Annotated in this window: 69 protein-coding genes, 2 rRNA genes and 1 other annotated feature (1 of these 72 cut by a window edge); of the genes, 70 read left to right on the forward strand and 1 reads right to left on the reverse strand. The window is 51.2% G+C overall.

Going from position 1 to position 56419, the window contains the following annotated elements:
- The 9 genes from BN3277_RS00005 to pssA form a co-directional block, all read left to right on the forward strand.
- Positions 1-464: ribosomal RNA gene (locus BN3277_RS00005) — 23S ribosomal RNA — on the forward strand; the annotation flags it as partial.
- Positions 465-578: 114 nt separating this feature from the next.
- A 5S ribosomal RNA gene (rrf, locus tag BN3277_RS00010) occupies positions 579-695 on the forward strand.
- A 730-nt stretch (positions 696-1425) separates the two neighbouring features.
- Complete coding sequence (locus BN3277_RS00015; protein WP_059040294.1) at positions 1426-1884, forward strand: CtsR family transcriptional regulator; 459 nt, start codon at positions 1426-1428, stop codon at positions 1882-1884.
- 67 nt (positions 1885-1951) lie between these two features.
- Positions 1952-2476 carry a protein-arginine kinase activator protein McsA gene (locus BN3277_RS00020; protein ID WP_059040295.1) on the forward strand — a complete coding sequence of 175 codons (525 nt, stop codon included), beginning with the start codon at positions 1952-1954 and terminating at the stop codon, positions 2474-2476.
- Between the two features lie 12 nt (positions 2477-2488).
- Entirely contained in the window at positions 2489-3547 is a 1059-nt protein-coding gene (locus BN3277_RS00025; protein WP_059040296.1) for a protein-arginine kinase McsB, read from the forward strand.
- Positions 3548-3578: 31 nt separating this feature from the next.
- The gene (gene clpC / locus BN3277_RS00030) at positions 3579-6023 is read left to right on the forward strand and encodes an ATP-dependent protease ATP-binding subunit ClpC (RefSeq protein WP_059040297.1); all 2445 of its coding nucleotides are present in this window, start codon (positions 3579-3581) and stop codon (positions 6021-6023) included.
- A 236-nt stretch (positions 6024-6259) separates the two neighbouring features.
- Complete coding sequence (gene radA / locus BN3277_RS00035) at positions 6260-7627, forward strand: DNA repair protein RadA (protein WP_059040298.1); 1368 nt, start codon at positions 6260-6262, stop codon at positions 7625-7627.
- Positions 7628-7640: 13 nt separating this feature from the next.
- Positions 7641-8717 carry a DNA integrity scanning diadenylate cyclase DisA gene (gene disA, locus BN3277_RS00040; RefSeq protein WP_059040350.1) on the forward strand — a complete coding sequence of 359 codons (1077 nt, stop codon included), beginning with the start codon at positions 7641-7643 and terminating at the stop codon, positions 8715-8717.
- 48 nt (positions 8718-8765) lie between these two features.
- Complete coding sequence (gene pssA, locus BN3277_RS00045) at positions 8766-9494, forward strand: CDP-diacylglycerol--serine O-phosphatidyltransferase (RefSeq protein WP_059040299.1); 729 nt, start codon at positions 8766-8768, stop codon at positions 9492-9494.
- A 117-nt stretch (positions 9495-9611) separates the two neighbouring features.
- Here the strand turns inward: pssA and BN3277_RS00050 are convergent, their stop codons facing one another.
- On the reverse strand, positions 9612-10007 hold the full coding sequence (locus tag BN3277_RS00050) for a nucleoside triphosphate pyrophosphohydrolase family protein (protein ID WP_059040300.1): 396 nt from the start codon (positions 10005-10007) through the stop codon (positions 9612-9614).
- Between the two features lie 204 nt (positions 10008-10211).
- On the opposite strand from BN3277_RS00050, the gene BN3277_RS00055 reads away from it, so the two are divergent.
- The 61 genes from BN3277_RS00055 to BN3277_RS00345 form a co-directional block, all read left to right on the forward strand.
- Positions 10212-11300, forward strand: a complete 1089-nt coding sequence (locus BN3277_RS00055) for a PIN/TRAM domain-containing protein (RefSeq protein ID WP_059040301.1) — start codon at positions 10212-10214, stop codon at positions 11298-11300.
- A 77-nt stretch (positions 11301-11377) separates the two neighbouring features.
- Positions 11378-12079: a 2-C-methyl-D-erythritol 4-phosphate cytidylyltransferase gene (gene ispD, locus BN3277_RS00060; RefSeq protein ID WP_059040351.1), complete on the forward strand. Its 702-nt coding sequence runs from the start codon at positions 11378-11380 to the stop codon at positions 12077-12079.
- A gap of 155 nt (positions 12080-12234) precedes the next feature.
- Positions 12235-12723: a 2-C-methyl-D-erythritol 2,4-cyclodiphosphate synthase gene (gene ispF / locus BN3277_RS00065; RefSeq protein WP_059040302.1), complete on the forward strand. Its 489-nt coding sequence runs from the start codon at positions 12235-12237 to the stop codon at positions 12721-12723.
- Positions 12724-12791: 68 nt separating this feature from the next.
- Entirely contained in the window at positions 12792-14252 is a 1461-nt protein-coding gene (gene gltX, locus BN3277_RS00070; protein WP_059040303.1) for a glutamate--tRNA ligase, read from the forward strand.
- Between the two features lie 880 nt (positions 14253-15132).
- Complete coding sequence (gene cysE, locus BN3277_RS00075) at positions 15133-15792, forward strand: serine O-acetyltransferase (protein ID WP_059040304.1); 660 nt, start codon at positions 15133-15135, stop codon at positions 15790-15792.
- A 563-nt stretch (positions 15793-16355) separates the two neighbouring features.
- Complete coding sequence (cysS, locus tag BN3277_RS00080) at positions 16356-17762, forward strand: cysteine--tRNA ligase (RefSeq protein WP_059040305.1); 1407 nt, start codon at positions 16356-16358, stop codon at positions 17760-17762.
- Positions 17759-18178, forward strand: coding sequence for a Mini-ribonuclease 3 (locus BN3277_RS00085; RefSeq protein WP_082691244.1), 420 nt, complete (start codon positions 17759-17761; stop codon positions 18176-18178). Before cysS ends, BN3277_RS00085 begins: the two co-directional genes overlap by 4 nt.
- A 31-nt stretch (positions 18179-18209) precedes the next feature.
- Positions 18210-18962: a 23S rRNA (guanosine(2251)-2'-O)-methyltransferase RlmB gene (gene rlmB / locus BN3277_RS00090; protein ID WP_059040307.1), complete on the forward strand. Its 753-nt coding sequence runs from the start codon at positions 18210-18212 to the stop codon at positions 18960-18962.
- 5 nt (positions 18963-18967) lie between these two features.
- On the forward strand, positions 18968-19489 hold the full coding sequence (locus BN3277_RS00095; protein ID WP_059040308.1) for an NYN domain-containing protein: 522 nt from the start codon (positions 18968-18970) through the stop codon (positions 19487-19489).
- A 159-nt stretch (positions 19490-19648) separates the two neighbouring features.
- On the forward strand, positions 19649-20302 hold the full coding sequence (gene sigH, locus BN3277_RS00100; protein WP_392396605.1) for an RNA polymerase sporulation sigma factor SigH: 654 nt from the start codon (positions 19649-19651) through the stop codon (positions 20300-20302).
- A gap of 398 nt (positions 20303-20700) precedes the next feature.
- Positions 20701-20850: a 50S ribosomal protein L33 gene (gene rpmG, locus BN3277_RS24755; protein WP_009226622.1), complete on the forward strand. Its 150-nt coding sequence runs from the start codon at positions 20701-20703 to the stop codon at positions 20848-20850.
- 21 nt (positions 20851-20871) lie between these two features.
- Positions 20872-21063, forward strand: a complete 192-nt coding sequence (gene secE, locus BN3277_RS00105; RefSeq protein ID WP_009226623.1) for a preprotein translocase subunit SecE — start codon at positions 20872-20874, stop codon at positions 21061-21063.
- A gap of 23 nt (positions 21064-21086) precedes the next feature.
- Positions 21087-21620 (forward strand): transcription termination/antitermination protein NusG, encoded by a 534-nt coding sequence (gene nusG, locus BN3277_RS00110; protein WP_059040310.1) that lies wholly within the window; start codon positions 21087-21089, stop codon positions 21618-21620.
- 87 nt (positions 21621-21707) lie between these two features.
- Complete coding sequence (gene rplK / locus BN3277_RS00115; RefSeq protein ID WP_016310704.1) at positions 21708-22133, forward strand: 50S ribosomal protein L11; 426 nt, start codon at positions 21708-21710, stop codon at positions 22131-22133.
- A gap of 79 nt (positions 22134-22212) precedes the next feature.
- Positions 22213-22905, forward strand: coding sequence for a 50S ribosomal protein L1 (gene rplA / locus BN3277_RS00120; RefSeq protein WP_059040311.1), 693 nt, complete (start codon positions 22213-22215; stop codon positions 22903-22905).
- A gap of 82 nt (positions 22906-22987) precedes the next feature.
- Positions 22988-23140, forward strand: a sequence feature (ribosomal protein L10 leader region).
- Positions 23141-23184: 44 nt separating this feature from the next.
- On the forward strand, positions 23185-23688 hold the full coding sequence (gene rplJ, locus BN3277_RS00125) for a 50S ribosomal protein L10 (RefSeq protein WP_059040312.1): 504 nt from the start codon (positions 23185-23187) through the stop codon (positions 23686-23688).
- A gap of 68 nt (positions 23689-23756) precedes the next feature.
- Positions 23757-24122 (forward strand): 50S ribosomal protein L7/L12, encoded by a 366-nt coding sequence (gene rplL, locus BN3277_RS00130; protein ID WP_059040313.1) that lies wholly within the window; start codon positions 23757-23759, stop codon positions 24120-24122.
- 145 nt (positions 24123-24267) lie between these two features.
- A complete protein-coding gene (locus BN3277_RS00135; protein ID WP_059040314.1) occupies positions 24268-24867 on the forward strand; it encodes a class I SAM-dependent methyltransferase in 600 nt (199 codons plus the stop codon).
- 373 nt (positions 24868-25240) lie between these two features.
- Positions 25241-28786: a DNA-directed RNA polymerase subunit beta gene (gene rpoB / locus BN3277_RS00140; protein WP_059040315.1), complete on the forward strand. Its 3546-nt coding sequence runs from the start codon at positions 25241-25243 to the stop codon at positions 28784-28786.
- Between the two features lie 45 nt (positions 28787-28831).
- Entirely contained in the window at positions 28832-32446 is a 3615-nt protein-coding gene (rpoC, locus tag BN3277_RS00145; RefSeq protein ID WP_059040316.1) for a DNA-directed RNA polymerase subunit beta', read from the forward strand.
- Positions 32447-32620: 174 nt separating this feature from the next.
- Positions 32621-32872: a ribosomal L7Ae/L30e/S12e/Gadd45 family protein gene (locus BN3277_RS00150; protein ID WP_059040317.1), complete on the forward strand. Its 252-nt coding sequence runs from the start codon at positions 32621-32623 to the stop codon at positions 32870-32872.
- A 141-nt stretch (positions 32873-33013) separates the two neighbouring features.
- Positions 33014-33436: a 30S ribosomal protein S12 gene (gene rpsL, locus BN3277_RS00155; RefSeq protein ID WP_018753998.1), complete on the forward strand. Its 423-nt coding sequence runs from the start codon at positions 33014-33016 to the stop codon at positions 33434-33436.
- A 234-nt stretch (positions 33437-33670) separates the two neighbouring features.
- Entirely contained in the window at positions 33671-34141 is a 471-nt protein-coding gene (gene rpsG, locus BN3277_RS00160) for a 30S ribosomal protein S7 (RefSeq protein WP_046680956.1), read from the forward strand.
- 47 nt (positions 34142-34188) lie between these two features.
- Positions 34189-36267, forward strand: a complete 2079-nt coding sequence (gene fusA / locus BN3277_RS00165) for an elongation factor G (protein ID WP_059040318.1) — start codon at positions 34189-34191, stop codon at positions 36265-36267.
- Positions 36268-36350: 83 nt separating this feature from the next.
- Positions 36351-37541, forward strand: coding sequence for an elongation factor Tu (gene tuf, locus BN3277_RS00170; protein ID WP_059040319.1), 1191 nt, complete (start codon positions 36351-36353; stop codon positions 37539-37541).
- A 260-nt stretch (positions 37542-37801) separates the two neighbouring features.
- The gene (gene rpsJ / locus BN3277_RS00175; protein WP_009226637.1) at positions 37802-38110 is read left to right on the forward strand and encodes a 30S ribosomal protein S10; all 309 of its coding nucleotides are present in this window, start codon (positions 37802-37804) and stop codon (positions 38108-38110) included.
- Between the two features lie 45 nt (positions 38111-38155).
- Positions 38156-38779: a 50S ribosomal protein L3 gene (gene rplC, locus BN3277_RS00180; RefSeq protein ID WP_059040320.1), complete on the forward strand. Its 624-nt coding sequence runs from the start codon at positions 38156-38158 to the stop codon at positions 38777-38779.
- A gap of 28 nt (positions 38780-38807) precedes the next feature.
- Positions 38808-39431, forward strand: a complete 624-nt coding sequence (gene rplD / locus BN3277_RS00185) for a 50S ribosomal protein L4 (RefSeq protein ID WP_059040321.1) — start codon at positions 38808-38810, stop codon at positions 39429-39431.
- Positions 39431-39721, forward strand: coding sequence for a 50S ribosomal protein L23 (rplW, locus tag BN3277_RS00190; protein WP_059040322.1), 291 nt, complete (start codon positions 39431-39433; stop codon positions 39719-39721). Before rplD ends, rplW begins: the two co-directional genes overlap by 1 nt.
- Positions 39722-39749: 28 nt before the next feature.
- Positions 39750-40580 carry a 50S ribosomal protein L2 gene (gene rplB, locus BN3277_RS00195; RefSeq protein ID WP_059040323.1) on the forward strand — a complete coding sequence of 277 codons (831 nt, stop codon included), beginning with the start codon at positions 39750-39752 and terminating at the stop codon, positions 40578-40580.
- 73 nt (positions 40581-40653) lie between these two features.
- Positions 40654-40932: a 30S ribosomal protein S19 gene (gene rpsS, locus BN3277_RS00200; RefSeq protein WP_059040324.1), complete on the forward strand. Its 279-nt coding sequence runs from the start codon at positions 40654-40656 to the stop codon at positions 40930-40932.
- A 38-nt stretch (positions 40933-40970) separates the two neighbouring features.
- A complete protein-coding gene (gene rplV / locus BN3277_RS00205) occupies positions 40971-41303 on the forward strand; it encodes a 50S ribosomal protein L22 (RefSeq protein WP_059040325.1) in 333 nt (110 codons plus the stop codon).
- A gap of 13 nt (positions 41304-41316) precedes the next feature.
- A complete protein-coding gene (gene rpsC, locus BN3277_RS00210; RefSeq protein ID WP_009226644.1) occupies positions 41317-41985 on the forward strand; it encodes a 30S ribosomal protein S3 in 669 nt (222 codons plus the stop codon).
- 2 nt (positions 41986-41987) lie between these two features.
- Positions 41988-42422: a 50S ribosomal protein L16 gene (gene rplP / locus BN3277_RS00215; RefSeq protein ID WP_059040326.1), complete on the forward strand. Its 435-nt coding sequence runs from the start codon at positions 41988-41990 to the stop codon at positions 42420-42422.
- Entirely contained in the window at positions 42412-42612 is a 201-nt protein-coding gene (gene rpmC / locus BN3277_RS00220) for a 50S ribosomal protein L29 (RefSeq protein ID WP_018753986.1), read from the forward strand. Before rplP ends, rpmC begins: the two co-directional genes overlap by 11 nt.
- Positions 42613-42664: 52 nt before the next feature.
- Positions 42665-42928 (forward strand): 30S ribosomal protein S17, encoded by a 264-nt coding sequence (gene rpsQ, locus BN3277_RS00225; protein ID WP_036619522.1) that lies wholly within the window; start codon positions 42665-42667, stop codon positions 42926-42928.
- Positions 42929-42964: 36 nt separating this feature from the next.
- Positions 42965-43333 (forward strand): 50S ribosomal protein L14, encoded by a 369-nt coding sequence (rplN, locus tag BN3277_RS00230; protein ID WP_009226648.1) that lies wholly within the window; start codon positions 42965-42967, stop codon positions 43331-43333.
- A gap of 52 nt (positions 43334-43385) precedes the next feature.
- Positions 43386-43739, forward strand: coding sequence for a 50S ribosomal protein L24 (gene rplX, locus BN3277_RS00235; protein ID WP_009226649.1), 354 nt, complete (start codon positions 43386-43388; stop codon positions 43737-43739).
- A 33-nt stretch (positions 43740-43772) separates the two neighbouring features.
- Positions 43773-44315 (forward strand): 50S ribosomal protein L5, encoded by a 543-nt coding sequence (rplE, locus tag BN3277_RS00240; RefSeq protein WP_059040327.1) that lies wholly within the window; start codon positions 43773-43775, stop codon positions 44313-44315.
- A gap of 42 nt (positions 44316-44357) precedes the next feature.
- Positions 44358-44543, forward strand: a complete 186-nt coding sequence (locus BN3277_RS24760; protein WP_009226651.1) for a type Z 30S ribosomal protein S14 — start codon at positions 44358-44360, stop codon at positions 44541-44543.
- A 31-nt stretch (positions 44544-44574) separates the two neighbouring features.
- Complete coding sequence (gene rpsH, locus BN3277_RS00245; protein WP_036619532.1) at positions 44575-44973, forward strand: 30S ribosomal protein S8; 399 nt, start codon at positions 44575-44577, stop codon at positions 44971-44973.
- A gap of 30 nt (positions 44974-45003) precedes the next feature.
- Entirely contained in the window at positions 45004-45546 is a 543-nt protein-coding gene (gene rplF, locus BN3277_RS00250; RefSeq protein ID WP_059040328.1) for a 50S ribosomal protein L6, read from the forward strand.
- An 83-nt stretch (positions 45547-45629) separates the two neighbouring features.
- The gene (gene rplR / locus BN3277_RS00255; RefSeq protein ID WP_082691245.1) at positions 45630-45998 is read left to right on the forward strand and encodes a 50S ribosomal protein L18; all 369 of its coding nucleotides are present in this window, start codon (positions 45630-45632) and stop codon (positions 45996-45998) included.
- Positions 45999-46025: 27 nt separating this feature from the next.
- A complete protein-coding gene (gene rpsE, locus BN3277_RS00260) occupies positions 46026-46523 on the forward strand; it encodes a 30S ribosomal protein S5 (protein WP_059040330.1) in 498 nt (165 codons plus the stop codon).
- A 12-nt stretch (positions 46524-46535) separates the two neighbouring features.
- Positions 46536-46721 carry a 50S ribosomal protein L30 gene (gene rpmD, locus BN3277_RS00265; RefSeq protein ID WP_009226656.1) on the forward strand — a complete coding sequence of 62 codons (186 nt, stop codon included), beginning with the start codon at positions 46536-46538 and terminating at the stop codon, positions 46719-46721.
- Between the two features lie 52 nt (positions 46722-46773).
- Complete coding sequence (rplO, locus tag BN3277_RS00270; protein WP_059040331.1) at positions 46774-47214, forward strand: 50S ribosomal protein L15; 441 nt, start codon at positions 46774-46776, stop codon at positions 47212-47214.
- On the forward strand, positions 47214-48512 hold the full coding sequence (gene secY / locus BN3277_RS00275) for a preprotein translocase subunit SecY (protein WP_059040332.1): 1299 nt from the start codon (positions 47214-47216) through the stop codon (positions 48510-48512). Before rplO ends, secY begins: the two co-directional genes overlap by 1 nt.
- Positions 48513-48609: 97 nt before the next feature.
- Positions 48610-49254, forward strand: a complete 645-nt coding sequence (locus tag BN3277_RS00280; RefSeq protein ID WP_059040333.1) for an adenylate kinase — start codon at positions 48610-48612, stop codon at positions 49252-49254.
- 5 nt (positions 49255-49259) lie between these two features.
- Positions 49260-50012 carry a type I methionyl aminopeptidase gene (map, locus tag BN3277_RS00285; protein ID WP_059040334.1) on the forward strand — a complete coding sequence of 251 codons (753 nt, stop codon included), beginning with the start codon at positions 49260-49262 and terminating at the stop codon, positions 50010-50012.
- Positions 50013-50015: 3 nt separating this feature from the next.
- Positions 50016-50330, forward strand: coding sequence for a KOW domain-containing RNA-binding protein (locus BN3277_RS00290; protein ID WP_059040335.1), 315 nt, complete (start codon positions 50016-50018; stop codon positions 50328-50330).
- Between the two features lie 2 nt (positions 50331-50332).
- On the forward strand, positions 50333-50548 hold the full coding sequence (gene infA, locus BN3277_RS00295) for a translation initiation factor IF-1 (protein ID WP_059040336.1): 216 nt from the start codon (positions 50333-50335) through the stop codon (positions 50546-50548).
- Between the two features lie 162 nt (positions 50549-50710).
- Positions 50711-50824 carry a 50S ribosomal protein L36 gene (rpmJ, locus tag BN3277_RS00300; protein ID WP_003333770.1) on the forward strand — a complete coding sequence of 38 codons (114 nt, stop codon included), beginning with the start codon at positions 50711-50713 and terminating at the stop codon, positions 50822-50824.
- A 21-nt stretch (positions 50825-50845) separates the two neighbouring features.
- Positions 50846-51214 (forward strand): 30S ribosomal protein S13, encoded by a 369-nt coding sequence (gene rpsM, locus BN3277_RS00305; RefSeq protein ID WP_036712625.1) that lies wholly within the window; start codon positions 50846-50848, stop codon positions 51212-51214.
- A gap of 19 nt (positions 51215-51233) precedes the next feature.
- Positions 51234-51629 carry a 30S ribosomal protein S11 gene (gene rpsK / locus BN3277_RS00310; protein ID WP_018753969.1) on the forward strand — a complete coding sequence of 132 codons (396 nt, stop codon included), beginning with the start codon at positions 51234-51236 and terminating at the stop codon, positions 51627-51629.
- Positions 51630-51761: 132 nt separating this feature from the next.
- Positions 51762-52706, forward strand: coding sequence for a DNA-directed RNA polymerase subunit alpha (locus BN3277_RS00315; protein ID WP_059040337.1), 945 nt, complete (start codon positions 51762-51764; stop codon positions 52704-52706).
- 37 nt (positions 52707-52743) lie between these two features.
- Positions 52744-53109: a 50S ribosomal protein L17 gene (rplQ, locus tag BN3277_RS00320; RefSeq protein WP_059040338.1), complete on the forward strand. Its 366-nt coding sequence runs from the start codon at positions 52744-52746 to the stop codon at positions 53107-53109.
- A gap of 108 nt (positions 53110-53217) precedes the next feature.
- Positions 53218-54012, forward strand: coding sequence for a tRNA pseudouridine(38-40) synthase TruA (gene truA / locus BN3277_RS00325; RefSeq protein WP_059040339.1), 795 nt, complete (start codon positions 53218-53220; stop codon positions 54010-54012).
- 75 nt (positions 54013-54087) lie between these two features.
- Positions 54088-54435 carry a TFIIB-type zinc ribbon-containing protein gene (locus BN3277_RS00330; RefSeq protein ID WP_059040340.1) on the forward strand — a complete coding sequence of 116 codons (348 nt, stop codon included), beginning with the start codon at positions 54088-54090 and terminating at the stop codon, positions 54433-54435.
- 261 nt (positions 54436-54696) lie between these two features.
- Complete coding sequence (gene rplM / locus BN3277_RS00335; protein ID WP_059040352.1) at positions 54697-55134, forward strand: 50S ribosomal protein L13; 438 nt, start codon at positions 54697-54699, stop codon at positions 55132-55134.
- A gap of 20 nt (positions 55135-55154) precedes the next feature.
- The gene (rpsI, locus tag BN3277_RS00340) at positions 55155-55547 is read left to right on the forward strand and encodes a 30S ribosomal protein S9 (protein ID WP_059040341.1); all 393 of its coding nucleotides are present in this window, start codon (positions 55155-55157) and stop codon (positions 55545-55547) included.
- 257 nt (positions 55548-55804) lie between these two features.
- A protein-coding gene (locus tag BN3277_RS00345) for a phosphoadenylyl-sulfate reductase (RefSeq protein WP_059040342.1) crosses the window boundary here: on the forward strand, positions 55805-56419 show its 5' portion. It continues 78 nt past the right edge of the window; only the first 615 of its 693 coding nucleotides appear in the window; the start codon lies at positions 55805-55807; its stop codon lies beyond the right edge, outside the window.

Below are 56419 nucleotides of genomic sequence, written 5' to 3' on the forward strand. Positions count from 1 at the left end.
GGATAAAAGCTACCCTGGGGATAACAGGCTTATCTCCCCCAAGAGTCCACATCGACGGGGAGGTTTGGCACCTCGATGTCGGCTCATCGCATCCTGGGGCTGAAGTAGGTCCCAAGGGTTGGGCTGTTCGCCCATTAAAGCGGTACGCGAGCTGGGTTCAGAACGTCGTGAGACAGTTCGGTCCCTATCTGTCGTGGGCGTAGGAAATTTGAGAGGAGCTGTCCTTAGTACGAGAGGACCGGGATGGACGCACCGCTGGTGCACCAGTTGTTCCGCCAGGAGCACAGCTGGGTAGCTAAGTGCGGACGGGATAAGCGCTGAAAGCATCTAAGCGTGAAGCCCCCCTCAAGATGAGATTTCCCAACTAGTAAGACCCCTTGAAGACGACGAGGTTGATAGGCCTGAGGTGGAAGTGCAGCAATGTATGGAGCTGACAGGTACTAATCGGTCGAGGGCTTATCCAAAAACAACTCCAAAAAGTGGCGTCAGGCTGAACAAGCCGATTCGAGCACTTGAGGAGACTAACACGCAAATCAAGTTTCGTATCCAGTTTTTAAGCGATTAAGACGCTTGAACCGTTTGGTGGCGATGGCGGAGGGGTTCCACACGTTCCCATCCCGAACACGACCGTTAAGCCCTCCAGCGCCGATGGTACTTGGACCGAAGGGTCCTGGGAGAGTAGGACGCCGCCAAGCAAAAGAGAAAGAGCACTGCCGTTGATTCGGTGGTGCTCTTTTTGTGTTTCCGTGTAAAGCCTGCAAAAGTGCAGGAAATTTTCTCGATGGGGTGTAATATGAGTTGCTGGATAAACGAAAAACTGCACTTTTGCAGGTATTTCAATCAATCTGTGGCTCGATGCTCGAAAAACTACATTTTTACAGGAATATTACTTTGACCAATGCGACCGTTACTATAATAAGTGCGATTCTGCACTTATTTCAGGCGCAATCCGCCGATTTCCGGGAAATAGATGCTACAGTGCACTTATTTTCGGTGATTCCAGCGAAATCCGGCCTAATGCGCTAAATTAGATGCATTATTGCATCTATTGAGCCCAATCAACCGGAAATGCGCAAAAATAGATGCACTAGTGCAGCTAATCAAAATCCTAATTGGCCAACCCGTTCAGCATCGAGGACTCACTCGAGCATCCCCCTATTTCTTCTCCAACAAGCACCAACCGTGCAGATTACTCATACGCTTAACCACGAATATTTTCCGCGCTACACGCCCACACTGATTCTGAAACCGTGCCACTTGGCAAATCATCAAATTATGGTATAATGTTTATAAAGTCAAAGAAAGTCAAAGTCAACAGGCCGAATTATGAAGCTCGACTTGAGCTGATATATCTGTCCGTCCTGTCCCTTTCCTTGACACCAACCGCAACAAGAGATTCACGTGTGGAATAATGGAGGATGAGTGATGCGTAATATCTCCGATATCATCGAAAAATATCTCAAGAGTATTTTGCATGAAAGTCCTGAGGGGATTATAGAGATTCAACGTAACGAACTTGCCGACCAATTTTCCTGCGTGCCGTCGCAAATTAATTATGTCATCAGCACCCGTTTTACTCTGGAGAAAGGGTACCTGGTCGAAAGCAAGCGCGGCGGTGGCGGTTATGTTCGGATTCGGCGCATTGCGTTGCCGGGACCAACGTCGCTGCATACGCATTTGCATGAGACGATCGGCGATGAGATCGGGCAATCCGCGGCGGAAGGGTTGATTTACCGCCTGGAGGAAGCCCGCTTTTTGACCCCTCGGGAAGCCGCGTTGATGCGCTCGGCGATATCCCGCGAAGTGCTGGCGATCAAGCTGCCCTATCGCGACCAGATCCGGGCCAGAATGATGAGAGCGATGTTAATCTCATTGTTGAGTTAGCAACAGAACGCAATACACAGGTTTAAGGATTTGCTGTCTTAGTCTATCCCGTAAGGAGGGACGTGCGATGCAATGCCAAGAGTGCGGCAAGCGCCCGGCAACTTTGCATTTTACGAAGATCGTCAATGGCGAGAAGACGGAGTTTCACTTCTGTGAGACCTGCGCCAGGGAAAAAGGGGAGCTGATTCCCGGCACTTCGGGCGGCTTTTCGATTCACAACCTGCTGTCGGGCTTTCTCGATTTGAGTCCGTCGAACAAAGGGCAAGTTTCCGGGCACAGTACCCCTGAACATCTGCGCTGCGAAGAATGCGGTATGACGTATTCCCAGTTCAGCAAAATCGGACGTTTTGGGTGCAGCTCTTGCTACAAATATTTTAACGATCGCCTGGATCCACTGTTCAAAAAAGTGCATGGCAATACCGTTCACGTCGGGAAAGTCCCGAAACGGACCGGGGGTCATATCCAGGTGAAACGTAAGCTAGAAGATCTCCGCCGCGAACTGCAGTACCGAATCCTCCAGGAGGAATTTGAGGAGGCGGCAGCACTGCGGGATCAAATTCGCGAGCTTGAGAAGAACATATCCGCAGAGTAGGAGGGATGCAGGGTGACCAATCTCCGTTTCACCGAACAGCCGCTTAGCGAATGGATGAGCCAACAAGGCAAGGAGTCCGATATCGTCATGAGCAGCCGGGTAAGGATCGCCCGCAACGTGCTGCATCAACCCTTTCCGATGCTGGCCACCAACACGCAATCGGAGGAGGTGCTGAAGCAGCTGCAGGAGGTTCTGAGCGACAACGAGCTTCAGTCTCATGGGAAACTGTACCCGATCCTCCTAGCGGACTTGGATGAACTGGATAAGCGGGTACTGGTCGAGAAGCATTTGATCAGTCCGAACCTAGCCAACGATTCCAGAAATGGGGCCGTCTTCATCAGCGAAGATGAGAGCCTGAGCATCATGATCAATGAAGAGGACCATTTACGCATCCAATGCCTGTATCCGGGGCTGCAAGTCCAAGAGGCATGGGAAAAAGCGACGGCGATCGACGACATTTTCGAATCGCATGTGGATTATGCTTTTGACGATCGCCGCGGGTATTTGACCAGCTGCCCAACAAACGTGGGGACCGGCCTACGGGCTTCCGTGATGATGCATTTGCCGGCGCTGGTGCTCACGCAGCAGATCGGCCGCATCTTATCCGCCGTTTCGCAGGTAGGTTTGACCGTCCGCGGGATCTACGGGGAAGGCAGCGAAGCGATGGGCAACTTGTTTCAAATCTCAAATCAGATTACACTAGGACAAAGCGAAGCTGAGATCATCGAAAATTTATATGGCGTGGTTTTGCAGATCATTCAGCATGAGAAAACGGCGAGAGAAAAGCTGATCAGCGAATCGCGGCTGCGGATGATGGACCGGGTGATGCGCTCTTATGGGATATTATCCGAGGCGTACATCATCGACTCGAAGGAAGCCGCTCAGCGGCTGTCCGATGTCCGGCTTGGCGTAGATTTGGGCCTGATCGAAGGCGTGTCGGCACAGGCGTTAAATGAATTAAACGTGCTGACGCAGCCCGGCTTTTTGCAGAAGAAATTCAGCAGCAGCATGTCCCCGGGGGAACGGGATATGTACCGCGCCAAGCTCATTCGAGAGCGAATGGGGAAATAACGAGAGGATTACTATGGAGGTGTAGGAGAAGATGATGTTTGGAAGATTTACGGAACGCGCCCAAAAAGTACTGGCATTGGCTCAGGAAGAAGCCGTAAGGCTGGGACATAACAATATCGGGACGGAACATGTGCTGCTCGGGCTGATCCGTGAAGGCGAAGGTATTGCCGCCAAAGCGCTGATCGGATTGGGTCTGGGACTCGAGAAAATACAAGATGAAGTGGAGACGCTGATCGGCCGCGGCCAGGAACAGCCAACCAATATCGCTTATACGCCGCGCGCCAAGAAAGTCATCGAGCTGTCCATGGATGAAGCGCGCAAGCTCGGCCATACTTATGTCGGCACGGAGCATATTTTGCTCGGCCTGATTCGCGAAGGAGAAGGCGTTGCAGCTCGCGTACTGAACAACCTCGGCATCAGCCTGAACAAGGCGCGGCAGCAAGTGCTGCAGCTGCTGGGCAGCAGTGAGGCGGTATCCAGTCATCACGGCACGCCAACCAACGTCAATACGCCAACGCTGGACAGCTTGGCCCGCGACTTGACGGCTTCGGCCAAAGAAGGCAATCTGGATCCGGTGATCGGCCGCAGCAAGGAGATCGAACGGGTGATCCAGGTGCTGAGCCGCCGGACGAAGAATAACCCGGTGTTAATCGGGGAACCAGGCGTCGGGAAAACGGCAATCGCCGAAGGGCTCGCACAAAAAATCATCAACAATGAAATTCCGGAGACGCTGCGAGATAAACGCGTCATGACGCTGGATATGGGTTCGGTCGTTGCTGGTACGAAGTACCGCGGCGAATTTGAGGACCGCTTGAAGAAGATCATGGACGAAATTCGTCAAGCCGGCAACATCATCCTCTTTATCGACGAGCTTCATACGTTGATCGGAGCCGGCGGTGCGGAAGGGGCCATCGACGCTTCGAACATCTTAAAACCAGCGTTGGCTCGCGGCGAACTGCAATGCATCGGCGCAACTACGCTGGATGAATATCGGAAATATATCGAAAAAGACGCCGCATTGGAACGTCGTTTCCAACCGATCACGGTGGATCAACCGTCGGTGGACGAAGCGATTCAAATCCTGCACGGGCTGCGCGACCGCTACGAGGCGCATCATCGGGTAAAAATTACCGATGAAGCGATCGAGCAGGCGGTCAAATTGTCCGACCGCTATATCCAAGACCGCTTCCTGCCGGATAAAGCGATTGACCTGATCGACGAGGCGGGGTCTAAGGTAAGGCTTAACTCGTATACGGTACCGCCGAATCTGAAACAATTGGAAAGCCGCCTCGAGGATATCCGCAAGGAAAAAGACGCTGCGGTCCAAAGCCAAGAATTCGAGAAAGCGGCGGCGCTTCGCGACACGGAACAGAAGATCCGCGAAGAGCTGGACGTTACGAAAAACCAATGGAAAGAAAAACAAGGGCGTACCGATTCCGAAGTGACGCCGGAGGATATCGCGCAGGTGGTTGCCAGCTGGACAGGAATTCCGGTCAACAAGCTGAAGGAAGAAGAAACCGAACGCCTGCTGAATATGGAGCAAATCCTGCATGAGCGCGTAATCGGGCAAGAGGAAGCCGTTAAGGCTGTTAGTAAGGCGATCCGCCGGGCGCGTGCAGGCCTCAAGGATCCGAAGCGCCCCATGGGCTCCTTCATCTTCCTCGGCCCAACCGGGGTAGGGAAAACCGAGCTGGCTCGTGCACTCGCCGAAGCGATGTTTGGCGACGAGAACGCCGTTATCCGCATCGACATGTCGGAGTACATGGAGAAACACTCCACGGCTCGTCTCGTCGGCGCGCCTCCAGGATATGTCGGGTATGAAGAAGGCGGCCAATTGACCGAGAAGGTGCGCCGCAAGCCGTATTCCGTCGTCCTGCTGGACGAAATCGAAAAAGCGCATCCGGAAGTGTTTAACATCCTTCTGCAAGTGCTGGAGGACGGCCGATTGACCGATTCCAAAGGCCGGGTCGTTGATTTCCGCAACACGTTGATTATTCTGACCTCGAACGTCGGCGCCGAAGCGATTAAGCGCAATACGCGCCTGGGCTTCACCGCGGTTCAGGATGCCGGGGCCGATTATGACAATATGAAGGGCAAAGTGATGGAAGAGCTGAAGAAGAGCTTCCGTCCGGAGTTCCTCAACCGGATCGATGAAATTATCGTCTTCCATTCGCTCGAAGAGGCGCATATCGGTCAAATCGTCACGCTGATGTCCGAAGAATTGCGTAAACGCCTGCGCGAATATGATGTGGACTTTACGCTGACGGATAAAGCGAAAGCGTTCCTGGCGAAAGAAGGCTACGATCCCGCTTACGGTGCGCGTCCGCTGCGTCGGGCGATCCAGAAGCATATCGAAGACCGCCTGTCCGAGGAGCTGTTGACCGGCAACGTGAAGAAAGGCGACTCGTTGACCATCGACGAAGAGAACGGCGCATTAAAGGTCGAGCGTACCGGAACCTTCATCAAAAACGCGTAACGTGTAAAAAAATGTTGGTAAATCCTACAAATCTGTAACGATTAAGCCGATGAAATAAGATAAAGGCAGCTTCCAAAGCGATGCTTTGGGGCTGCTTTTTTTTAACCCACCTCTCCTGGCGACAGCGCTCGGATAACTTTCGATAAACCCGAAAGGATGGTAAAATTTTAGGTACCATGACGAATACGGTGTCGGCTAGGTCTGTCAAATATTGCAGAGGCGAGAAGGAGAGATAAATGGTTAAAGTAAAAACAAAGTTTTTTTGCTCCGAATGTGGTTATGAATCGCCCAAATGGTATGGAAAATGCCCGGGATGCGGCGCCTGGAACTCCATGGTGGAAGAAGTGGAGAAAACCGTCAAGACGCAAGGCATGACTTCCGGGATATTTCATGCGAAAGAAAAGCCGCAATCGATCATAAATATAGAGAGCGGCAAAGAACCGCGGATTCAAACGGGAATCGGGGAACTGAACCGGGTGCTCGGAGGCGGCGTTGTGCCAGGCTCTCTGGTGCTGGTCGGAGGGGATCCCGGAATCGGGAAATCGACCCTGTTGCTGCAAACCTCTCATGAAATGGCCCGCAGCGGTCTGAGGGTATTGTATATCTCGGGGGAGGAATCCGTCCGTCAGACGAAGCTTCGGGCGGAACGGCTGGGGACATTGTCCCCGGAGCTCTTCGTTTTGTGCGAGAGCAGCATGGACGGAATCGAAGAAGCGATCGAGAGTGTGAAACCCGATTTTCTGGTGATCGATTCGATCCAGACGGTTTATTTGCCGGAAGTGACCAGTGCCCCCGGCAGTGTATCGCAGGTGCGGGAATGTACGGCGCGGTTTATGCGGATTGCCAAAGGGCAAGGCATCGCCACGGTTCTGGTAGGTCACGTCACCAAGGAAGGGGCCATTGCCGGACCGCGGATGCTGGAGCATATGGTCGACTGCGTATTGTATTTCGAAGGCGAGCGGCATCACACGTATCGGCTGCTAAGAGCGGTAAAGAACCGCTTTGGTTCGACCAACGAAATCGGAATATTTGAGATGAACGAATCCGGCCTGGCGGAAGTAGCGAATCCGTCGGAGCTGTTTCTATCCGAACGGCCGCTTGGCGTGGCGGGCTCCACCGTCGTTGCCAGCATGGAAGGGACTCGCCCGATGCTGGTCGAGCTGCAGGCCTTGATCGCAGCCACCCATTTCCCTTCGCCAAGGCGGATGGCCACCGGCGTGGACTATCAGCGAATGAACCTGATTCTCGCGGTGCTCGAGAAGCGTATGGGTATGTTCCTGCAAAATCAGGACGCTTACGTCAATTTGGCCGGCGGCGTCAAGCTGGACGAACCGGCGGTGGATCTGGCGATTGCCGTCAGCGTGGCTTCCAGCTTTCGCGATCTACCGACGAAGCCGTACGACGTGTTTTTCGGGGAAGTTGGCTTGACCGGCGAAGTGCGCGCCGTCTCCCGAGCGGAGCAGCGCGTGAAGGAAGCGGCCAAGCTTGGCTTTAAACGGGTCATTTTGCCGGAGAAGAGCATGAAAGGGTGGAAGGGGCCGCAAGGGATTCAACTGATAGGCGTAAATACCGTTGCAGATGCGCTAGCTGTTGCGTTAGATTAGGGGGCATTGAATGATGAAGGAAACTACCCAAGCAGAGAAAATGAACGATTTGTTGAGACTTGTCGCGCCGGGAACGGCTTTTCGCGACGGCCTCGAAAACGTGCTGCGGGCCAAGACCGGGGGCTTAATCGTCGTCGGTTACAGCCCGGAGGTGATGGAGGTCGTCGAGGGGGGCTTCTCCATCAACTGTGACTTCTCACCGAACTATCTTTATGAGCTGGCCAAAATGGACGGGGCGATTATCCTCAGCGAGGATTTGAAACGGATTCTGTACGCCAATACCCAGCTGATTCCGGATTCTTCCATCGCCTCCTCGGAGACGGGCATCCGGCACCGTACCGCAGAGCGGGTGGCCAAACAGACCGGCAAGCTGGTCGTCTCCATCTCCCAGCGCCGGAATATCATCACTCTTTACCAAGGCGGCTTACGGTATGCACTGAAGGAAATTGGCGTCATCCTGACGAAGGCCAATCAAGCTATTCAGACGCTGGAGAAATACCGCTCCGTCCTGAATCAAGCCTTAACGAACCTCACGGCTTCCGAATTCGAGGAGTTGGTCTCCTTGCCTGAGGTGATTAACGTCATCCAACGCGTGGAAATGGTTATCCGGATCAAGATGGAGATCAAACGGTTCATCAACGAGTTGGGGACGGAAGGGCGGCTGATCAGCATGCAGATGGAGGAGCTGGTCAGCAATATGGAAGAAGAGGCATGGCTTTTATACAAAGACTATGCCAAAGAAGACCAAGACGAAGCAATCCGTGAAATTATACTCGGGCTCAAACGATCCACCGACGACGAGCTGCTGGACGACAACCACATAACGAAGCTGTTGGGTTATCCATCCTCCGCCGCTACTTCGGAGGAATTGATCTCTCCGCGAGGTTATCGCGTGTTGAACAAAATCCCTCGCCTGCCTAATGTCATTATCCACAATTTGGTGGAACGGTTCGGTTGCTTACCCAACGTGATGATGGCCAGTATCGAGGAGCTGGATGAAGTTGACGGGATCGGTGAGGTGCGGGCACGCTCCATCAAAGAAGGGCTGAAACGCCTCCAAGAGCAAGTATTCATTGACAGACAAATTTAAATCACCTATCATCAATGGATGTTCAGAATATCTACTCGAGGTGATGAGATGATTACGAAATCAATTCCGAACCTGTTTACGTTAGGAAACATGGTGCTCGGAATGCTGGCCATCCTGCTGGCAATGGAAGGTCGCTTCAGTTTGGCCGCCATCATGGTAATTGTCGCTATGCTGCTCGATGGTTTGGACGGGCGGGTTGCCCGTGCGCTGAACGCTCAAAGCGAGTTTGGGAAAGAGCTTGATTCTTTATCGGATCTCATTTCGTTTGGTATGGCTCCGGCACTGATTATGTACTTTATTTCATTCCACAGCATTCCTACCGGCGTCGCTTGGGCCGTCACCATCATCTTCCCGATGTGCGGAGCGCTGCGACTGGCCCGGTTTAATGTCCAAAAGGGAGCCCCGGGATATTTCATCGGCTTGCCGATTCCAGCTGCAGGCGGGGTGCTGGCCACGCTCTCGCTGTTTTACAGGGAGATTTCGGCGCCTTACTTCGTGGTATCTATGATGCTGTTATCGTATTTGATGATCAGCACGGTCAGATACCCGAATTTCAAGAAGGTGGGCCTACCGAAGAAAGCGATCGCTTATACGCCGCTTGTCGTCATCTTCGCGGTGGTCATCGCCGTCGTATTTCCGGATCAGATCGCCAAGCTCATTTTCATCCCATTGGTCATCTATGCGGCTTACGGGCTCCGGCAGAACATCCATCGGCTGCTTCGCCGCAAACACCGGGACGATGAGGATGCTGAAGAAGCGTATCGTCCAAAACGTTAAATACGAACTGTCGTACACATATGAAAAAGGCATGGATCTCCCGCGGGCGGAAAGGATCGATGCCTTTTTGATTTCCTTCGATATTCATGTATTCCTCATTCCTAAGTACAAGTACGCTTACGATAAGTTGAATAACCCCAGCGTGGCGCATTTTTGCGACTCGCGCTCCACAATTTCCTCCATATTGATCCCCAGCAGATTGCAAAGGGCGGACATATAGAAAAGGTTACGTCCAAGCTCATTCGTAATCGCATCCCGGCAATTTTCGCATAGCTCGCCTTGAACATGCTTGGCGATTGTTTCCTTGGCTTGTTGCAAATCCATGCCCGCCTCGAAGTCTTGTTTGGTGGCGTGCAGCTCGATGCAACCGCATTCGGTTACCGACTTGGTCACGGAACGGATAGCAGCAGCGTTGGTTTGTCCCATCTTCGACATGACGTCCAGCAAGCTGCGGTGACGGAGCAACAATTCAGAAACTTGTTCTTGAAAAGACTGAAGGCTTGGTGCGCTCATTTTCCATCCACCTCAATATTATGAATTGAATTCATTATATTCCACCTTTTCCTCCGAGATCAACCTGAAATCCCATAGCCAAGGGGCGCGTTCGGATTAGAAATGGTTATTTTTTGGCAAAAAAGTTGTCGTCCCAGGATTATGCATCCGGAAATTGGTTCATACTGGCTAAAGAAGATACTTATCTAGGAGGTGAAGAGAGACGTGCTGAAAAAATACTTTATGATTCTGGCTGGTTTATGCGGGGCATGGTTCGGTTATACGACCGGCGGCGTGTCCGGGGTGTTACCGGGGGCCGCTAGCGACTGGTTTCGCGACATGAACCCGATCGCAGCGAATTTGATTTGGGCTGCAGCCGGCGCACTGCTGTTCTTGTTCCTGTTCTCCTTGGCTGCAGACGTCGTTTCTTCGAGAGTGAAATCATGGATCGCCGCTTTAACGCGGATTCCGATGAATGAAATGGCTGCTGGTGCGGCCGGTTTGACTGCGGGACTTCTTCTTTCTTTAACGGTCTATCCCCTGCTGTCTTGGCTCGGCACGCTGGAGAGTATGGCGCAATTTACGGTATCGGCGTTGTTCGGCTACATTGGGCTTTACGTTGGGCTAGCCAAAAAGGAAGAGCTGTCCTCACTTTGGAAATCCGGGAAATGGGGGGCTTCCGTTCCGGAAGAGGAGCGTTGGGCGGAGGAACACAAAATTTTGGATACCAGCGTCATTATTGACGGGCGAATCGCCGACATTTGCAAAACCGGCTTTATTGAGGGAACGATCGTCATTCCGGAATTCGTGTTGGAAGAGCTTCAGCATATCGCCGATTCCTCGGATTTGCTTAAGCGGAACCGCGGCCGGCGGGGGCTGGATATTTTGAACAAAATCCAGAAAGAGCTGGACGTGAAAGTAATGATCTATGAAGGGGATTTCGAGGAAATCTCCGAAGTGGACAGCAAGCTGGTGAAGTTGGCAAAAGTCCTGCAGGGTAAAGTGGTGACCAACGACTTCAACTTGAACAAGGTATGCGAGCTGCAAGGCGTGTCCGTGTTGAACATCAACGATTTGGCCAATGCGGTCAAGCCGGTGGTGTTGCCTGGCGAGGAAATTATGGTTCAGGTGATCAAGGACGGCAAGGAGCATGGGCAAGGCGTTGCTTACTTGGATGATGGAACCATGATCGTTGTCGAAGGCGGACGAGACTATATCGGCACCATTACAGAGGTGCTGGTAACGAGCGTGCTGCAGACTTCGGCGGGACGGATGATTTTTGCCAAACCAAAACTGTTGGAAAAAGCCCAGTAATTCGGTATGATGGGATTAACTGCGCTGCGCGGATTGCAGTGCGGACGAATTCCGGGCAAAGGTGAGGCAAGAACATGATGGGTTTACAAGCAAGCGGCGATACGGGAGTCATCGTGGTGGCGGCAGGCCGCGGCACGCGCATGGGGACGGTGGAAAGCAAGCAGTATCTTATGCTGGACGGCAAACCGATCTTCATCCATACGTTGGAGGTGTTTTACCGTCATCCGTCGATTACGCAAATCGTGCTTGTCACCGGGGAACAGGATGTGAACCGGTGCCGATCATGGATGGCCGAATACGGCATGGCCGAACAAATACAAGTTATTCCGGGCGGGGCTGAGCGTCAGCACTCGGTACGCCAAGGATTGCTGCATCTCAGCACACCTTGGGTACTGGTGCATGACGGCGTCCGCCCTTTTGTCACGAGAGAGCAGATTACAACTTGCTGCGAAGCTGCCAAGACGCACGGGGCCGCCGTGCTCGCCGTACCCGTGAAAGATACGATCAAGCAGGCGGACGAGCAGGGCTGGGTCGCAGCAACCTTGGACCGGCGCAGCTTGTGGGCGATTCAGACGCCGCAGGCTTTTCGGCGTACCGAACTGCTGTCAGCCCATGAGCGGGCTGCAGAGGAAGGGTTCGTCGGCACCGACGACGCGATGCTGGCCGAACGGATGGGCATCCCCGTCAAGCTGGTAGAAGGGGCCTATGATAATATCAAAATCACGACACCCGAGGATCTGGATTATGCGGAGTTTATTCGGGGGAAGCGGCAGGGGTAGCGGAATCGTAGAGTAGAGCAACTTGCGTGAGCATCGGAGAGCGTAGGGAGACCTACGTGAGCAACGGAGCGACGGACTGAATTCAAGATTCGATGTCGATTTCACTTCCTCGTGCTGCTTCGTGATTAAAAGATGACCGGGAGAGGATGGATAGGATGTTTAGAGTGGGACAGGGCTTCGACGTGCATCAGCTCGTGGAGGGCAGGCCATGCATTATCGGCGGAGTGCATATTCCATACGAGAAAGGTTTGCTGGGGCACTCGGACGCCGATGTGTTGCTGCATACGATCAGCGACGCGATCTTAGGAGCGCTGGGGCTGGGGGACATCGGGCGTCATTTTCCCGATACCGATCCGGCGTTTAAAGATGCGGACAGCGTCGTGCTGCTGCAACGGGTCTGGGACATGGCGATCGACAAAGGCTACCGCTTGGGTAACCTGGACGCAACGATTATCGCGCAAAAACCAAAGATGGCGCCGTACATCCCGCAAATGGTAGAGGTGATCGCCCGTACCCTTGGGGCAGAGCCGGAACTCGTGAATGTGAAAGCCACAACCACGGAGCAGCTCGGATTTACCGGACGCGGTGAAGGCATTGCGGCACAATGCGTTGTCTGTCTGGTCCAGAATGTGCTATCATCATAAGCTTGTAAAGGTAGTTAGAACGTCAGCGTTTTGACGGGAAGCGTCTTAAAACTAGGGAGGGGATTGGAATGGCAGAGGTTCGCGTGCGCTATGCGCCGAGTCCAACGGGTCATTTACATATCGGAAACGCCAGAACGGCGTTGTTTAATTATTTGTTCGCCAGACATCACGGGGGTAAACTCATCATCCGCATTGAGGATACGGACGTGAAGCGCAACGTAGCTGGTGGCGAGGAGAACCAACTGACTTACCTCAAGTGGCTGGGTATGGATTGGGACGAAAGTGTGGATATCGGCGGGAACTACGGACCGTACCGGCAAACGGAGCGCCTTGAGTTGTATCGCCCGCTGGTGCAGGACCTGCTGGATCGGGGATTGGCTTATCGCTGCTACTGTACGGAAGAGGAGCTCGAGAAGGAGCGCGAAGAGCAAATGGCGCGCGGCGAAACACCGCGGTACTCCGGGAAATGCCGTCATCTGACGCCGGACCAACTGGCCGCGTATGACGCGGAAGGGCGCCAATACAGCATTCGTTTCCGCGTACCGGAAGGCCGGACGTTTACGTTTGACGACTTGGTCAAAGGGCCGATCTCGTTTGAATCCGACGTTAGCGGGGATTTTGTCATCGTAAAAAAAGACGGCATCCCGACCTACAACTTCGCGGTCGTATTGGACGATCATCTGATGAACATCACACACGTACTGCGCGGAGAGGACCATGTGTCCAACACGCCGCGGCAGCTCATGATCTACGACGCTTTTGGCTGGGAGCCGCCGGTGTTCGGCCATATGACGCTGATCGTCGGGGAAAACCACAAAAAGCTGAGCAAACGCGACGAATCGGTGATTCAATTCATCGAGCAGTACGATCAGCTTGGTTATTTGCCGGAAGCGATGTTTAATTTCATCGCCCTGCTCGGTTGGTCACCGGAAGGGGAAGAGGAGATTTTCAGCAAAGACGAGCTGATCTCGATCTTCGATGCGGGCCGTTTATCGCGCAGTCCAGCAGTGTTCGATACGAACAAGCTGGCGCACCTGAACAACCATTATATTAAGAACGCCGATCCGGAGCGGATCGCCTTGCTCGCTATTCCGCATCTGCAGCGGGCTGGTCGGCTTCCGGCCGAGTTGTCGCCGGAGCAGCAGGCGTGGGCCGGAGCGCTCGTCGCGTTGTACCAGGAGCAAATGACCGCCGCCTCCGATATCGTGGAGCTGTCGGAAATGTTCTTCCGCAGCGAGCCGGCGCTGGATGAGGAAGGGGCTGCCGTGTTGGCGGAACCGCAAGTGCCAGGCGTACTTTCCGCCTTTTTGGGTAAAGTTGAAGGACTGGCCGAATTCAGCGTGGAGAACATCGGCGCCGCGATCAAAGAGGTGCAGAAAGAGACCGGCAGCAAAGGGAAAGGCCTGTTTATGCCGATCCGGGTGGCGTTGACCGGACAAATGCATGGCCGCGATTTGAACCAGACGATTTTCCTGCTTGGCCGGGATAAAGTCGCCGAACGGTTGAAGGCGCGTCTCGCAGTTCTGTAGGGCGGCGGGGATCGATCCGAATTAGCCTGATGGGCCTAAGTCAGCTTGGATCGGTCTAAGTTGGCTCATTGGCGGTCGGTCCAAGTCAGCCCGAAACCGGCCCGAAACCGGCCGTCTTGCGCGCAAGGTGCGTGGTGCTACATGGTGGTGCCTATCGCTACACAATTGGTGACCTATCACGATTACGCTAACGCTTGCCACAGCGCTTATTTAGGCGGAACGGACCGATTTTCTTTTCTAACGCTCGTCAGTGTGCTTATTATGGCAATTTAGGCTCATTTCTTTGCTCAAATCAAGGAATAAGGTGTCTGGCAAGCGTTAGCGCTGAATATGCCCCTTTTTCGCTCAAATAGCGTTTGTGATCAGCGTTAGAGAGGGATAAATTTTTTTGGCTGCCATTGTCAGTGGGCCGTCCATTAGGTAATATAAAGGCAGGTATACTCTACAACTAGATGAATGGCGGCGAATGGGCCGTCTTAATGCCACCGGCATAGATCGGGAGAAGTACGCGATCAGCCGTATCGACCAGAGAGGATAACCGGGACCCTTCGGTGCGGACCGCGCAAAGAAGCAACCAGGCTGGAAGTTATCCGGATACGCGCTGGCGGAAATGCACCCGGGAGCCGCGAATGCGAATGCGCCTTGCAAGGCGTTGTAGCTTTCGCCGTATCGTCCGCGTTAAGGGCTTGAAGAGGGAGGAGTCGGCTTGAAGCCGAGGCTCGGCAGGATCGGCAATAGTTACATCCGCCGGACCCCGAAGCCAACTCATCCAAAGCAGAGTGGAACCGCGTCGTCAGGCGTCTCTGCAGCGAATGCTGCAGGGGCGCTTTTTTTATTAGGTCTATCCGTAAGCGATAGGAAGAGAAGGTGGGGGAAAACTATGTTCAAGAGAATTCGATCCGATATCCAGGCGGTGTTCGACAATGACCCGGCTGCCCGCAGCTGGTTCGAAGTGATCTTTACCTATTCCGGTCTGCATGCCATTTGGAGTCACCGGATCGCGCACTTTTTCTATCGCCACCGCTGGTATACGGCGGCCCGTGCGATTTCGCAGATCAGCCGGTTTTTCACCGGCATCGAAATCCATCCTGGAGCGCGGATTGGCAACCGGTTGTTCATCGACCATGGCATGGGGGTTGTTATCGGGGAAACTTGCGAAATCGGGGACGATGTGGTTATCTATCAGGGAGTCACGTTGGGCGGCAGCGGGAAGGAAAAAGGCAAACGCCACCCAACCGTCGGGAACAATGTCGTGATCGGGTCGGGGGCCAAGGTGCTCGGCTCGTTTAGAATCGGGGACCAGGCGAATATCGGGGCAAATTCGGTTGTCTTAAAAGAAGTGCCTGCCGGCAGCACCGTGGTGGGCATCCCGGGCAAAGTGGTTCGTCAGGACGGAAAAAGACTGGACCGCCTCAGCCACCAGTTGCCCGACCCGATGGTCGACGCGATGCGGGAGATGCAGCGCGAGATCGATCAGCTGCGCGGCGAAGTCCTCCAGCTCAGGGAGCAGCTGCGCGAGAAGCAGCCAACCGAGCTGTGAGCTGCTGCGGGGCGGATGGGTGTTGTGTGATTTGAGACGACCAGGGGGACGGACAACGTTAGAGCGGTGGAATATGCGGTTTGTCGTCTGTTGAGGAACAGTGGAACGATGGGATATAGTTTGTCGTCTGGTGATGAACGGTGGATCGATGGGATATACAGTTTGTTGTCTGGTGAGGGTCGATAGTGAAGCAATGTGATCATGATTGCGAGTTTAACGGACCCGAGAGACGTTAATGTGTTGGAACACCGGCCTTCTCCACTTTAACGGACTGAGATGACGTTATTTGCCTAAAATCGACTGTTTCTTCCGTGATTTGGGCGAAATAAGGTCACTGGTGTCCGTTAAATTGGGAAATAGTCGGGAAATGGGAGAATAACGTCACTGAGGTCCGTTAGAGGTCACGATTGGCTGGAGGGAGTGAGTAGCGGAGCGTAGGAAGATCTACGTGAGCAACGGAGCGACTGACTGAGTTCGAGATTCGATGTCGAATCCGCCCCCTCGAGATACCTCGTGATGGGAAGCCGATAGGAAAACTACCTTACAGGGAAGGAAAGTGCAGTATGGGATTGCAGATTTATAACACCTTAACCCGGGCGAAGGAGGGGTTCGTGAGCCTGACGCCGGGGAAAGTGAAGATGTATGTTTGTGGACCTACCGTCTACGGTTATATTCATATTGGGAACGCGCGGCCGATGATCTTTTTTGACGTAGTCCGTAGTTACCTGGAGAATCAGCAATACGATGTGAACTACGTCGTTAACTTCACAGATGTGGACGATAAGCTGATCCGCAAAGCAGAAGAAATGAACCTGACCGTACCGGAAGTGGCGGAGATGTTCATTCAAGCCTACTATGAGGATCTGGACGGCCTCGGGATTCCGCGCGCCACGGCCAATCCGCGAGTAACGGAGAATATGGAGGTCATCATTGACTTCATCCGCGACCTGGAGCAAAAAGGATTTGCCTACGAAAGCGGCGGGGACGTGTTCTATCGTACGAACAAATTCCCGGAATACGGCAAGCTGTCCGGACAAAATATCGGCGAGCTGCAGTTCGGCATCCGCATCGATGTGGACGACCGCAAGGAGCATCCGGAGGACTTCGTGCTCTGGAAAGCGGCCAAGCCCGGAGAAATCCATTGGAGCAGCCCATGGGGCGAAGGCCGTCCCGGCTGGCATATCGAATGCTCGGCGATGTCCCGGCAACTGTTAGGCGATACGCTGGATATCCACGGCGGGGGGCAGGACCTGCAGTTCCCACACCATGAATGCGAGGTCGCGCAGTCGGAAGCCGCAACTGGCAAGCCGTTAGCCAATTACTGGATGCATAACGGATACATCAACATCGACGGGGAAAAGATGTCCAAATCCCTCGGCAATGGCGTGCTTGTGAAGGATTTGCGCGCATTATATAGACGAGAAGCGATCCGGTACTTCATGCTGTCGACCCATTACCGCAATCCGCTGAACTTCTCGGAAGAAACGATGCAGCAAGCGGAACGCAGCGTAGAGCGGATCAGCAACGCCGCAAACAATCTTCGTCACCGGTTGAATGCGGCGCCGCAAGGCGGCGAAACAAAGGTTACGCCGGAGTGGGCAGAGAAGCTGGAAGCGATCCGCAGCTTGTTCCATGCCAAAATGCAGGACGACTTCAACACCCCGGACGCCATTACGGCGGTGTTCGAATGGGTGAGCGAAGTCAATACGCTGCTGCAGCAGCCGGTGACCGCTCGCGGTGATCTGGAAGCGGCGCTGCGGCTATTTGAGGAGATGAACGGCGTGCTGCGCATCGCTTTGCCGCCGGAAACTGAACTGCCCGGCGAAGAGGTCGAAGCGCTGATCGCGGAGCGGGCTGAGGCGCGGAAGGCCAAAAACTGGGCGCGCGCGGACGAGATCCGCGACCTGCTGGACGCCCGCGGCATCGTGCTCGAGGACACGCCGCAGGGCATGAGATGGCGGCGCAAATGAGCGGGCCGCACGAGCCAAGGGCAGGCGCCGGCGAGCGGGAGGGGCCGCTCGCGCTGGCCTACATCGGCGACGCCGTCTACGAGGTCGCCGTCCGCCAGCATGTGATGGCCCGCCCGAATTTGCGGCCTCACCACCTGCACGGCCAGTCGACGAAGTACGTCTCGGCGAAGGCGCAAGCGCAGCTGCTGGAGTTGATCGAGCCGCTGCTCACCGAAGAGGAGAAGGATGTTGTTCGCCAAGGGCGGAACGCCAAATCCGGCACCGTGCCGAAGAATGCCAACGTGCTGGACTACCGCCTTGCCACCGCTTTTGAGAGCTTGGTCGGTTATCTGTATTACACCGGAGCGCATGACCGTCTCCGTTGGTTGATCGCCGAAGGGTTTGCCGATTTGGAAAACAACCGGGACCGCGGCTAAATACGCGTCACCATAACATAGGAGGATTCCGATGGAGGAACAAGAATGGATCGGCGGCAAGCATTCGCTGCTGGAAGCGTTGCATGCCGGCCGTACGATCAATAAAATATGGGTGGCCGAAGGCGCCCAAAAGCATTTGACTCAGCCGATCGTGGCTGAGGCCAAAAAACACGGCATCGTCGTGCAATTTGTGGACAAGCGCAAGCTGGACCAAATGGCGCCCGGCTTGCAGCATCAAGGCGTGGTTGCCCAGGTCGCCCCTTATGCTTACGCCGAGGTGGAGGATTTGCTCGCCCGTGCGCAGGAACGCGGGGAAGCGCCATTTTTACTGATTTTGGACGAGATTGAGGATCCGCATAATCTCGGTTCGATTCTGCGGACGGCCGAATGTACGGGGGCACATGGCGTGATTATTCCCAAACGCCGCTCTGCTGCCGTAACGGCCACCGTGTCTAAAACCTCCGCCGGAGCTGTGGAATACGTTCCTGTCGCCCGGGTGACCAACCTCGTCCAGACGATGGAGCAATTGAAGGAAGCGGGCGTATGGATCGTTGGTACAGACGTTGGCGCAAAGGAAGAGATGTATCGCAGCGGCAATGTGCTTACCGGACCGGTAGCGATCGTCATCGGCAATGAGAATAAAGGCATGGGCCGCCTCGTACGGGAGACGTGCGATGTCCTGGTGAAGCTCCCGATGAACGGCCGGCTGAATTCTCTAAACGCCTCCGTCGCAGCTGGAGTCATTATGTATGAAGTACTGCGCAGACGACGCGCTGAAGGATAAAGGCCATGCGCGATTTGCGCGATGTGCTATTAGTTGACGGGTACAATATGATCGGCGGGTGGCCCGAGCTGGCTGAATTGTCGAGAGACGATTTGCAAGCCGCTCGGGACAGGCTGCTTGAACGGCTTGCCGATTATCAGGCTTTTTCCGGGAGAAAGGTCATCGTCGTCTTTGATGCTTACCGGGTTCCGGGGCTGGGGAAAGCCTATTCGCAAAACAAGGTGGAGATGGTGTTCACCAAGGAGAAGGAAACGGCGGACGAATGCATCGAACGACTGGTAGGCGAGTTGAGTCATCGGCGGCGGCAGATTTACGTTGCGACTAGCGATATGGTGGAGCAGCACGTGATTTTTGGGCAAGGGGCTTTGCGAGTATCGGCACGGGAGCTCTTGATCCAAGTGGAGCAGAGCGAGAAGGAGATCCAGGCCAAAATCGCTGAGCGCAGCGCCAAATCCAGCCGCAATACACTGGATACCAAATTGAGTCCGGAGCAGCGTCAGCTGTTTGAGCGATGGCGTAGGGAATGAAAGGGTATTCTCAAGTTCTGCTACCAAATGCCCTTGACAAAGTTCGACTTTACATCTTTTGGTACTTTTACGGTTGACGCTAATATGCACCTTCATATATACTGTTCGTATTACTTGAATGAGTGACGGGGAACCGTGCGTTGCGGGCCGGAGGGATTTGTGGTGAGTGTCAAACTCGAAACATGGGTAAGGTTTGACTATGAGATCCAAAGTGACGAAGACATTGTCGAGGCGGTTCGGGAAGGCGACAGTGAAGCATTGGAGTACTTGATTAACAAGTACCGGAGCTTCGTGCGCGCCAAGGCTAGGTCTTATTTTCTCATCGGCGCCGATCGCGAAGACATCATCCAGGAAGGCATGATCGGACTCTACAAATCGATCCGGGACTTTCGGGGGGACAAGCTCGCTTCGTTTAAAGCGTTTGCGGAGTTGTGCATTACACGACAGATTATCACTGCGATTAAAACGGCAACGAGGCAGAAGCATATTCCGCTGAATTCGTACGTTTCCTTGGACAAGCCGATCTACGATGAAGAATCGGACCGGACGCTGCTTGATGTCATCTGTGGCTCTCAGGTGAGTGACCCGGAAGAATTGATCATCAACCAGGAGGAGTTTACCGGCCTGGAGGACAAGATGTCCGAAATTCTCAGCGACTTGGAGCGCAAGGTGCTGATGTTGTATTTGGACGGGAGGTCCTATCAGGAGATCGCCGTGGATCTGAATCGCCACGTCAAGTCGATCGACAACGCTCTGCAGCGCGTGAAGCGCAAGCTGGAACGTTACCTGGAAGTACGCGACGGCTGTATTTGAACTTATTCTTATGAACGAAGTACTACTACATAAACAAGTAGACCCAAGGGTTCCTGTTGCAGGAAGCCCTTTTTTTACCACAGTCCTTCGGGTCACAGAGGTCTCGCCGGGCTCGAAATTCCATGCATTCGCTTGCCAAATCTGGCTTCTTCTCAACCGCTTCTCCGCAGCGTCTCTCCTATAGAATTCTCTCTCAAGGGTTTATCTTCCAAATTCGTGAGCTATACTATAAATAATCGAAGAGGTTAGCTTGATGTCTCGTTGACACGGGTAATGCCATGTGATAAAGTGTTTTAGGTAGGCCTAATTTTGTGTTTCCCTTTTTTAGGTGGCAAACATTTGATTTTAGGTCAATATAGAGACAGCTCATTTTAGAATGTCTTCGGGAGGTGCACATCATGCGGGTAATAATTACGTTGGCTTGTACGAATTGCAAACAAAGAAACTACACGACAACGAAAAACAAGCGTAACCACCCCGACCGCATGGAGATGAAGAAGTATTGCAAGTTCTGTAACGAGCAAGTTCCTCATCGCGAAACCAGATAGTCTTTGGAGGTGTAGTCGCGCATGAAACGTAGTTTCAAGTCGTTGTTTTCTTTTTTCTCTGAGAGCTGGGCTGAGCTTAAAAAGGTTCGCTGGCCTAATCGTAAAGAGCTGACTAATTATACGCTGATTGTGCTCGGTACAATTACCGTTGTCGCGATTTATTTTTGGGTTCTGGACATCGGCATCTCTGCTGTGATCGAAGCGATAATTTAAGAAGGGTCCCTAGGTGGCTTGATATGGAAAAAAGATGGTACGTCGTTCATACCTACTCCGGGTATGAGAACAAAGTCAAAGCCAATTTGGAAAAACGCGTCGAGTCCATGGGCATGGAAGACAAGATATTCCGCGTTCTTGTTCCGATGGAAGAAGAAGTGGTGAACAAAGACGGTAAGAAGAAGACCGTCATGCGTAAAGTTTACCCCGGTTACGTCTTGGTGGAAATGATCCAAACCGACGACTCTTGGTATGTTGTTCGCAACACGCCGGGGGTCACCGGGTTTGTTGGCTCTACGGGTTCCGGTTCCAAGCCTACGCCACTGCTCCCTGAAGAAGTGGATCAGATTTTGGCGCATATGGGCATGGAGGAACCGAAACCGGTCATCGAATTTGAGCTCAAAGAGTCCGTGCGCATCAAGGTTGGTCCGTTTGCCAATTTTGTTGGCTCGGTCGAGGAAATTCTGACCGACAAGAGCAAGGTCAAGGTTCACGTCAACATGTTTGGGCGAGAAACCCCACTCGAGCTGGATTACACTCAGGTGGAGAAGATATAACTAAGGGCTTCTAAAGGTTTCTTAGGGTTTCAAAGTGGGAGGGACTTCGGTTCCGTCTACCACTATTAGGGCAAGGAGGTGTTTTACATGGCGAAAAAAGTTATCAAAGTGGTAAAACTGCAAATTCCTGCGGGTAAAGCGAACCCTGCACCACCGGTAGGTCCGGCGTTGGGTCAAGCGGGTGTCAACATCATGGCATTCTGTAAGGAATTTAACGCACGTACCGCTGATCAAGCAGGTTTGATCATCCCGGTTGAAATTTCGGTGTTTGAAGATCGTTCTTTTACGTTCATCACCAAAACTCCTCCGGCAGCCGTTCTGCTTCGCGTTGCAGCGAAGATCGAGAAAGGTTCCGGCGAACCGAACAAGAAAAAAGTAGCTACCGTGAAGCGCGACACTGTTCGTCAAATCGCGGAGCAAAAAATGCCTGACCTGAACGCAGCATCCGTTGAAGCGGCTATGCGCATGGTTGAAGGTACTGCTCGCAGTATGGGCATCACGATTCAAGACTAATCTTGGATCCTCGGATGGAGATGAACCTCCATCCTCAGTGGGAGGAATTTCCGCTAATACCACATAGGAGGACGAATTCATGGCTAAACACGGTAAGAAATACCTGGAAGCCGCTAAGCTGATTGACAGCGAAGCGACATATGAGCCTTCGGAAGCCGTTGAACTGGTGAAGAAGGCGGCGACTGCGAAATTCGACGAAACCGTTGAAGCTGCAGTTCGTTTGGGCGTAGACCCTCGTAAACAAGACCAAGCCGTTCGTGGTGTCGTTGTTCTGCCGCATGGCACGGGCAAAACCCAACGCGTATTGGTGTTCGCTAAAGGCGAAAAAGCAAAGGAAGCGGAAGCAGCCGGAGCGGACTTCGTCGGCGATCAAGACATGATCAACAAAATCCAACAAGGCTGGTTCGAGTTCGATGTCTGCGTAGCTACACCGGACATGATGAGCGAAGTTGGTAAACTCGGTCGTCTGCTCGGCGGTAAAGGCCTTATGCCTAACCCGAAAGCGGGCACGGTTACGTTTGACGTAGCTAAAGCCGTTCAAGAAATCAAAGCCGGTAAAATCGAGTATCGTTTGGATAAAGCAGGTCAAATCCATGCGCCGATCGGTAAAGTATCGTTTACTTCCGATCAATTGAATGAGAACCTCAAAGCTCTCATCGACGCATTGAACCGGGCTAAACCGGCCGCTGCCAAAGGCGTTTACTTGAAGAATATCGCGATTTCTTCGACCATGGGCCCAAGCGCTCGCGTGAATACGGCTGTTTACAGATAATACCTTCCGCTCATTGCGGATCAGGGATTGACACCAGGGGATGCCCCTTGGTATACTGAAACAGTTGTTTTGATGTGAGACTTAAATAAGAATATGCTTACCGTAGACAGTAGGTGCCGCAAGGCTTAATTCCCTACCGAGGTGTTGTGATAGAACGTCAATGCATGCAGCGTTGCTGTGTACAGATGATCCGTCAAGCCTTCGTGATTCTGCGGAGGCTTTTTTCAATGCCTTGCGGAAGTAGCAAGAGGCTCATGAATCTAATAGGAGGTGTACAGTTTGGCAAACGCAAAAGTCATTCAAGCAAAACAAGAAGCCGTTGAAGTTGTAACGACGAAATTGCGCGAAAGCGCAACGACTGTTGTTGCGGACTACCGCGGACTGAATGTTGCTCAAGTTACCGAACTCCGCAAACAGCTTCGTGAAGCTGGCGTGGAATTCCAAGTGCTTAAGAACACGCTCGTTCGTCGTGCTACGGCTGCTGCGGAATTGACCGAGCTGGACGAAGTGTTGACCGGTCCTACGGCCATCGCGTTCAGTACGGAAGATGCAGTAGCTCCTGCCAAAATCTTGAGCGATTTCGCCAAGAAGAACGATGCCCTGAAAGTGAAAGGTGGCGTGGTTGAAGGCCGTGTTGTAGGCGTCGACCAAATCAAAGCGCTGGCGGATCTTCCGTCCCGCGAAGGTCTCCTTTCGATGCTCCTCAGCGTGCTTCAAGCACCAGTGCGCAACATGGCGCTGGCTGTCAAAGCCGTTGCCGAGAAGGAAGAAGCAAGCGCGTAAGTTAGCCTTGCGAAAGCAAGTCATCTGATTCGCAAAAAAATAAACTATTATATAATGGAGGTTCTACCATGAGTAAAGAAGCAATCTTGGAAGCAATCAAAGGTATGACCGTTCTTGAACTGAACGATCTCGTTAAAGCAATCGAAGAAGAATTCGGCGTTACTGCAGCAGCTCCTGTTGTTGTAGCTGGCGGCGGCGGCGGCGGTGCAGCAGCTGAAGAGCAAACTGAATTCGACGTAATCCTGACTAACGCTGGTGCATCCAAAATCAACGTTATCAAAGTGGTTCGCGAAATCACGGGCCTCGGCTTGAAAGAAGCAAAAGACCTGGTTGACAACGCTCCAAAACCACTGAAAGAAAAAGTGGGCAAAGAAGAAGCAGACGGCGTTAAAGCTAAATTGGAAGAAGCAGGCGCAACTGTAGAAGTGAAGTAATAGCTATTACTTCTCCTATAACAAACCCCTTGAACTTGATTCAAGGGGTTTGTTGCCTATATCCCTTACATCCTGCTGCGGGAATGGATATAATAGGGGACAAGAAAGAATGGAAGCCTAGACGTAATGGAGGAATCGAAGGAACATGGCGGATCATTACTACACAAGCCAGCCCGCTGCGGCGCATGATCGGAAAACTTGGGAAGCCTTGCTGAGAGGACAAACCTTTCGTTTTGTCAGCGATGCGGGCGTTTTTGCCAAAGGGGGCGTTGACTTCGGCAGTCGGACTTTAATTGAAGCGATGGACATCCCGGAAGGGGCTGAAGTCCTTGATGTAGGCTGCGGATATGGGCCCATCGGGCTTACGGCCGCCAAGTTGGCCGGACGGGGGCATGTGTGGATGATTGACGTGAACTCCCGTGCCGTGGAACTAGCCCAAGAGAATGCAGCGGCTAACGGCGTGAATAACGTATCCATTGTGGAAAGCGATTTGTTCTCGGCCCTAGGGGATCGGAGCTTTGATGTGGTGCTGACCAACCCGCCGATTCGCGCCGGGAAGGCCACGGTTCATGCCATCTTCGAAGGAGCTTACGAACGCTTGCGTGCAGGCGGATCGTTATGGGTGGTTATTCAGAAAAAGCAAGGTGCGCCATCGGCGAAGGAAAAGCTGGAGTCCTTATTTTCCAGGGTGGAGGAAGTGACGAAGGATAAGGGGTACCGCATTTATAAGGCGGTAAAAGCCTGAGTGGTATGGTGCGGAAGGTTAAGATTTAAACTAAAACCTAAGGTTGACTTGACAAAACCGATATGTTATTATTATAAAATGTCAGCATTAGGATGCCCTCGGTGGCTTTAGTTTAGTGAAATGTCAATAGTTCTACGGAAACAATGCATAAAAATGTATTGTTTTACGTATAATATGCGCATTTTGGATAAACTAATAAATACGGGGACATCAGAGCAGAAACAGACACGGATAAATGATGCTCTTTTTTCGAAAGCATTCGATAAGGGCTTTTCTTTATTTGTGGATGAATCCGTATGGTCCTATTATAAGGGCACAAACACGGGTTCGCAATGTATTTTTAAAGTGAGTAGACATGAGGGGTGAGTTTAAGTTGGCAGGACATCTTGTTCAATATGGTCGACGCACTCGGCGTAGTTATGCGCGAATTAACGAGATACTCGAAGTACCGAACCTGATCGAAATCCAACAGAAATCCTATGAGTGGTTCTTGGAAGAAGGCCTTCGGGAAATGTTCCAAGATATCTCGCCGATTCAGGATTTCACTGGAAATCTGGTGTTGGAGTTTATCGATTACAGCCTGGGCGAACCGAAGTATACGGTGGATGACGCGAAGGAACGCGACGTTACCTATGCGGCGCCGCTTCGGGTCAAAGTCCGGCTTATTAATAAGGAAACCGGCGAAGTCAAAGAGCAGGAAGTATTCATGGGAGATTTCCCGCTGATGACCGAAACCGGTACGTTTATTATTAACGGTGCGGAACGGGTTATTGTCAGCCAGTTGGTTCGCTCTCCTAGCGTCTATTTCAGCACGAAAGTAGATAAGAACGGTAAGAAAATGTATACCGCTACCGTCATTCCAAACCGCGGCGCATGGCTCGAGCTGGAGACGGATGCGAAGGATATTATTTACGTACGGATCGACCGTACCCGTAAAATTCCGGTAACCGTGTTGCTTCGCGCACTTGGCTTCGGAACTGATGCGGAGATTTTGGATTTGCTCGGCAATGATGAGTACATCCGCAACACGCTGGACAAAGACAATACGGATTCGACGGAGAAAGCGCTGATCGAAATCTACGAGCGTCTGCGTCCGGGCGAGCCGCCAACTCTTGAGAATGCAAAGAGCTTGCTTGTGGCCCGTTTCTTCGATCCAAAACGTTACGATCTGGCCAATGTCGGTCGTTACAAAATCAATAAGAAACTGCACATTAAAAACCGCTTGTTTAACCAACGTCTCGCGGAGTCGCTAATCGACACAACCACGGGCGAAATTATCGCGGAAGCCGGTCAAATGGTGGACCGCCGTTTGCTGGACGAGATTTTGCCTCACCTCGAGAGCAATGTGGGCTTCAAGAACTACCATGTTGTCGGCGGCGTGCTTGATGCGGATGACGTGCCGCTGCAAACGATCGACGTCTTCTCGCCGATCGAGGACGGCAAAGTGGTCAAAGTGATCGCGAACCGCAACATCGATAAATCGGTGAAGCATATTACCCCTGCTGATATTATTTCTTCGATCAGCTATTTTATCAATTTGCTGCATGGCATCGGCAGCACGGACGATATCGACCATCTCGGCAACCGTCGTCTGCGCTCGGTGGGTGAGCTTCTGCAGAACCAATTCCGCATCGGCTTGTCCCGAATGGAACGCGTCGTGCGCGAAAGAATGTCGATTCAGGATGCGAACGTGATTACGCCGCAGGCGCTCATCAATATTCGTCCTGTGATCGCTTCGATCAAAGAGTTCTTCGGCAGCTCGCAGTTGTCCCAGTTTATGGATCAAACGAACCCGCTTGCCGAGTTGACGCATAAACGCCGTTTGTCCGCGTTGGGTCCTGGTGGTTTGACCCGGGAACGCGCCGGCATGGAAGTGCGTGACGTTCACCCGTCCCACTACGGCCGGATGTGTCCGATCGAAACGCCGGAAGGACCGAACATCGGCTTGATCAACTCCTTGTCCACCTTTGCGCGGATTAACGAGTACGGCTTTATTGAAGCGCCGTATCGTTGGGTTGATCCGAAGACGGGGACGGTTACCGATCAAGTGGCTTACCTGACGGCCGATGAGGAAGATAACTATATCATCGCTCAGGCCAACGCGAAGCTGACGGAAGATAACTTGTTTGAAGATGAATCGGTTATCGTTCGTTACAATAAGCAGTCGGATAACATCCTGACCATGCCAAGTAACCGTGTGGACTACATGGATATTTCGCCGAAACAGGTCGTGTCGGTTGCAACTGCGCTGATTCCGTTCTTGGAAAATGACGACTCGAACCGTGCGCTCATGGGTTCGAACATGCAACGTCAGGCTGTTCCGTTGCTGATTCCGAAGGCTCCGCTCGTCGGAACCGGGATGGAGCATAAAGCGGCGAAGGACTCCGGCGTATGTATCGTGTCGAAATATGACGGGGTCATCGAGCGGTCGGCAGCGAACGAAATTTGGCTGCGTCGCGTAGAAACGATTGATGGCAAGGAAGTCAAAGGCGACCTTGTTAAATATAAATTACACAAGTTCATGCGTTCTAACCAAGGGACCTGCATTAACCAACGTCCGATCGTGAAGCGGGGAGACGTCGTCAAGAAAGGCGATATCCTGGCTGATGGTCCTTCGACGGAAATGGGCGAATTGGCATTGGGCCGCAACGTGGTCGTCGCCTTCATGACATGGGAAGGTTACAACTACGAGGATGCGATCCTGCTGAGCGAGAAGCTGGTGAAAGAGGATGTATATACTTCGATCCACATCGAGGAATACGAATCCGAAGCCCGCGACACGAAGCTGGGACCGGAAGAGATTACCCGCGACATCCCGAACGTCGGCGAAGAGGCGTTACGTAACCTGGATGAGCGTGGCATTATCCGCGTAGGTGCGGAAATTGCCGCTGGCGACATCCTGGTTGGTAAAGTTACGCCGAAGGGCGTAACGGAGCTGACGGCGGAAGAGCGTTTGCTGCACGCTATCTTTGGTGAGAAGGCTCGCGAAGTTCGCGATACTTCCTTGCGTGTACCGCACGGTACTGACGGGATCGTTGTAGATGTGAAGGTGTTTACCCGCGATAACGGCGACGAATTGCCGCCGGGTGTAAACCAACTGGTTCGCGTATACATCGCGCAAAAACGGAAGATCTCCGAAGGTGACAAAATGGCCGGACGCCATGGTAACAAAGGGGTCGTAGCTCGGATTTTGCCGGAAGAGGATATGCCGTTTATGCCGGATGGAACGCCGGTACAGGTTGTCCTGAACCCGCTGGGTGTACCTTCGCGGATGAACATCGGGCAGGTGCTGGAAATCCACTTGGGGATGGCCGCTCTGCAAATGGGTATTCACGTCGCTACACCGGTATTTGACGGCGCTAACGAGGAAGATGTATTCGACACGATGGAAGAAGCCGGCATGCAACGTAACGGTAAAACGATCCTTTATGATGGCCGCACGGGTGAACCGTTTGAACGCGAAGTTACCGTCGGCGTCATGCACATGATCAAACTTGCACACATGGTTGACGATAAAATCCATGCTCGTTCGACAGGTCCTTACTCGCTCGTTACGCAGCAGCCGCTGGGTGGTAAAGCTCAGTTCGGTGGTCAACGTTTCGGGGAGATGGAAGTGTGGGCGCTGGAAGCTTATGGCGCCGCTTATACGCTGCAAGAGATTCTTACCGTCAAATCGGATGACGTGGTGGGCCGGGTGAAAACCTACGAATCCATCGTCAAAGGAGAAAACGTGCCTGAACCAGGCGTGCCTGAATCGTTTAAGGTCTTGATCAAAGAGCTGCAAAGCTTGGGTATGGACGTCAAGATCCTGACCGAGAACGAAGAAGAGATCGAGATGAAAGAGATCGACGACGAGGATGATGCGTCGGGCGACAAATTGAGTCTCAATCTGGAAGGCGCGGAAGTCGGCGTAGAATAGAGCGTTATATAGTCAAATCAGGACTTGGTTAAGGAGGGATGCTCCTTGTTGGACGTCAACAACTTCGAGTTTATGAAAATTGGGCTTGCTTCCCCAGATAAAATTCGTTCTTGGTCCCGCGGAGAAGTAAAGAAACCGGAAACGATCAACTACCGCACGTTGAAGCCAGAGAAGGAAGGGCTGTTCTGCGAAAAGATTTTTGGCCCAACCAAAGACTGGGAATGTCATTGCGGTAAATATAAACGCGTTCGCTACAAAGGCGTCGTCTGCGACCGCTGCGGCGTTGAGGTTACTCGCGCTAAAGTGCGCCGCGAACGGATGGGGCATATCGAGCTGGCAGCCCCGGTATCCCATATTTGGTACTTCAAAGGGATTCCGAGCCGGATGGGCCTTGCGCTTGACATGTCGCCGCGTTCCCTGGAAGAGATCATTTATTTTGCATCTTATGTCGTAACCGATCCAGGCGAAACGCCGCTGGAGAAAAAGCAGCTTTTGTCCGAGAAGGAATACCGCAGCTACCGCGAGAAATACGGTTATGGATTCCAAGCCGGCATGGGTGCGGAAGCCGTGAAGAAGCTGCTCCAGGATCTCGACATCGACAAAGAGCTTGATTTCCTGAAGGAAGAATTGCGCACGGCCCAAGGTCAACGCCGTAACCGTGCGATCAAACGTTTGGAAGTCATCGAAGCGTTCAAAAGCTCCGGCAATGAGCCGGAGTGGATGATCCTCGACGTGCTTCCGGTGATTCCGCCGGAGCTGCGTCCGATGGTTCAACTCGATGGCGGACGTTTTGCGACGTCTGACTTGAACGATCTGTACCGCCGCGTCATCAACCGGAACAACCGGTTGAAACGTCTTTTGGACCTGGGCGCTCCGGACATCATCGTACAGAACGAGAAACGCATGCTGCAGGAAGCTGTTGACGCCTTGATCGACAATGGCCGCCGCGGCCGTCCAGTTACGGGTCCGGGTAACCGTCCTTTGAAATCCCTGAGCCATATGCTTAAAGGGAAACAAGGTCGTTTCCGCCAGAACCTGCTCGGGAAACGGGTTGACTACTCCGGTCGTTCCGTTATCGTCGTAGGTCCGTACCTGAAAATGTACCAATGTGGTTTGCCGAAGGAAATGGCGCTGGAACTGTTTAAGCCTTTCGTCATGAAAGAGCTGGTTAACAAAGGTCTGGCACATAACATTAAGAGTGCAAAACGCAAAGTCGAACGCGTCAGCCCGGAAGTTTGGGACGTGCTCGAAGAAGTGATTAAAGAACATCCGGTGCTCTTGAACCGTGCCCCTACGCTTCACCGTCTCGGGATCCAGGCGTTTGAGCCGATCTTGGTTGAAGGTCGCGCGATCCGTCTGCATCCGCTCGTATGTACGGCGTATAACGCCGACTTCGACGGTGACCAAATGGCCGTTCACGTACCGTTGTCCGCAGAAGCTCAGGCGGAAGCCCGCATCTTGATGCTGGCGTCCGGCAACATCCTGAACCCGAAAGACGGCAAGCCGGTTGTTACGCCTTCGCAGGATATGGTCCTCGGCTCCTACTATCTGACCATGGATAACAAGGAAGCCAAAGGTGCCGGCATGATTCTGAATTCGGTCAACGAAGCGGTATCCGCTTATCAACGCGGCACGGCTTCGCTGCATGCGCGGGTAGCCATTCCGACGAAAGCGTTGGGCAAAACCAGCTTTACGGAAGCACAGCAAAACGCTTTGCTGATTACGACGGTTGGTAAAATCATTTTCAATGAGATTTTCCCGGCTAGCTTCCCTTACATTAACGAAGCTACGCGCGTCAACTTGTTCCAAGGTACCCCGGATCATTACTTCATTTATGAGAAGGGCGCCAATGTTCTGGAACGGATCATGGCTGCACCGCAAGCAAGTGGTGTCGGCAAGGAATACCTCGGTGAAATCATCGGTCGCTGCTTCGAAATCTACCATACGACGGAAACCTCCGTCATTTTGGACAGAATCAAGCAAACCGGCTTTACTTACTCAACCCGTGCGGGCGTAAGTATTGCGGTAGCCGACGTTATCGTACCGAAAGAGAAGCAGGAAATCCTGCGCGATTCCGATGAGAAGGTACGCGTGGTTACGAATCAATACCGTCGCGGTTTGATTACGAACGAAGAACGTTATGACCGTGTTATCGATATCTGGTCCAAATGTAAGGACCAAATTACCGACGTGCTTATGAAATCGATGGACCGTTACAATTCCATCATGCTCATGGTTGACTCCAAAGCGCGCGGTAACAAATCGCAGATCACCCAGCTGGGTGGGATGCGGGGCTTGATGGCCAACCCGGCGGGCCGGATCATCGAGTTGCCAATCAAATCGAACTTCCGCGAAGGCCTTACCGTCCTCGAGTACTTCCTGTCGACGCACGGCGCGCGGAAAGGTCTGGCGGACACCGCGCTGCGGACAGCCGACTCCGGTTACCTGACTCGCCGTCTCGTAGACGTGGCTCAGGACGTGATCGTTCGCGAGGAAGATTGCGGTACGGATAAAGGCTTTACCGTCGGTGTGATCCAGGACGGCAAAGAGGTTATCGAGGACCTGTACGACCGGATCGAAGGCCGCTACTCGTTCGAGACGATTAAGCATCCGAAAACGGGTGAGATCATCATTCATCGTAATGAATTGATCGATTCCGATAAAGCGCATGAAATCGTCAATGCAGGCATCGCGAAGCTGCAAATTCGTTCCGTACTCAGCTGCCGCGCTCGTCATGGCGTGTGCAAGAAGTGCTACGGACGCAACCTGGCAACCGGGAAACACGTGGAAATCGGGGAAGCTGTCGGTATCATCGCGGCCCAATCGATCGGTGAACCGGGAACCCAGCTCACCATGCGTACGTTCCATACCGGGGGCGTTGCGGGTGACGATATTACCCAAGGTCTTCCGCGGATTCAAGAGCTGTTTGAAGCCCGGAATCCGAAAGGCCAAGCAACGATCAGTGAGATCGACGGCGTAATCAAAGAAATCCGTGAAGCCAAAGACCGTCGCGAAATCGAGGTTCAAGGCGAAGCGGAAACGAAGGTATACTCCGTCACTTACGGTTCTCGTCTGCGCGTCAGCGAAGGCGATGAGATCGAGGCTGGAGACGAGTTGACCGATGGTTCGATCGACCCGAAAGAAATTTTGCGCATCAAGGGGATTCGCGGTGTACAGAACTACATTCTGCAGGAAGTACAGCGCGTATACCGGAACCAAGGCGTAGAAATCAACGACAAGCACGTTGAGGTCATGATTCGCCAAATGCTGCGCAAGATCCGGATTGTGGATGCCGGTGATACGCCGCTCCTGCCGGGCTCTTTCGTGGACCTGCATGAGTATGAGGTTGCCAACAAAGATGCGATCCTGTCCGGCAAAGAACCGGCGGTTGCCAAACCGGTCTTGCTCGGGATTACGAAAGCATCGCTGGAAACCGACTCCTTCTTGTCCGCCGCTTCCTTCCAGGAAACGACGCGGGTGCTTACCGACGCTGCCATCAAAGGCAAAGTCGACAAGCTGCTCGGCTTGAAAGAGAATGTGATCATCGGTAAGTTGATTCCGGCCGGTACCGGCATGAATCGCTACCGTAACATTCAATTTGAAGAGCCGGAGCAAGATGAGGCGGCTGAAGAAAGCTTGGAGCCTGTTTCTGTCGAATAACGATGATGTGAAGATAAGCCGGCGCGGCCCTGAAGCGAGTTGTATCCGGGTCGCGCCGGACTTGTTTTTTTCTAAGAAATTCGCTGAATAATTTGCTTGACATCGGCTATAGCCGAGTGATACTATATCATAGTGCGTGAGAACGGATAACCCTGTGCTTTGGAGGGCTTTGTGATGTCTAATGATAAAGGACTACGGGACGCACCGGTTAAAATCGGCACCAAGCAAACCATGCGAATGGTTGAACTTGGACGGGCCGAAGAAGTTTATGTGGCTGAGAATGCAGATCCGCGTCTTACATCAAAGATCGTCGCCTTATGCAACCAACATAACGTCAAAGTCACTTATGTGGATACGATGGTTAATCTCGGCAAAGCTTGCGGGATTGAAGTGGGAGCGGCGATGGCTGCGATTGTAAAACCATAGTTGATTGAAATGTTTTTGCTAATAGGGGAAACTCTTCGGCAAAAACTTTTCCTTTGTTCTTTTATGAACCGCCTGGGTCTGTGGGCTTAACAAAAAGGTTTGTAAAGAAACATGAATTCTGAGGAAGGGGGTGGCAACAACATGCCAACAATTAACCAATTAGTACGTAAAGGACGCCAAGATAAGGTGTACAAATCCAAATCTCCAGCGTTGCAAAGAGGTTTTAACGCCCTGAAACGTGAGGCTACGGATTTGAGTTCTCCGCAAAAACGCGGCGTCTGCACTCGTGTAGGTACGATGACTCCGAAGAAACCGAACTCCGCACTTCGTAAATATGCCCGTGTTCGTTTGACGAACCGTGTAGAGGTGACGGCTTACATTCCAGGGATCGGTCACAACCTGCAAGAACACAGCGTTGTATTGATTCGTGGCGGCCGGGTCAAAGACCTTCCGGGTGTACGTTACCATATCGTACGCGGAGCTTTGGATACCGCTGGGGTTAACAACCGGATGCAAGCTCGTTCCAAATACGGCGCGAAACGTCCGAAAGCGAAGAAATCCTAAGATCGCTTGAATTTTTAAATGGAAGTTCAAAAACCGGCTTTTCAGCACCGAGAAGGTTGGATGAAGCTAGGGACTGAGTAGCGGAGCGTAGCTGTAAGCTGCGTGAGCAACGGAAGGCCCGGCTGAATTCAAGATTCGAAGTCGAAACTGCATCATGATATACATCGTGATCAAAAGGTGGTTTTGAACTACTACTAAAGGTTTGAATTATTGTTGAAAGGGGGATAACAAACTATGCCACGCAAAGGTCCAGTTACGAAGAGAGACGTGTTGCCAGATCCGGTGTATAACAGCAAATTGGTTACACGCTTGATCAACCGCATCATGCTTGACGGTAAACGCGGCGTTGCTCAAAGCATTCTGTACAATGCGTTCAACATCATTCAAGAGCGCACGGGGAATGACCCTATGGAAGTGTTTGAAGCAGCGATCAAGAATATCATGCCTGTACTGGAAGTTAAAGCTCGTCGTGTCGGCGGTGCAAACTACCAGGTTCCGATCGAGGTTAAGCCAGAAAGACGTACATCCTTGGGATTACGTTGGTTGGTAAACTACTCCCGCAACCGCGGTGAGAAAACGATGGAAGAACGTTTGGCTGCCGAGATTATCGACGCATCCAACAACACAGGTGCTTCCGTTAAGAAACGTGAAGATACACACAAAATGGCGGAAGCGAACAAAGCGTTCGCGCACTACCGTTGGTAGGATAACGCCCGTATTTCAAAATTTATATTTTGAAGGGAGACAGATTCATGGCAAGAGAGTTCTCCTTGAAAAATACACGTAATATCGGGATCATGGCGCATATTGACGCCGGTAAGACAACCACGACGGAACGGATCTTGTTCTACACAGGCCGTACGCACAAAATCGGGGAAGTTCACGAGGGTGCTGCGACGATGGACTGGATGGAACAAGAGCAAGAGCGCGGAATCACGATTACGTCCGCTGCGACGACCGCTCAATGGAAAGGTCACCGCGTAAATATCATCGATACCCCGGGACACGTCGACTTCACTGTTGAAGTCGAACGTTCCCTGCGTGTATTGGACGGGGCTGTAGGCGTGTTCAGTGCGAAAGAAGGCGTTGAGCCGCAGTCTGAAACCGTTTGGAGACAAGCTGACCGCTATGGCGTTCCTCGGATCGCCTATGTCAACAAAATGGATATCATCGGTGCCGATTACCTGAACGTTGTCAAAGATATGCGCGAGCGTCTGCAAGCAAATGCCGTTGCGATCCAATTGCCGATCGGTGCGGAAAACGATTTTGTCGGGATTATCGACATCGTTGCTCAAAAAGCGTATATGTACAGAGACGATCTGGGTCAACAAATCGATGAGGTAGAAATTCCTGCAGAATTCACTGCACAAGTTGAAGAGCTTCGTGCAGAATTGGTAGAGAAGGTTGCTGAACTGGACGAAGACTTGACGATGAAATACCTCGAAGGCGAGGAAATCACCGTTGAGGAACTGAAAGCAGCGCTTCGCAAAGGGGTTTGTGAAGTTAAAATCTTCCCTGTTATCTGCGGTTCTTCTTACCGTAACAAAGGGGTTCAGCTGATGCTGGATGCCGTAATCGATTACTTGCCATCGCCGCTTGACGTACCAAGCATCCAAGGTCACTTGGAAGACGGTGCGGAAGTGGAACGTCACTCTTCCGACGAAGAGCCGTTTGCGGCGCTTGCATTTAAAATCATGACCGACCCTTACGTGGGTAAGCTGACGTTCTTCCGCGTATACTCCGGTATTTTGCAATCCGGTTCGTATGTGCTGAACGCAACGAAAGGCAAACGCGAACGGATCGGCCGTATCCTGCAAATGCATGCCAACAGCCGTCAGGAAATCAGCGAAGTATATGCTGGTGATATCGCTGCAGCTGTAGGTTTGAAAGACACGGGGACAGGTGATACACTGTGTGATGAGAAGGCACCGGTTATTCTTGAATCGATGAACTTCCCTGATCCGGTTATCGAAATCGCTGTTGAACCTAAGACGAAAGCCGACCAAGACAAAATGGGCGTTGCTCTCGGTAAACTGACGGAGGAAGATCCTACGCTTCGCGCTCATACAGACGAAGAAACGGGACAAACGATCCTTGCGGGTATGGGTGAGCTTCACCTGGATATCATCATCGACCGGATGCGCCGTGAATTCAAAGTTGAGACAAACGTTGGTAAACCACAAGTTGCTTACCGTGAAACGTTCAAAGCTCCTGCTCGCGTCGAAGGTAAATTCGTTCGTCAATCCGGTGGTCGTGGTCAATATGGTCACGTCTGGGTTGAATTTGAACCTCTGGAGCCAGGTACTGGTAACCAGTTCGACAGCAAAATCGTCGGCGGTTCCGTTCCTAGAGAGTATATCGCTCCGGCACAACAAGGTATTGAAGAAGCTATGAAGAATGGTGTGCTTGCAGGCTTCCCGCTTGTAGACGTTAAAGCCACAATCGTAGACGGTTCGTACCATGATGTCGACTCCAGTGAAATGGCGTTTAAAATCGCCGGCTCCATGGCTCTGAAAGCGGCTAAAGATAAATGTCAGCCGATTCTGCTTGAGCCGATCATGAAAGTTGAAGTAACGGTACCTGAGGAGTACATGGGTGACGTTATGGGTATGCTGAACTCTCGCCGTGGCCGTATCGAAGGTATGGACTCCCGTGGCGGTGCGCAAATTATCCGTGCGAAAGTGCCTCTCTCCGAAATGTTCGGTTACTCGACAACCCTTCGTTCCGGTACGCAAGGACGCGGCGTATTCTCGATGGAACTTTCTCACTATGAAGAAGTTCCGAAGACCATCGCTGAAGAAATCGTATCCAAGAACAAAGGCGGAGAATAACTTAATGTATTTACCGATCGGAGGATTTGTTCTTCCGAGCGGTCACACATAACAATCCATATTTTAAGGAGGAACTGTTTAAAATGGCAAAGGCTAAATACGAACGTACAAAACCGCACGTTAATATCGGTACGATTGGTCACGTCGACCATGGTAAAACAACTCTGACTGCAGCCATCACGACTGTATTGTCCAAAACATATGGCGGTGCTGCTGTAGCATTCGACCAAATCGACAAAGCTCCAGAAGAACGCGAACGCGGTATCACAATCTCGACGGCTCACGTTGAGTATGAAACAAACAACCGCCACTACGCACACGTTGACTGCCCAGGGCACGCCGACTATGTTAAAAACATGATCACCGGCGCAGCTCAAATGGACGGCGCAATCCTGGTTGTATCCGCAGCTGACGGCCCAATGCCGCAAACTCGCGAGCACATCCTGTTGTCCAAAAACGTAGGCGTTCCTTACATCGTCGTATTCCTGAACAAATGCGACATGGTTGAAGACGAAGAGTTGCTTGAACTGGTTGAAATGGAAGTTCGCGACCTGCTGAACGAATATGACTTCCCAGGCGACGACACTCCAATCATCCGTGGTTCCGCTCGTGAAGCTCTGCAAAACCCTGATGGCGACTGGGCTAAGAAAATCGTTGAGATGTTTGAAATCATCGACGAATACATTCCGTTGCCAGAACGTCCAGTCGACAAACCATTCTTGATGCCTGTCGAGGACGTATTCTCGATCACAGGTCGTGGTACGGTAGCAACTGGCCGTGTAGAACGCGGTACGGTTAAAGTCGGCGACGAAATCGAAATCGTGGGTATCGTTGAAGAAACGAAAAAATCCGTTGTTACCGGCGTTGAAATGTTCCGTAAATTGCTCGACTCCGCTCAAGCGGGCGACAACATCGGCGCATTGCTCCGCGGTGTTGACCGTAAAGAAATCGAACGCGGTCAAGTATTGGCTAAACCAGCTTCCGTTAATCCGCATACTGAGTTCACCGCTCAAGTATACGTATTGACAAAAGAAGAAGGCGGACGTCATAAACCTTTCTTCACAGGTTACCGTCCACAATTCTATTTCCGTACAACTGACGTAACTGGCATCATCAACCTGCCAGAAGGTACTGAAATGGTTATGCCTGGCGACAACATCGAAGTTACCGTTCAACTGATCTCCCCAATCGCGATTGAAGAAGGAACTCGCTTCTCCATCCGTGAAGGCGGCCGTACAGTTGGATCCGGCGCTGTTGTTAAAATCACGAAATAAGAAGGCTTCAAGCCTGATTAGAAGAGCTGGTTCCCCTCGACAATGTGGGGGATCAGCTCTTTTTTTGTACAAACAAAAACTTTAGATTTTATGCTTGCATTCCGCCTATCTTTTCTATATAATAGTGAATGTTGTTCTGTGACGTTGCGATGATGTGAGAGGTTACTGACACACCCGGCCCCTTTGCCATGGGAAGGTGGTCAGAAAATTTTCACGGAGTATGTCCGATACTAAATTGGGCGATAGAAGGAGGGACTAAAATGGCAAAGCAAAAAATTCGTATTCGTTTGAAAGCTTACGACCACAGAATTCTTGATCAATCCGCAGAGAAAATCGTTGAAACGGCAAAACGTTCGGGTGCTGGCGTATCCGGGCCGATTCCGCTGCCAACTGAGAAACAAGTGATTACTATTCTCCGTGCGGTACACAAGTACAAGGATTCCCGGGAACAATTCGAACAACGGACGCACAAACGTCTGATCGACATTGTGAACCCGACTCCACAAACTGTGGATGCCTTGATGCGCTTGGACCTGCCGTCCGGTGTAGATATCGAAATCAAATTGTAATACCTACTATTGTAAGGTAACCAGGAAAGGAAAAGAGGTGTCAACATGAAAGGTATCTTAGGAAAAAAACTTGGAATGACTCAAGTGTTTACTCCGGAGGGGAACGTAATTCCCGTAACGGTTATTGAGGCAAGCTCTAACGTAGTTCTGCAAAAGAAAGATCTGGAGAACGACGGTTACGAAGCAATCCAAATCGGCTATGCCGATAAGAAGGAATCCAGAGCAAACAAACCGGAAGTTGGGCATGCGAAGAAAGCAGGCGCAACGCCTAAGCGCTACGTTCGCGAAATTCGCGGTGTTGATTTGGCAGGATACGAGGTTGGCCAAGAGGTCAAAGTTGATATTTTTGCTGAAGGCGAATTTGTTGACGTAACAGGTATTTCGAAGGGTAAAGGGTTCCAAGGCGTAATCAAACGCTGGGGACAAAGCCGCGGCCCAATGGCTCACGGTTCCCGTTACCATCGCAGACCAGGTTCCATGGGTTCTATCCAAGCGAACCGCGTTCCGAAAGGCAAACGCCTTCCAGGGCATATGGGCAGCGAAACCGTAACGATCCAAAACCTCGAAGTCGTGCGTGTAGATGCAGAACGCAACGTACTGCTTGTTAAAGGCTCGATTCCAGGTCCTAAAAACAGCTTTGTTAAAATCAAACAAACCATTAAGAAATAATTAGCCCTCAAGAAAGGAGGAACAACAAATGCCAAAAGTAGCACTTTTCAATATTAGCGGTAGCCAAGTAGGCGAAGTGGAATTGAACGATGCCGTATTCGGAATTGAGCCGAATACACATGTTCTTCATGAAGCTGTAGTTATGCAGCGCGCTTCCCTGCGTTTTGGTACGCATAAAGTTAAAGGACGCTCCGAAGTTCGTGGCGGCGGCCGTAAGCCTTGGAAACAAAAAGGTACAGGTCGTGCACGTCAAGGTTCGATCCGCGCTCCTCAATGGAAAGGCGGCGGCGTGGTATTCGGACCAACTCCGCGCAGCTATTCCTACAAACTGCCTAAGAAAGTTCGTCGTTTGGCGATCAAATCGGCGCTCTCGTCGAAAGTGATCGATCAGGACATCATCGTATTGGACGCACTTGCGATGAACGCTCCAAAAACGAAAGAATTCGCGGCGATTTTGAACAACCTGAAAGTGGAACGCAAAGCTTTGGTTGTAGCTCCTAGCTATGACGACAACTTGGCGCTTTCCGCACGCAATATCCCAGGTGTTAAATTCGTAGCGGCAGACGGCATTAATGTTCTTGACGTGCTGACGCACGACAAACTGATCATTACGAAGGAAGCAGTTCAGAAGGTAGAGGAGGTGCTCGCGTAATGAAAGATCCTCGCGATATTATCAAACGCCCGGTGATTACGGAACGGTCTACGGAATACATGAACGATCTGAAATATGTTTTTGAAGTAGATCTTCGTGCCAACAAAACCGAAATCAAACAAGCTGTTGAGTCGATTTTCGGTGTGAAGGTGAAGAGCGTAAACACCTTGCGTGTTCCCGGGAAGCTGAAACGTTACGGACGCTACTCCGGATACACTCCCGAATGGAAAAAAGCTTTTGTTACATTGACTGCGGACAGCAAGCCGCTTCAATTCTTTGAATCGGTATAAAATCGTTTAAAGTAAGGAGGGAAATCTCGTGCCAATCAAAAAGTACAAACCAACATCCCCGGCAAGACGCGCAATGAGCGTGTCGACCTTCGAAGAAATTACGACGAATCAGCCGGAGAAATCTTTGCTTGCGCCGCTGAGCAAAACAGCCGGCCGCAACAACCAAGGTAAAATCACTGTTCGTCACCACGGCGGCGGACATAAACGTAAATACCGCATCATCGACTTCAAACGGAACAAAGATGGAATTCCAGGCCGCGTTGCTACGATCGAATACGATCCAAACCGGACTTCGAACATCGCTTTGATCCATTATGCCGATGGCGAAAAACGCTACATCATCGCTCCAAAAGGTTTGAAAGTGGGCGATGTGATCGAATCCGGCGCAGGTTCCGATATCAAAATCGGTAATGCAATGCCGCTGGAGAACATCCCGGTAGGTACCGTAATCCACAACATCGAGCTGAAGCCTGGCAAAGGCGGGCAACTCGTTCGTGCTGCCGGAACGGAAGCTCAATTGCTCGGTAAAGAGGAGAAATACGTAACGATTCGCTTGTCTTCTGGCGAAGTTCGTAAAGTCCTGAAAGTTTGCCGCGCAACGATCGGTTCCGTAGGTAACGGTGACCACGAGCTTGTGAAAATCGGTAAAGCGGGACGCAGCCGCTGGCTCGGACAACGTCCGGAAGTGCGCGGTGTCGTCATGAACCCGAACGATCACCCTCACGGTGGTGGTGAAGGTCGCGCTCCGATCGGCCGTAAATCTCCGTTGTCTCCTTGGGGCAAACCGACCCTTGGTTACAAAACGCGTAAAAAAGGCAAAGCTTCTGATAAATATATCGTTCGCCGTCGCACGAAGTAATCCGCATTTCGCGGATCACTTCGCGGCATGAACGAGCTTAACTTGCAGCGCATTGTGAAGGGAGGATAAATGAATGAGTCGCAGTCTGAAAAAGGGACCTTTTATCGACGGTTACCTGCTTAAGAAAGTGGAGGAAGCAAGCGCTTCGAACAAGAAGGTCGTGATCAAAACTTGGTCCCGTCGCTCCACAATCTACCCGCAATTCATTGGTCATACGTTTGGTGTTTATGACGGCCGCAAGCACGTACCGGTGTACGTAACCGAGGATATGGTCGGACATAAGCTGGGCGAATTTGCTCCAACCCGGACCTACAAAGGTCATACGGATGACGATAAGAAAACGAGACGTTAATAACGATAAGTTCTTCGTTTGAGAGGAGGTAATACTACATGGAAGCTAAAGCACATGCAAGATCGATTCGTATTGCTCCCCGCAAAGCTCAGCTCGTTATCGACCTGATCCGCGGTAAGCAAGTTGGCGACGCGATCGCGATCCTTCGCCATACGCCAAAAGCAGCATCCCCGATCGTGGAGAAGCTTTTGAACTCGGCGATTGCCAATGCTGAACACAACTATTCTATGGATGTAAATAAATTGGTGATTACGCAAGCCTACGTAAACCAAGGCCCGACGATGAAACGTTTCCGTCCACGGGCAATGGGACGTGCTAGCCGGATCAACAAACGCACCAGCCACATTACTTTGGTGGTATCCGAAAAATAAGGAGGGAAAACGTGTGGGCCAAAAGGTAAATCCGGTCGGATTACGAGTAGGGATTATCCGTGATTGGGAATCCAAATGGTACGCAGGCAAAGATTTTGGTGATCTTTTGCTGGAAGACGTAAAAATTCGTGAACACCTGAAAAATAAACTGAAAGACTCCGCGGTATCTCGGATCGAGATCGAGAGAGCGGCGAATCGTGTGAACGTGACGATCCACACAGCCAAGCCGGGTATGGTTATCGGTAAAGGCGGTTCGGAAGTGGAAAACCTGCGCGGTGAAATTACGAAAATCGCAGGCGGCAAAAAAGTTCACATCAACATCTCTGAAATCAAACACCCTGATCTTGACGCAATCTTGGTTGCTGAAAGCATCGCACAACAATTGGAACGTCGCGTTTCTTTCCGTCGTGCGCTGAAACAAGCGATTCAAAGAACGATGCGTTCGGGAGCTAAAGGGATTAAAACGGCAGTCAGCGGTCGTCTCGGCGGTGCTGAAATTGCTCGTACGGAAGGCTACAGTGAAGGAACTGTTCCACTTCATACGCTCCGCGCCGACATCGATTACGGTACGGCAGAAGCGCATACGACTTATGGCCGCATCGGCGTAAAAGTATGGATTTATCGTGGAGAGGTTCTTCCTACGGCTAAGAAACAACAAGCTGCTCAGGAAGGAGGCAACTAATCATGTTGGTACCAAAACGTGTTAAACACCGCAAGCAACAACGCGGTAATATGAGAGGCCAAGCTAAAGGCGGCACCGAATTGAACTTCGGTGAATACGGCCTGCAGGCTCTGGAGCCGACTTGGATCACGAACCGTCAAATAGAAGCAGCGCGTATCGCGATGACTCGTTACATCAAACGTGGCGGTAAAGTATGGATTAAAATTTTCCCTGACAAGCCGATTACTCAAAAGCCTCTTGAGGTCCGGATGGGTAGCGGTAAAGGTAACGTCGAGAAATGGGTCGCAGTTGTGAAGCCGGGCAAAATCATGTTTGAGCTTGCCGGTGTATCGGAGGAAATTGCACGCGAAGCAATGCGTCTTGCCGCCCACAAACTGCCGATCAAAACGAAGTTTGTGAAACGTGAAGAATTGGGTGGTGAAGCAAATGAAAGCTAATGAACTTCGCAACTTAACCACTGCAGAAATCGAACAAAAAATCGCAGGTTTTAAAGAAGAACTCTTTAACCTCCGTTTTCAGTTGGCTACCGGCCAGCTCGATAACCCGACTCGGATCCGCGATGTGCGTAAGGAAATAGCTCGTGCTAAAACCGTTATCCGTGAAAGAGAACTTGGGATCATCAGTTAAGAAGCGCTAAGCGAATAAAGCAAAGCGCCTAAGTCCAGGAAGGAGGCTAACCATGAGCGAACGTAACAGCCGTAAAGTGCAAATTGGTAAAGTCGTCAGCGACAAGATGGACAAAACGATCGTTGTTGCTGTAGAAACCTACAAAAAGCATGATTTGTACCACAAGCGCATTAAATACACGAAAAAATTTAAAGCGCATGATGAGAACAACACCGCGAAAATCGGGGATACCGTCAAAATCGCCGAAACTCGCCCGCTGTCCAAAGACAAACGCTGGAGACTCGTTGAAGTCGTTGAAGAAGCGGTTATCATTTAATAGCACGGTAGCTTAGACCGAAAGGAGGAAATATCCATGATTCAACCATTTACACGTTTGCAGGTTGCTGACAACTCCGGCGCGAAGGAACTGATGTGTATCCGCGTTTTGGGTGGTACGGGTCGTCGTACAGCGCAAATCGGTGATCTGATCGTTTGCTCCGTCAAACAAGCAACACCAGGCGGCGTTGTCAAAAAAGGTGATGTAGTTAGAGCGGTAGTCGTTCGTACGAAACGTTCGGTACGTCGTAAAGACGGTTCCTACATTGCATTCGACGAGAACGCAGCGGTTGTTGTTAAAGAAGATAAGAGCCCACGCGGAACGCGTATCTTCGGACCTGTTGCCCGTGAACTTCGCGACAAGGACTTTATGAAGATCGTTTCCTTGGCTCCGGAAGTTATCTAAGAACACCCCATAAGCCAAAGGGGAGCCCGATTTAACAGGAGGTGTAAACCAAGTGCCTAGACTGAAGAAGATTCTTGAATCTCATAACAATAAGCTGCACGTCAAAAAGGACGACACGGTGATCGTGATTTCCGGTAAAGACAAAGGCAAAAAAGGCCGTGTCATCGCCGCTTATCCTCGCGAAAACCGCGTGCTTGTGGAAGGCGTGAACATGGTTAAGAAACATCAAAAACCAAATCAACTGAACCCACAAGGCGGCATCATCGAGAAAGAAGCTCCGATTCACGTTTCGAACGTAATGCACGTTGATCCGAAGAGCGGAAAAGTAACCCGTATCGGTTACAAAGTATTGGACAACGGCAAGAAAGTTCGCGTAGCGAAGAGATCCGGAGAAGTAATCGACTAATCCAGTAACGTTAAGAAAGGAGGTCCATGATTCATGGCAGCAAGATTGAAAGAACGCTTTTTGAACGAAGTAACACCTGCTTTGGTTCAAAAATTCAACTATACAACGGTTATGCAAGTGCCGAAGATCGAGAAAGTCGTTATCAACATGGGTGTTGGTGACGCTGTAGCGAACTCCAAAGTGCTTGATTCCGCAGTAAACGATATGCAGTTGATCGCTGGTCAAAAGCCAGTTATCACGCGTGCGAAGAAATCCATCGCCGGTTTTAAACTGCGCGAGAACATGCCGATCGGTGTGAAGGTAACCCTTCGCGGTGAGCGCATGTATCATTTCCTCGACAAACTGTTTAATGTAACGCTTCCGCGTGTCCGTGACTTCCACGGCGTATCGACGAAAGCATTCGACGGTCGCGGCAACTATACGCTGGGCCTGAAAGAGCAACTGATTTTCCCTGAGATCGAATACGATCAAGTGGATAAAGTGCGTGGTATGGATATCGTCATCGTAACGACGGCGAAAACCGACGAAGAATCCCGCGAGCTCTTGACGCAACTCGGCATGCCGTTTGCTAAGTAAAAGTCCATTTTCTCCGAAACTATTTAGGAGGTGTCAGGCTAAGTGGCTAAAACTTCGATGAAAGTTAAACAACAACGTACACCTAAATTTAAAGTTCGGGCTTATACCCGTTGTGAACGTTGTGGTCGCCCACATTCGGTATTGCAAAAGTACAAGATTTGCAGAATTTGCTTCCGTGAATTAGCTTATAAAGGCCAGATTCCTGGCGTGAAAAAAGCAAGCTGGTAATTAATCAACAACGGGAAGGAGGTTTACACGTATGACTATGTCAGATCCAATTGCAGATATGCTTACTCGTATTCGTAACGCCAATACGGTGCGTCACGAGACGGTTGAACTGCCTGCGTCCACGATCAAGAAACAAATCGCTGAAATCCTGAAGCGTGAAGGTTTCATCCGTGACGCTGAATATATCGACGATAACAAACAAGGGATCATCCGTATTTTCCTGAAATACGGCCCGAACAACGAACGCGTCATCTCTGGACTTAAGAGAATCAGTAAACCAGGCCTTCGCGTGTACACGAAAAGTAATGAAATTCCTCGTGTCCTCGGCGGCTTAGGTATCGCGATTATCTCCACATCCAAAGGTGTCATGACTGACAAGGAAGCTCGCCAGTCCAAAGCCGGCGGCGAAGTTGTCTGCTACGTTTGGTAATTAACGTCTTATAACAAGGAGGTGCAATAAATGTCTCGTATTGGTCGCAAACCAATTACAGTACCAAGTGGTGTGGATGTCACACTTGATAATAGCGTCATTACGGTAAAAGGGCCGAAAGGCACTTTGACTCGTGAGCTTCACAAGGACATCAAGGTATCGGTTGAAGGCAACCTGATTTCCGTTGAGCGTCCTTCTGATAATAAATTACATCGTTCCCTGCATGGCACGACCCGCTCCGTTGTGAGCAACATGGTCAGTGGGGTAACGGAAGGTTTCTCCAAATCGCTCGAGCTGGTTGGTGTCGGTTACCGCGCAAGCTTGTCCGGCAACAAACTGGTTTTGAACGTAGGTTACTCCCATCCGGTGGAAATCACGCCGGAAGCGGGCATCGAATTTGAAGTGCCTTCGAATACGAAGATCATCGTTAAAGGAATTAATAAAGAGCGCGTAGGCGAATACGCTGCTAAAATTCGTTCCGTCCGCGAACCTGAGCCTTATAAAGGTAAAGGGATCAAGTATGAAGGCGAACGCATCATTCGTAAGGAAGGTAAAGCCGGTAAGAAGAAATAAGTTTCTTCTTCTCATGCCGGTCCTTCTGGCGTCTTGAAATGAAATGTCTGTAACGGTAAACCGAAGGGAGTGAAATGGAAGTCATGATTACAAAAGGTGATAAGAACAAAGCACGTCTGAAAAGACATTTGCGTGTACGTAAAAAAGTTCAAGGAACGGCAGCTCGTCCAAGACTGAACGTATACCGTTCTTCTAAACATATCTACGCTCAACTGATCGACGACGTGGCAGGCGTAACGCTGGCTAGCGCATCGACCGTCGATAAAGAACTGAGCGGTTCGATCGGCAATGGCGGCAACGTGGAATCCGCTCGCAAGGTAGGCGAATTGATCGCAAAACGCGGTCAAGAAAAAGGGGTCAAAGTTGTTGTGTTTGACCGCGGAGGATACTTGTACCATGGACGGATTCAGGCGCTGGCTGACGCAGCCCGCGAAGCAGGCCTGGAATTCTAAAATAATCACTAAAAGGAGGTTAACGACTTGCGTGTAGATCCGAACACTTTAGAACTGACAGAAAGAGTTGTAAACATTAACCGCGTAGCTAAAGTAGTTAAAGGCGGACGTCGTTTTAGCTTCAGCGCGCTCGTGGTTGTCGGCGACGGCAAAGGTTGGGTTGGCGCCGGGATCGGTAAAGCAGGCGAAGTGCCTGACGCGATCCGCAAAGGTATTGAAGATGCCAAGAAAAACCTTGTGCATGTTCCACTCGTGGGAACTTCGATCCCTCACCAAGTAATCGGGCATTTCGGAGCTGGCCGCGTATTGCTGAAACCGGCATCTGAAGGTACCGGGGTTATCGCTGGCGGTCCTGTTCGTGCGGTTCTCGAACTGGCAGGCGTAGGCGACATTTTGACTAAATCTTTGGGTTCTTCGAATTCCATCAACATGGTCAACGCGACTTTGGAGGGCTTGTCCCGTCTGAAACGCGCTGAGGATGTTGCGAAATTGCGCGGTAAAACCGTCGAAGAACTTCTCGGTTAAGGAGGGAATCTCATGGCTAAACTGCAAATTACCCTCGTGCGTAGTTTGATCGGTCGTCCGGAGAACCAACGTACTACCGTGAAAACATTGGGTCTTCGCAAGATCAACCAATCCGTTGTTCACAACGATAATCCAGCCATTCGTGGGATGGTTAATCAAGTGAGCCATCTGGTATCGGTTAAAGAAATCGAAGGCTAAGATCTCACTAGCTTCTTAAGTGCTAACAATAAATAAGGAGGTGCAACGAACGATGAAGTTACATGAGCTTTCCCCAGCTCCTGGCTCCCGCCAAGAACGCAAACGCGTTGGCCGCGGTACAGGTAGCGGCATGGGTAAAACATCTACTCGCGGTCACAAAGGTCAAAACGCTCGTTCCGGCGGTGGTGTGCGTCCGGGCTTCGAAGGCGGTCAAAACCCGCTGTATCGTCGCTTGCCAAAACGCGGGTTCATCAATCCGACGCGGAAAGAGTATGCGATTGTGAACATCGAAGATTTGAACAACTTTGCGGCGGATACGGAAGTGACTCCTGAGCTGTTGTTTGAACAAGGAATCGTGAAAGACGCGAAAAGCGGCATCAAGATTCTCGGCAACGGTGAAGTTACTGTCAAGTTGACAGTTAAAGCGAATAAGTTCTCCCAATCTGCGGTAGAGAAAATCGAGGCTGCCGGCGGTAAAACCGAGGTGATCTAATGTTTAAAACCATTAAGAACATATGGCATGTTCAGGACCTTCGCAACCGCATTTTGTTTACCCTGTTTATCTTCCTCATTTACCGGATCGGTTCCTTCGTTCCGGTTCCGGGCGTTAATAAAGACGTCTTCGAGGCGACAAACACGGCAGGAAGCGACTTGTTAGGGTTCTTGAACACCTTCTCGGGCGGCGCCCTGAAGAACTTCTCGATCTTCGCCCTCGGGATCATGCCTTATATCACGGCTTCTATCATCGTGCAACTCTTGTCCATGGACGTTATTCCGAAATTTGCGGAATGGGCCAAGCAAGGGGAACACGGCAAGAAAAAAATGGCTCAAGTGACTCGTTACGGAACGGTCATTTTGGCCGTGATTCAGGCTTTTGCCACATCGATTGGCTTTAACCGGTTGTATGGTACGGAGATGGTACCAAACGCTACGTTTGGTGACTACTTGGTCATAGCGATCGTGTTGACGGCTGGTACATCGTTCCTGATGTGGTTAGGTGAGCAGATTACTGAAAGAGGGATCGGCAACGGGATTTCGCTCATCATCTTCGCTGGGATCATTGCATCCATTCCATCGCATATTACGACCATTGCTCAATCTGAGTTTATCGTTGAAGGTCAAGCGTTTATCAACGTGGTGAAATCCCTCGCGATTATTCTGGTTTGCGTGTTGATCGTGATTGGCGTCATTTATGTCCAACAAGCGATTCGGAAAATTCCGGTGCAATACGCCAAACGTGTAGTCGGCAACAAAATGTATGGCGGGCAGAATACCCATATTCCGCTCAAAATCAATGCTGCCGGCGTGATTCCGGTCATTTTCGCCGTTTCCTTGCTGCAATTCCCGGTAGTGCTCGCCAGCTTCTGGTCGACGCATAGCTGGGCGCAATGGATCAGCAGTAACTTGTCCACCAACCGTCCTCTTGGGATGGTGCTTTATGTCGTCATGATCATTGGCTTTACGTTCTTCTATACGTTCGTACAGATGAACCCGCAGCAAATGGCTGAAAACATGAAGAAAAACGGTGGATACATTCCGGGGATCCGTCCGGGTAAATCGACGGAAACCTATCTTACTCGGGTCTTGACCCGTCTGACGATGACCGGCGCTCTCTTCCTGGCCGCCATCTCCATCCTTCCTATGGGCTTGGGGGCTTTGGCCGGATTACCGAGTACGGTTCTGATTGGCGGTACTTCGATTCTGATCGTCATCGGCGTTGCGCTGGATACGATGAAGACGATCGAAGGCCAATTGATCAAACGTCACTATAAAGGTTTTATCAATAAATAGTCGGTAGGTACCAGGATCAGGGACGTGCAAACGCCCTTGCCTGGCACCTAACTGCGCTATTTCTTGTTGTAGAGGAGTCTTGGAGGGAGTGAGAGACATGAACTTACTATTCATGGGGCCTCCCGGAGCAGGAAAAGGAACACAAGCCGAGACAATCGTTAACGAATTCGGTATTCCTCATATCTCTACTGGCGACGCATTTCGCCTGGCAATTAAACAGGGAACACCTGTGGGGATGAAAGCGAAGGAATATATGGATCAGGGACTGCTCGTGCCTGATGATGTGACAGTGGGGATCGTTCGCGAACGCTTGCAACAGCCCGATTGCGAAAAAGGTTTCTTATTGGATGGTTTTCCAAGAACCCTTTCGCAAGCGGAATCGCTGGAAGAGCTGCTTGAAGGCCTGGGTCGCAAGCTGGACCACGTCATCAACCTGAAAGTGGACCGGAACAAGCTGCTAGCGCGGCTGACCGGACGCCGGATTTGCAAATCCTGCGGTGCCACTTATCATGTGATCTTTAATCCTCCGGGGCAGGAAGGTGTTTGTGATAAATGCGGCGGCGAGTTGTACCAACGCTCGGATGATAACGAGGAGAGCGTAGGCACTCGTTTGGACGAATATATCAACAAGACCGCACCGCTTCTGAAGTTCTACGAAGATAAAGGCCTGTTGCGTCAGGTAGATGGTGAACAGGAAATCGATGCGGTTTCGAAAGAAATCGTGTCACTACTGCGGGGTTAGGTGTAATGATCATTTGTAAATCCGAAACGGAACTAGGCTTTATGCGAGAAGCTGGGCGAATCGTAGCGGAAACGCATAGGCTCATGGCAGAATCGATTGAGCCTGGAATTACGACGGGGGAACTCGATCAACTCGCCGATAAGTACATTCGCAGTCAGGGCGCCGTGCCGTCCTTTAAAGGTTACAACGGTTTTCCTTATAGCATTTGCGCTTCGGTCAACGAAGAATTGGTACACGGATTTCCCGGCAAACGCAAATTGAACGAAGGCGATATCATCACGTTGGATATCGGCGCGGAGTATCGTGGTTTCCATGGGGACTCGGCGTGGACTTATCCGGTAGGCGAAATTTCGGAGGAAGCCAAGAAGCTCTTGGAAGTCACCGAAGGATCTCTGTATGCGGGCCTTGAGCTTGTTAAACCGGATGTTCGATTGTTCACGATCTCGCATGCGATTCAGCAATTTATCGAAGCTGCCGGTTTTTCCGTCGTTCGGGAATATGTCGGTCACGGCATTGGCGCAAGCTTGCACGAAGAACCGCAAATTCCGAATTATGGTTTGCCCGATCGGGGCCCACGGCTTAAACCGGGGATGGTCCTGGCGATCGAACCGATGGTGAACATGGGGAAGCGATATGTTAAGACGCTGGAAGACAATTGGACAGTGGTCACGGTGGATGGCTCGCTATGCGCTCATTTCGAGCATACGGTAGCTGTAACACCGGACGGGATGGAAATTTTCACGAAGCTGAATGCGTAGGTGATGAACGTGAAGGAACGCTCGGAGCCGCAGGTCGGTCAGTTGGTGAAAGTTCTCAGAGGCAGGGATGCCGGGGCGATTTATGTGATTATCGGGATTCTGGACGACAGATTCGTCTGGATCGCGGATGGAAACAAACGTAAGTTTGATGGACCCAAACGTAAAAATGCCCAGCATCTTGAGCTACTGCCCATCGTTAGCAGCGAGGTTGTTCATAGTTTGCAGGAAAGCGGACGAGTGACGAACGGGAAGCTGCGGCATGCCGTTCTTGCTTATCAGAAGTCCGCCGATTCTATGGTCGAAGAGAAAGGAGACTGACTGTGGCTAAAGAAGATGTCATTGAAGTCGAAGGCGTGGTTATTGAGCCATTGCCAAATGCTACATTCAAAGTGGAGCTGGAGAATGGGCATCAAATTCTCGCTCACGTTTCCGGTAAGCTGCGGATGCACTTTATCCGCATTTTGACGGGGGACAAAGTGGTTGTACAGCTTTCGCCGTACGATTTGACGAAAGGCCGGATCACATACCGCAAATAGACTCTACCCATTATGGTAAAGTTGTGGTACAATATTCAGGTTGAGTTGTTTCAGAGAGTAGTTTATGATTAGATTGCCTGCGATTCGAGTTTTGCTTCGCGAAACGAAACGTAGCTTTCGATCCCAGTTTTACTTCTGTAAAACTTTTAGGAGGTAATCAGCATGAAGGTAAGACCTTCTGTAAAGCCGATTTGCGAAAAATGCAAAGTCATTCGTCGCAAAGGCAATGTCATGGTGATTTGCGAAAATCCGAAACACAAACAAAAACAAGGTTAATTGAAGGGGGTGTAGCGTAAAATGGCACGTATTGCTGGTGTGGATTTGCCACGTGATAAACGCGTTGAGATCGCCTTAACTTACATTTTCGGAATCGGTAAAACGACTTCCCAGAAAATCCTGAGCACAACAGGCATCAATCCGGACACTCGTGTTCGTGATTTGACGGAAGATGAGGTTAGCAAACTACGCGAAACGATCGACAAGACGGTCAAGGTGGAAGGCGACCTGCGTCGTGAAATTTCCTTAAATATTAAACGTTTGATCGAGATTGGCTGCTACCGCGGAGTGCGTCATCGTCGCGGCTTGCCGGTTCGTGGACAACGTACGAAAACGAATGCCCGTACTCGTAAGGGTCCTCGTCGTACTGTAGCGAACAAGAAGAAATAAGAAGGGGGGATAACAGACAATGGCTAAACCAAAAAAAGTCGTACGTACTAAACGTCGTGACCGGAAAAATATTGAATCTGGTGTGGCTCATATCCGCTCCACGTTCAATAATACGATTGTAACCATTACGGATCCGCACGGTAACGCAATTTCCTGGGCTAGCTCCGGCGGCCTTGGATTTAAAGGATCCCGTAAGTCGACTCCGTTTGCCGCGCAAATGGCTGCTGAATCTGCTGCCAAAGCTGCGATGGAACATGGCATGAAGAGCGTTGAGGTTATGGTTAAAGGCCCTGGTGCTGGCCGTGAGGCCGCTATCCGCTCCTTGCAAGCGGCAGGCCTTGAAGTCAACATGATCAAAGACGTTACTCCAATTCCTCATAACGGCTGCCGTCCTCCAAAACGCCGCCGCGTTTAATGAAGCCGCGCTGAAGCTGTGGTATAACAACAGCGTTAATTGGGAACAATGGTTGTTTAGGCATACTACGTTTCAAACTTCAGCAAATTAGGCAGATTCAAAGGAACGACGTTTTGAAGGAGGGGTACTTTCGTGATAGAAATCGAAAAGCCGAAAATCGAGACCGTAGAAGTTAACGATGAAGGCACCTATGGGAAATTTGTAGTAGAACCACTTGAACGTGGGTATGGCACCACACTGGGCAACTCGCTTCGCCGGATTTTGCTCTCTTCTCTGCCGGGTGCTGCGGTAACCTCGGTCCAAATCGATGGAGTTCTGCATGAATTCGCGACCGTGCCGGGCGTTATGGAAGACGTTACGGAGATCATCCTGAACCTGAAAGCTCTCTCGCTGAAAATCCACTCGGATGAGGAGAAAATCCTCGAAATCGATGCGGAAGGCGAAGGAGTTGTTACGGCAGGAGACATTCGGGCGGACAGCGACGTGGAGATTTTGAATCCGGACTTGCATATTGCTACGCTTGAACCGGGCTCGAGACTTCATATGCGCGTCTACGCAGGCCGCGGTCGTGGTTACGTTCAGGCAGATCGAAATAAACGAGATGATCAACCGATCGGTGTCATTCCCGTCGATTCGATCTATACCCCGATTACTCGGGTCAACTACGTGGTAGAGAACACCCGTGTTGGCCAAGTGACCAACTACGACAAGCTAACGCTTGAAGTGTGGACCGATGGCAGTATCAGACCTGAAGAAGCGGTTAGCCTCGGCGCTAAAATTTTGACCGAGCATCTCTTCTTGTTCGTCGGCTTGACGGACGAAGCGAAAGACGCGGAAATCATGGTCGAGAAGGAAGAAGACAAAAAGGAAAAAGTGCTTGAAATGACGATTGAAGAGCTTGATCTCTCCGTTCGTTCCTATAACTGCCTCAAGCGTGCCGGCATTAATACGGTACAAGAGCTGACAACGAAAACCGAAGAAGATATGATGAAGGTTCGTAACTTGGGCCGCAAATCTTTGGAGGAAGTTCAAGAGAAGCTCGAGGAGCTTGGTTTGGGATTGCGCACTGAAGAATAAGTTGACTTGAATCGTTCTAGCGAAGGAGGGAAAACTCATGGCATACCAAAAGTTGGGCCGCGATTCCAGCGCACGTAAAGCTTTGTTCCGTGACCTGGTAACCGACCTGTTCTTATACGAACGCATCCAAACGACGGAAGCGAAGGCGAAAGAAGTTCGTTCGATCGCTGAGAAGCTGATCACCAAGGCAAAACGCGGTGACCTGCACGCCCGTCGTCAAGTAGCAGCTTACGTTCGCCGCGAATCGATCGATGGCGAGCAGGATGCAATCCAAAAGCTGTTCAACGAACTGGCAACACGTTATTCCAGCCGTCCAGGCGGATACACTCGTATCCTGAAGCTGGGACCTCGCCGCGGCGACGCTGCGCCTATGGTTTATCTGGAACTGGTAGACCGCGCATAATTCGGGAGACTCTCCCTATCTAGCGTGTAAAACTCTCTGTCGGCTCGCCTTATGGCTAAGCTTTCGGAGAGTTTTTTATTGGAAAGCAAACAAGAAAGGAAGGGACCGATGCGCAACTTGCTGATGACCGTCAGTTATGACGGAACGAGCTATTTCGGCTTCCAAACTCAACCGGGTGGGAACACGGTCCAGGATCACATCGAGGAAGCCATTCGCCAGTTGACGGGGGAACAATTAAAGATCCATGGCTCCGGACGGACGGATGCGGGGGTTCATGCTCGGCAACAGCCGTTCCATTTTCACACCGCCTCGCAAATTCCCATAGAGCGCTGGTGTTTGGCGTTAAATGGGCGGCTCCCTTCCGATATCCGTGTACTGACCGCTCGCGAGGTTCCGCTGACGTTCCACTCCCGGCGTTCCGCCAAACGCAAGACCTACCGTTATACGATCAATGCGAACCGAATTCCCGATGTATTCCAGCGGAATTATCAGTTTCATCACCCAGGGAAGTTGAACGTTGAAGCGATGCAGGAGAGCTTACCCTATTTGCTCGGGACACATGATTATACCTCGTTTGCTTCACGTCACTCGACGAAGGCAAGCCATGTTCGTACCCTATATGATGCCCGTCTCGTTGTGGATTCATCAGTGAACCTTCCTGGCACAATAGGCCAGGGAGTCCTCCACTTCTATGTCACAGGCAACGGATTTCTGCAGCACATGGTCAGAATCATCGTGGGGACGCTTCTCGAGATTGGCGAAGGCAAACGGACGCCGGAATCCATGAAAGCGATCCTGGAAGCCAAGGACCGCAAGGCTGCAGGCCCGACGGCTGAAAGTAAGGGATTGATGCTCTGGAGCGTGGAATACGAGGAGTCGGTGGAATTAAGAGAGGAAGCCTGAAACCTTAAGGAAGACGATCCGTAACTTATTTAAAAAGTAAGATAAATGGATCTCAATTCTTAAGGAGGGTTTACCTTGAAATGTCCCGTGTGTAACGATGTGCGGATGAGAGAAATCGAGAAAGATGGCGTTCTGATTGACGTTTGTCCGGATTGTAAAGGCGTTTGGCTTGACCGCGGTGAGTTGGAAAAGTTGATGAGTGAAATTCGAGAAATCCGGCCGGCCTTTAACGAGTGGTACGATCATCGGGAAGAGCGGTACGAGGATCGCCGAAGTTCAGGGCATTACGATCAACCTAGGTCCAAGTCATCGTCGGGATATCCTCCACAGTCGGGATATGACCCAAAGTATCCGAAACAGGGCCATTACAAGCCGAAGAAAAAGAAGTCGGCGTTGGACATTTTTGGGGATTTGTTTGATTGACGCTTTCCCCTGATTTTTCGGGATAAACTCTGAAAAAAGGCTTGCGTATTAAATGCGCTTCCTGTAAAATAAAAGTTGTGTTTTCTTGATGGCTATCCCACAGCCCCCAATCGAGAAGACCGCTGAACCAAGACTTTAAGCTTGCTAAACATGAATGAAACGATCGAAGATAAATCTGCTGAAAAGGTCATGCGACCCGAAGAGCAAGATCGTGTTCAGCAGGATGAACCATTTCGGACGAACTTGAAGGAGGATCTTTACATGCGTACCACTTATATGGCGAAGCCAGGCGAAGTAGAGCGCAAATGGCACATCATCGATGCCGAAGGCAAAACGCTGGGCCGCTTGGCTAGCGAAGCTGCTGCTCTTATCCGCGGTAAACACAAACCACAATTTACTCCACACGTTGACAGCGGCGACTTTGTTATCGTCATCAACGCGGAGAAAATTGCCCTGACCGGCAAAAAGATGGATAACAAAAAATACTATCGTCATTCCCTGCATCCGGGCGGTTTGAAAGTCACCGTTGCCAAAGATATGCTGAGAACGAAACCTGAACGTGTAATCGAGTCCGCCGTTCACGGTATGCTGCCTAAAACTCGTCAAGGCGAGAAAATGAAGCTGAGATTGAAAGCTTACGCTGGCACAGAGCATCCACATGCGGCACAAAAACCTGAAGTTTACGAACTTCGCGGATAATTAAAAGGGAGGACAGTTTCATGGCACAAGTACAATACTATGGGACAGGTCGTCGTAAACATTCGGTAGCTCGTGTTCGCCTTGTACCGGGTGAAGGACGCATTGTCATCAATAAACGCGACATCAACGAATATTTTGGTCTGGAAACGCTCAAGCTGATCGTTAAACAACCGTTGACTTTGACGGAAACGCTCGGTAACTACGACGTGATCGTCATCGCTCATGGCGGCGGTATTTCCGGCCAAGCCGGCGCAATCCGCCACGGGATCTCCCGCGCTCTGCTCAAAGCAGATCCGGAATTCCGTTCTTCACTGAAAAAAGCAGGATTCTTGACTCGTGACCCACGGATGAAAGAACGTAAGAAATACGGCCTCAAAGCAGCTCGCCGTGCTCCTCAGTTCTCGAAACGTTAATCGTTACGCTTCATTCAAAAGCCCTTTTCCGCTTTGCGGAGAAGGGCTTTTTTGCGTGGATTAGAGGTATATTCGATGGGGACGACTCATAAGTTATTTATGGGCTTGGCTTCTCTAAGGAGGGGCTAGGTCTTTTTTTCATTTTGGTTTTTTTAGTATTGACTTCTAAGGCGAATGCCATATACTTAAAAATATAATTCTAATCAGATTAGTTGGATTAATACCATGATTAACCTAATGCGGGAGGTCCGAGGAAAGTGAACTTACTGGAAAAAGAGCAGTTGATTGCGGCTAAGGCCGAGGAATTCGAATCGTCAACCCCTCAGGAAATCATCGCTTGGGCGGTTGAGACATTCCCGAACATCACCTTTGCCTGCAGCTTTGGTGCCGAGGATGTTGTTTTGGTTGATATGCTGCAGCAAATCAGCCCGTCCTCCGATATTTTTTACTTGGACACGGATTTTCATTTTCAAGAAACTTATGAAACGCGGGACGCTATTGCCGCTAAATACGGCCTGGAATTTGTTCGGGTATCCCCCAAGTTGACGCCGGAAGAGCAGGCGGAGCAGTATGGCGAGGAGCTGTGGAAGTCGGACCCGAACGCCTGCTGTAACATACGCAAAGTCGAGCCGCTCACTCGGGTCTTGGGCCGTTACGATGCGTGGATCACCGGGATCCGCCGCGATCAGGCACCAACACGGGCCAATGCGAAGAAAATCGAATACGATGCGAAATTTGGACTGGTGAAGTTTAATCCGATCGCCAATTGGACGTCGGACGATGTCTGGAACTATATTCGCGAACATCAGATTATTTATAATCCCTTGCATGACCGCAATTATCCAAGTATCGGTTGTGAACATTGTACGCGT

The sequence above is a fragment of the Paenibacillus rubinfantis genome, assembly GCF_001486505.1.
Classification (GTDB): Bacteria; Bacillota; Bacilli; order Paenibacillales; family Paenibacillaceae; genus Fontibacillus; species Fontibacillus rubinfantis.

Coding starts and splice junctions, on each gene's coding strand:
- BN3277_RS00015 (WP_059040294.1), top strand. CDS start 1,426: ATGCGTAATATCTCCGATATCATCGAAAAATATCTCAAGAGTATTTTG.
- BN3277_RS00020 (WP_059040295.1), top strand. CDS start 1,952: ATGCAATGCCAAGAGTGCGGCAAGCGCCCGGCAACTTTGCATTTTACG.
- clpC (WP_059040297.1), top strand. CDS start 3,579: ATGATGTTTGGAAGATTTACGGAACGCGCCCAAAAAGTACTGGCATTG.
- radA (WP_059040298.1), top strand. CDS start 6,260: ATGGTTAAAGTAAAAACAAAGTTTTTTTGCTCCGAATGTGGTTATGAA.
- disA (WP_059040350.1), top strand. CDS start 7,641: ATGAAGGAAACTACCCAAGCAGAGAAAATGAACGATTTGTTGAGACTT.
- pssA (WP_059040299.1), top strand. CDS start 8,766: ATGATTACGAAATCAATTCCGAACCTGTTTACGTTAGGAAACATGGTG.
- BN3277_RS00050 (WP_059040300.1), bottom strand. CDS start 10,007: ATGAGCGCACCAAGCCTTCAGTCTTTTCAAGAACAAGTTTCTGAATTG.
- ispD (WP_059040351.1), top strand. CDS start 11,378: ATGGGTTTACAAGCAAGCGGCGATACGGGAGTCATCGTGGTGGCGGCA.
- ispF (WP_059040302.1), top strand. CDS start 12,235: ATGTTTAGAGTGGGACAGGGCTTCGACGTGCATCAGCTCGTGGAGGGC.
- gltX (WP_059040303.1), top strand. CDS start 12,792: ATGGCAGAGGTTCGCGTGCGCTATGCGCCGAGTCCAACGGGTCATTTA.
- cysE (WP_059040304.1), top strand. CDS start 15,133: ATGTTCAAGAGAATTCGATCCGATATCCAGGCGGTGTTCGACAATGAC.
- cysS (WP_059040305.1), top strand. CDS start 16,356: ATGGGATTGCAGATTTATAACACCTTAACCCGGGCGAAGGAGGGGTTC.
- BN3277_RS00085 (WP_082691244.1), top strand. CDS start 17,759: ATGAGCGGGCCGCACGAGCCAAGGGCAGGCGCCGGCGAGCGGGAGGGG.
- rlmB (WP_059040307.1), top strand. CDS start 18,210: ATGGAGGAACAAGAATGGATCGGCGGCAAGCATTCGCTGCTGGAAGCG.
- BN3277_RS00095 (WP_059040308.1), top strand. CDS start 18,968: ATGCGCGATTTGCGCGATGTGCTATTAGTTGACGGGTACAATATGATC.
- rpmG (WP_009226622.1), top strand. CDS start 20,701: ATGCGGGTAATAATTACGTTGGCTTGTACGAATTGCAAACAAAGAAAC.
- secE (WP_009226623.1), top strand. CDS start 20,872: ATGAAACGTAGTTTCAAGTCGTTGTTTTCTTTTTTCTCTGAGAGCTGG.
- nusG (WP_059040310.1), top strand. CDS start 21,087: ATGGAAAAAAGATGGTACGTCGTTCATACCTACTCCGGGTATGAGAAC.
- rplK (WP_016310704.1), top strand. CDS start 21,708: ATGGCGAAAAAAGTTATCAAAGTGGTAAAACTGCAAATTCCTGCGGGT.
- rplA (WP_059040311.1), top strand. CDS start 22,213: ATGGCTAAACACGGTAAGAAATACCTGGAAGCCGCTAAGCTGATTGAC.
- rplL (WP_059040313.1), top strand. CDS start 23,757: ATGAGTAAAGAAGCAATCTTGGAAGCAATCAAAGGTATGACCGTTCTT.
- BN3277_RS00135 (WP_059040314.1), top strand. CDS start 24,268: ATGGCGGATCATTACTACACAAGCCAGCCCGCTGCGGCGCATGATCGG.
- BN3277_RS00150 (WP_059040317.1), top strand. CDS start 32,621: ATGTCTAATGATAAAGGACTACGGGACGCACCGGTTAAAATCGGCACC.
- rpsL (WP_018753998.1), top strand. CDS start 33,014: ATGCCAACAATTAACCAATTAGTACGTAAAGGACGCCAAGATAAGGTG.
- rpsG (WP_046680956.1), top strand. CDS start 33,671: ATGCCACGCAAAGGTCCAGTTACGAAGAGAGACGTGTTGCCAGATCCG.
- fusA (WP_059040318.1), top strand. CDS start 34,189: ATGGCAAGAGAGTTCTCCTTGAAAAATACACGTAATATCGGGATCATG.
- tuf (WP_059040319.1), top strand. CDS start 36,351: ATGGCAAAGGCTAAATACGAACGTACAAAACCGCACGTTAATATCGGT.
- rpsJ (WP_009226637.1), top strand. CDS start 37,802: ATGGCAAAGCAAAAAATTCGTATTCGTTTGAAAGCTTACGACCACAGA.
- rplC (WP_059040320.1), top strand. CDS start 38,156: ATGAAAGGTATCTTAGGAAAAAAACTTGGAATGACTCAAGTGTTTACT.
- rplD (WP_059040321.1), top strand. CDS start 38,808: ATGCCAAAAGTAGCACTTTTCAATATTAGCGGTAGCCAAGTAGGCGAA.
- rplW (WP_059040322.1), top strand. CDS start 39,431: ATGAAAGATCCTCGCGATATTATCAAACGCCCGGTGATTACGGAACGG.
- rpsS (WP_059040324.1), top strand. CDS start 40,654: ATGAGTCGCAGTCTGAAAAAGGGACCTTTTATCGACGGTTACCTGCTT.
- rplV (WP_059040325.1), top strand. CDS start 40,971: ATGGAAGCTAAAGCACATGCAAGATCGATTCGTATTGCTCCCCGCAAA.
- rplP (WP_059040326.1), top strand. CDS start 41,988: ATGTTGGTACCAAAACGTGTTAAACACCGCAAGCAACAACGCGGTAAT.
- rpmC (WP_018753986.1), top strand. CDS start 42,412: ATGAAAGCTAATGAACTTCGCAACTTAACCACTGCAGAAATCGAACAA.
- rpsQ (WP_036619522.1), top strand. CDS start 42,665: ATGAGCGAACGTAACAGCCGTAAAGTGCAAATTGGTAAAGTCGTCAGC.
- rplN (WP_009226648.1), top strand. CDS start 42,965: ATGATTCAACCATTTACACGTTTGCAGGTTGCTGACAACTCCGGCGCG.
- rplE (WP_059040327.1), top strand. CDS start 43,773: ATGGCAGCAAGATTGAAAGAACGCTTTTTGAACGAAGTAACACCTGCT.
- rpsH (WP_036619532.1), top strand. CDS start 44,575: ATGACTATGTCAGATCCAATTGCAGATATGCTTACTCGTATTCGTAAC.
- rplF (WP_059040328.1), top strand. CDS start 45,004: ATGTCTCGTATTGGTCGCAAACCAATTACAGTACCAAGTGGTGTGGAT.
- rplR (WP_082691245.1), top strand. CDS start 45,630: ATGATTACAAAAGGTGATAAGAACAAAGCACGTCTGAAAAGACATTTG.
- rpmD (WP_009226656.1), top strand. CDS start 46,536: ATGGCTAAACTGCAAATTACCCTCGTGCGTAGTTTGATCGGTCGTCCG.
- rplO (WP_059040331.1), top strand. CDS start 46,774: ATGAAGTTACATGAGCTTTCCCCAGCTCCTGGCTCCCGCCAAGAACGC.
- secY (WP_059040332.1), top strand. CDS start 47,214: ATGTTTAAAACCATTAAGAACATATGGCATGTTCAGGACCTTCGCAAC.
- BN3277_RS00280 (WP_059040333.1), top strand. CDS start 48,610: ATGAACTTACTATTCATGGGGCCTCCCGGAGCAGGAAAAGGAACACAA.
- map (WP_059040334.1), top strand. CDS start 49,260: ATGATCATTTGTAAATCCGAAACGGAACTAGGCTTTATGCGAGAAGCT.
- BN3277_RS00290 (WP_059040335.1), top strand. CDS start 50,016: ATGAACGTGAAGGAACGCTCGGAGCCGCAGGTCGGTCAGTTGGTGAAA.
- rpmJ (WP_003333770.1), top strand. CDS start 50,711: ATGAAGGTAAGACCTTCTGTAAAGCCGATTTGCGAAAAATGCAAAGTC.
- rpsM (WP_036712625.1), top strand. CDS start 50,846: ATGGCACGTATTGCTGGTGTGGATTTGCCACGTGATAAACGCGTTGAG.
- rpsK (WP_018753969.1), top strand. CDS start 51,234: ATGGCTAAACCAAAAAAAGTCGTACGTACTAAACGTCGTGACCGGAAA.
- rplQ (WP_059040338.1), top strand. CDS start 52,744: ATGGCATACCAAAAGTTGGGCCGCGATTCCAGCGCACGTAAAGCTTTG.
- truA (WP_059040339.1), top strand. CDS start 53,218: ATGCGCAACTTGCTGATGACCGTCAGTTATGACGGAACGAGCTATTTC.
- rplM (WP_059040352.1), top strand. CDS start 54,697: ATGCGTACCACTTATATGGCGAAGCCAGGCGAAGTAGAGCGCAAATGG.
- rpsI (WP_059040341.1), top strand. CDS start 55,155: ATGGCACAAGTACAATACTATGGGACAGGTCGTCGTAAACATTCGGTA.